Source organism: Streptomyces sp. NPDC060232 (genome assembly GCF_042726555.1).
Classification (GTDB): Bacteria; Actinomycetota; Actinomycetes; order Streptomycetales; family Streptomycetaceae; genus Streptomyces.
The window spans coordinates 1-57671 of sequence record NZ_JBHXAG010000001.1 but is presented as its reverse complement, the minus strand read 5'-3'; the positions used below and the strand labels follow the sequence as shown (position 1 = coordinate 57671).

Annotated in this window: 45 protein-coding genes and 4 pseudogenes (1 of these 49 running past the window's edge); 20 read left to right on the top strand and 29 right to left on the bottom strand. The window is 74.2% G+C overall.

From position 1 onward, the window contains the following. The 10 genes from ACFWFZ_RS00245 to ACFWFZ_RS00200 all read left to right on the top strand — a co-directional run. Positions 1–572 carry the 3' portion of a CAP domain-containing protein gene (locus ACFWFZ_RS00245; protein WP_387114274.1) on the top strand. It extends 298 nt beyond the left edge of the window, so 572 of the gene's 870 nt are visible here — the last part of the coding sequence; its start codon lies beyond the left edge, outside the window; the stop codon is at positions 570–572. Positions 573–749: 177 nt separating this feature from the next. Next, positions 750–1307, top strand: coding sequence for a hypothetical protein (locus ACFWFZ_RS00240; RefSeq protein ID WP_387114271.1), 558 nt, complete (start codon positions 750–752; stop codon positions 1305–1307). Positions 1308–1611: 304 nt separating this feature from the next. Beyond that, positions 1612–2382 (top strand): thioredoxin family protein, encoded by a 771-nt coding sequence (locus ACFWFZ_RS00235; protein WP_387114268.1) that lies wholly within the window; start codon positions 1612–1614, stop codon positions 2380–2382. After that, positions 2370–2993, top strand: a complete 624-nt coding sequence (locus tag ACFWFZ_RS00230) for a TlpA family protein disulfide reductase (protein WP_387114265.1) — start codon at positions 2370–2372, stop codon at positions 2991–2993. Before ACFWFZ_RS00235 ends, ACFWFZ_RS00230 begins: the two co-directional genes overlap by 13 nt. Continuing rightward, positions 2990–3772: a cytochrome c biogenesis CcdA family protein gene (locus ACFWFZ_RS00225; RefSeq protein WP_387114262.1), complete on the top strand. Its 783-nt coding sequence runs from the start codon at positions 2990–2992 to the stop codon at positions 3770–3772. The genes ACFWFZ_RS00230 and ACFWFZ_RS00225 overlap by 4 nt, the downstream gene beginning before the upstream one ends. Positions 3773–3843: 71 nt before the next feature. Then, positions 3844–4434 carry a hypothetical protein gene (locus ACFWFZ_RS00220; RefSeq protein WP_387114259.1) on the top strand — a complete coding sequence of 197 codons (591 nt, stop codon included), beginning with the start codon at positions 3844–3846 and terminating at the stop codon, positions 4432–4434. A gap of 239 nt (positions 4435–4673) precedes the next feature. Beyond that, complete coding sequence (locus ACFWFZ_RS00215) at positions 4674–5177, top strand: HPP family protein (RefSeq protein ID WP_387114256.1); 504 nt, start codon at positions 4674–4676, stop codon at positions 5175–5177. A gap of 106 nt (positions 5178–5283) precedes the next feature. Then, positions 5284–6009, top strand: a complete 726-nt coding sequence (locus ACFWFZ_RS00210; RefSeq protein ID WP_387114253.1) for a response regulator transcription factor — start codon at positions 5284–5286, stop codon at positions 6007–6009. Continuing rightward, positions 6006–7421, top strand: coding sequence for an ATP-binding protein (locus tag ACFWFZ_RS00205; protein ID WP_387114250.1), 1416 nt, complete (start codon positions 6006–6008; stop codon positions 7419–7421). Before ACFWFZ_RS00210 ends, ACFWFZ_RS00205 begins: the two co-directional genes overlap by 4 nt. A gap of 623 nt (positions 7422–8044) precedes the next feature. Then, the gene (locus tag ACFWFZ_RS00200; RefSeq protein WP_387114247.1) at positions 8045–8812 is read left to right on the top strand and encodes an NPP1 family protein; all 768 of its coding nucleotides are present in this window, start codon (positions 8045–8047) and stop codon (positions 8810–8812) included. Between the two features lie 174 nt (positions 8813–8986). Here the strand turns inward: ACFWFZ_RS00200 and ACFWFZ_RS00195 are convergent. From ACFWFZ_RS00195 to ACFWFZ_RS00180, 4 genes and pseudogenes are all read right to left on the bottom strand, one after another. Next, positions 8987–9064 (bottom strand): annotated as a pseudogene (locus ACFWFZ_RS00195) (hypothetical protein); the annotation flags it as partial. Between the two features lie 103 nt (positions 9065–9167). Beyond that, positions 9168–9362: pseudogene (locus ACFWFZ_RS00190) on the bottom strand (SpoIIE family protein phosphatase); the annotation flags it as partial. A 292-nt stretch (positions 9363–9654) separates the two neighbouring features. Continuing rightward, a pseudogene (locus ACFWFZ_RS00185) lies at positions 9655–10026 on the bottom strand (GAF domain-containing protein); the annotation flags it as partial. Between the two features lie 568 nt (positions 10027–10594). Beyond that, positions 10595–11161, bottom strand: a complete 567-nt coding sequence (locus ACFWFZ_RS00180; protein WP_387114244.1) for a type 1 glutamine amidotransferase domain-containing protein — start codon at positions 11159–11161, stop codon at positions 10595–10597. Positions 11162–11337: 176 nt separating this feature from the next. On the opposite strand from ACFWFZ_RS00180, the gene galT reads away from it, so the two are divergent. Together galT and galK are read left to right on the top strand one after the other, a co-directional pair. Then, positions 11338–12369: a galactose-1-phosphate uridylyltransferase gene (galT, locus tag ACFWFZ_RS00175; protein WP_387116212.1), complete on the top strand. Its 1032-nt coding sequence runs from the start codon at positions 11338–11340 to the stop codon at positions 12367–12369. Further along, complete coding sequence (galK, locus tag ACFWFZ_RS00170; protein ID WP_387114241.1) at positions 12366–13529, top strand: galactokinase; 1164 nt, start codon at positions 12366–12368, stop codon at positions 13527–13529. Before galT ends, galK begins: the two co-directional genes overlap by 4 nt. A 131-nt stretch (positions 13530–13660) precedes the next feature. On the opposite strand, the gene ACFWFZ_RS00165 is transcribed toward galK, so the two are convergent. Beyond that, the gene (locus ACFWFZ_RS00165) at positions 13661–14926 is read right to left on the bottom strand and encodes an MFS transporter (protein ID WP_387114238.1); all 1266 of its coding nucleotides are present in this window, start codon (positions 14924–14926) and stop codon (positions 13661–13663) included. A gap of 99 nt (positions 14927–15025) precedes the next feature. Between ACFWFZ_RS00165 and ACFWFZ_RS00160 the strand changes: the two genes are divergently transcribed. Beyond that, complete coding sequence (locus ACFWFZ_RS00160; protein ID WP_387114235.1) at positions 15026–16111, top strand: DUF5937 family protein; 1086 nt, start codon at positions 15026–15028, stop codon at positions 16109–16111. A 113-nt stretch (positions 16112–16224) separates the two neighbouring features. Continuing rightward, positions 16225–17436, top strand: coding sequence for an NAD(P)/FAD-dependent oxidoreductase (locus ACFWFZ_RS00155; protein ID WP_387114232.1), 1212 nt, complete (start codon positions 16225–16227; stop codon positions 17434–17436). 110 nt (positions 17437–17546) lie between these two features. Here the strand turns inward: ACFWFZ_RS00155 and ACFWFZ_RS00150 are convergent, their stop codons facing one another. After that, positions 17547–17792 carry a hypothetical protein gene (locus tag ACFWFZ_RS00150; RefSeq protein ID WP_387114229.1) on the bottom strand — a complete coding sequence of 82 codons (246 nt, stop codon included), beginning with the start codon at positions 17790–17792 and terminating at the stop codon, positions 17547–17549. Between the two features lie 602 nt (positions 17793–18394). On the opposite strand from ACFWFZ_RS00150, the gene ACFWFZ_RS00145 reads away from it, so the two are divergent. Next, a complete protein-coding gene (locus ACFWFZ_RS00145) occupies positions 18395–20836 on the top strand; it encodes a SpoIIE family protein phosphatase (RefSeq protein ID WP_387114226.1) in 2442 nt (813 codons plus the stop codon). A 286-nt stretch (positions 20837–21122) separates the two neighbouring features. On the opposite strand, the gene ACFWFZ_RS00140 is transcribed toward ACFWFZ_RS00145, so the two are convergent. After that, positions 21123–22121, bottom strand: coding sequence for a serine/threonine-protein kinase (locus tag ACFWFZ_RS00140; RefSeq protein ID WP_387114223.1), 999 nt, complete (start codon positions 22119–22121; stop codon positions 21123–21125). A gap of 421 nt (positions 22122–22542) precedes the next feature. On the opposite strand from ACFWFZ_RS00140, the gene ACFWFZ_RS00135 reads away from it, so the two are divergent. After that, complete coding sequence (locus tag ACFWFZ_RS00135; RefSeq protein WP_387114220.1) at positions 22543–25128, top strand: hypothetical protein; 2586 nt, start codon at positions 22543–22545, stop codon at positions 25126–25128. Between the two features lie 28 nt (positions 25129–25156). Here ACFWFZ_RS00135 and ACFWFZ_RS00130 read toward each other — a convergent pair whose 3' ends face one another. The 4 genes from ACFWFZ_RS00130 to ACFWFZ_RS00115 all read right to left on the bottom strand — a co-directional run bounded on the left by ACFWFZ_RS00130 (position 25157) and on the right by ACFWFZ_RS00115 (position 31290). Then, positions 25157–28207, bottom strand: a complete 3051-nt coding sequence (locus ACFWFZ_RS00130; RefSeq protein WP_387114217.1) for an AAA family ATPase — start codon at positions 28205–28207, stop codon at positions 25157–25159. A gap of 106 nt (positions 28208–28313) precedes the next feature. After that, complete coding sequence (locus ACFWFZ_RS00125) at positions 28314–28973, bottom strand: response regulator (RefSeq protein ID WP_387114214.1); 660 nt, start codon at positions 28971–28973, stop codon at positions 28314–28316. Further along, positions 28961–30139 carry a sensor histidine kinase gene (locus ACFWFZ_RS00120; RefSeq protein ID WP_387114211.1) on the bottom strand — a complete coding sequence of 393 codons (1179 nt, stop codon included), beginning with the start codon at positions 30137–30139 and terminating at the stop codon, positions 28961–28963. The genes ACFWFZ_RS00125 and ACFWFZ_RS00120 overlap by 13 nt, the downstream gene beginning before the upstream one ends. Positions 30140–30312: 173 nt before the next feature. After that, complete coding sequence (locus ACFWFZ_RS00115; RefSeq protein ID WP_387114208.1) at positions 30313–31290, bottom strand: helix-turn-helix domain-containing protein; 978 nt, start codon at positions 31288–31290, stop codon at positions 30313–30315. A 99-nt stretch (positions 31291–31389) separates the two neighbouring features. Between ACFWFZ_RS00115 and ACFWFZ_RS00110 the strand changes: the two genes are divergently transcribed. Then, the gene (locus tag ACFWFZ_RS00110) at positions 31390–32418 is read left to right on the top strand and encodes a saccharopine dehydrogenase NADP-binding domain-containing protein (protein ID WP_387114205.1); all 1029 of its coding nucleotides are present in this window, start codon (positions 31390–31392) and stop codon (positions 32416–32418) included. An 89-nt stretch (positions 32419–32507) separates the two neighbouring features. On the opposite strand, the gene ACFWFZ_RS00105 is transcribed toward ACFWFZ_RS00110, so the two are convergent. Then, entirely contained in the window at positions 32508–33143 is a 636-nt protein-coding gene (locus tag ACFWFZ_RS00105; protein ID WP_387114202.1) for a TetR/AcrR family transcriptional regulator, read from the bottom strand. Between the two features lie 71 nt (positions 33144–33214). Further along, positions 33215–33814 carry a sigma-70 family RNA polymerase sigma factor gene (locus tag ACFWFZ_RS00100; protein ID WP_387114199.1) on the bottom strand — a complete coding sequence of 200 codons (600 nt, stop codon included), beginning with the start codon at positions 33812–33814 and terminating at the stop codon, positions 33215–33217. A gap of 138 nt (positions 33815–33952) precedes the next feature. Here ACFWFZ_RS00100 and ACFWFZ_RS00095 point away from each other — a divergent pair, with 138 nt between their 5' ends. Then, on the top strand, positions 33953–34963 hold the full coding sequence (locus tag ACFWFZ_RS00095) for a MerR family transcriptional regulator (RefSeq protein WP_387114196.1): 1011 nt from the start codon (positions 33953–33955) through the stop codon (positions 34961–34963). On the opposite strand, the gene ACFWFZ_RS00090 is transcribed toward ACFWFZ_RS00095, so the two are convergent. The 4 genes and pseudogenes from ACFWFZ_RS00090 to ACFWFZ_RS00075 all read right to left on the bottom strand — a co-directional run bounded on the left by ACFWFZ_RS00090 (position 34954) and on the right by ACFWFZ_RS00075 (position 44312). Continuing rightward, complete coding sequence (locus ACFWFZ_RS00090; protein ID WP_387114193.1) at positions 34954–36330, bottom strand: cryptochrome/photolyase family protein; 1377 nt, start codon at positions 36328–36330, stop codon at positions 34954–34956. The genes ACFWFZ_RS00095 and ACFWFZ_RS00090 overlap by 10 nt on opposite strands. Next, the gene (locus ACFWFZ_RS00085) at positions 36327–37877 is read right to left on the bottom strand and encodes an SDR family oxidoreductase (protein ID WP_387114190.1); all 1551 of its coding nucleotides are present in this window, start codon (positions 37875–37877) and stop codon (positions 36327–36329) included. The genes ACFWFZ_RS00090 and ACFWFZ_RS00085 overlap by 4 nt, the downstream gene beginning before the upstream one ends. Before the next feature lie 39 nt (positions 37878–37916). Further along, positions 37917–38132 (bottom strand): annotated as a pseudogene (locus ACFWFZ_RS00080) (AraC family transcriptional regulator); the annotation flags it as partial. Between the two features lie 303 nt (positions 38133–38435). Next, positions 38436–44312, bottom strand: a complete 5877-nt coding sequence (locus ACFWFZ_RS00075; RefSeq protein WP_387114187.1) for a TIR domain-containing protein — start codon at positions 44310–44312, stop codon at positions 38436–38438. Positions 44313–44410: 98 nt separating this feature from the next. On the opposite strand from ACFWFZ_RS00075, the gene ACFWFZ_RS00070 reads away from it, so the two are divergent. Continuing rightward, the gene (locus ACFWFZ_RS00070; protein ID WP_387114184.1) at positions 44411–45601 is read left to right on the top strand and encodes an SLC13 family permease; all 1191 of its coding nucleotides are present in this window, start codon (positions 44411–44413) and stop codon (positions 45599–45601) included. A 16-nt stretch (positions 45602–45617) separates the two neighbouring features. Here ACFWFZ_RS00070 and ACFWFZ_RS00065 read toward each other — a convergent pair whose 3' ends face one another. The 11 genes from ACFWFZ_RS00065 to ACFWFZ_RS00015 form a co-directional block, all read right to left on the bottom strand. Further along, positions 45618–46439, bottom strand: coding sequence for an inositol monophosphatase family protein (locus ACFWFZ_RS00065; RefSeq protein ID WP_387114181.1), 822 nt, complete (start codon positions 46437–46439; stop codon positions 45618–45620). Beyond that, complete coding sequence (locus ACFWFZ_RS00060; RefSeq protein WP_387114178.1) at positions 46420–47043, bottom strand: hypothetical protein; 624 nt, start codon at positions 47041–47043, stop codon at positions 46420–46422. Before ACFWFZ_RS00060 ends, ACFWFZ_RS00065 begins: the two co-directional genes overlap by 20 nt. Positions 47044–47061: 18 nt before the next feature. Continuing rightward, positions 47062–48006: a hypothetical protein gene (locus tag ACFWFZ_RS00055; protein WP_387114175.1), complete on the bottom strand. Its 945-nt coding sequence runs from the start codon at positions 48004–48006 to the stop codon at positions 47062–47064. 127 nt (positions 48007–48133) lie between these two features. Further along, positions 48134–48871 (bottom strand): tyrosine-protein phosphatase, encoded by a 738-nt coding sequence (locus ACFWFZ_RS00050; RefSeq protein ID WP_387114172.1) that lies wholly within the window; start codon positions 48869–48871, stop codon positions 48134–48136. Positions 48872–48931: 60 nt separating this feature from the next. Then, positions 48932–49972, bottom strand: coding sequence for an MsnO8 family LLM class oxidoreductase (locus ACFWFZ_RS00045; RefSeq protein ID WP_387114169.1), 1041 nt, complete (start codon positions 49970–49972; stop codon positions 48932–48934). 13 nt (positions 49973–49985) lie between these two features. After that, positions 49986–50504: a hypothetical protein gene (locus tag ACFWFZ_RS00040; protein ID WP_387114166.1), complete on the bottom strand. Its 519-nt coding sequence runs from the start codon at positions 50502–50504 to the stop codon at positions 49986–49988. Between the two features lie 48 nt (positions 50505–50552). Further along, positions 50553–51422 carry an alpha/beta hydrolase gene (locus ACFWFZ_RS00035; RefSeq protein WP_387114163.1) on the bottom strand — a complete coding sequence of 290 codons (870 nt, stop codon included), beginning with the start codon at positions 51420–51422 and terminating at the stop codon, positions 50553–50555. A gap of 72 nt (positions 51423–51494) precedes the next feature. Continuing rightward, entirely contained in the window at positions 51495–52910 is a 1416-nt protein-coding gene (locus tag ACFWFZ_RS00030) for an MFS transporter (RefSeq protein WP_387114160.1), read from the bottom strand. A 77-nt stretch (positions 52911–52987) separates the two neighbouring features. Then, positions 52988–53968 (bottom strand): ParB N-terminal domain-containing protein, encoded by a 981-nt coding sequence (locus ACFWFZ_RS00025; RefSeq protein WP_387114157.1) that lies wholly within the window; start codon positions 53966–53968, stop codon positions 52988–52990. A 206-nt stretch (positions 53969–54174) separates the two neighbouring features. Further along, positions 54175–55116 (bottom strand): UTP--glucose-1-phosphate uridylyltransferase, encoded by a 942-nt coding sequence (locus ACFWFZ_RS00020; RefSeq protein ID WP_387114154.1) that lies wholly within the window; start codon positions 55114–55116, stop codon positions 54175–54177. Between the two features lie 57 nt (positions 55117–55173). Further along, positions 55174–55776: a TetR family transcriptional regulator gene (locus tag ACFWFZ_RS00015; protein WP_387114151.1), complete on the bottom strand. Its 603-nt coding sequence runs from the start codon at positions 55774–55776 to the stop codon at positions 55174–55176. A 304-nt stretch (positions 55777–56080) separates the two neighbouring features. Here ACFWFZ_RS00015 and ACFWFZ_RS00010 point away from each other — a divergent pair, with 304 nt between their 5' ends. Beyond that, positions 56081–57319, top strand: a complete 1239-nt coding sequence (locus ACFWFZ_RS00010; RefSeq protein WP_387114148.1) for an IS701 family transposase — start codon at positions 56081–56083, stop codon at positions 57317–57319. Between the two features lie 255 nt (positions 57320–57574). On the opposite strand, the gene ACFWFZ_RS00005 is transcribed toward ACFWFZ_RS00010, so the two are convergent. Further along, the coding region (locus tag ACFWFZ_RS00005) for a hypothetical protein (protein ID WP_387116209.1) at positions 57575–57671 on the bottom strand (97 nt) is incomplete at its 5' end.

The window sequence follows — 57671 nt, the reverse complement described above, 5'->3', positions numbered from 1 at the left end:
CGGCGTCGGCGACGCCCACGGACACCCCGACGGCGCCGAGCAGCAGCCCGGCCACGTCGGACTCCTCCCCCGCCGCCAAGCCCCCGAAGAAGCCCGCCACCACCTCCGGCGGCGGATCCGGCGGCTCCGGCGGTTCGGGCGGTTCGGGCGGGGGCGGCAGCACGGGCGGGGGCGGCGGCACCGTCAACCAGGACGCCGAGTCCGCCGTTCTCGCCCTGGTCAACAAGGAGCGGGCGGCCGCCGGGTGCGGCGCGCTGACCACCAACGCCAAGCTGAGCGCCGCCGCGCGGGGGTACAGCGACACCATGGCCCGCGCCGGCGTCATGTCGCACACCGGGCCGGACGGGTCCACCATGACCAGCCGTGTGGAGGCCGCCGGCTACAAGTGGTCCAACCTGGGCGAGAACATAGCCCGCGGGCAGGCCGACGCGAACGCCGTCATGAAGGCGTGGATGAACAGCCCCGGCCACCGGGCCAACATCCTCAACTGCGCCTTCAAGGAGATCGGCATAGGCGTCCACAAGGGCGACGGCGGCCCGTGGTGGACCCAGAACTTCGGCGCCTCAAGGTAACCGGACCCCCGCACAAGAGGGCCTGCGGGGCGAATGCCCCCGCCCCCCTGAACCACCCCCCACAGCCACGTCCTCCCACTCGTACGCGGGTGGGAGGACGTCGGCGTTCGCCCGCCGGCCCGGGCCGATCGGGGGAGCCGGTGACAGACCGGCCGGAGCGTCGGACACTATGGGGCCGTGCCCCGAACTCCGCGCTACCTGCTCATATGGCTGTCGTGCACGGCCGCCAGCGTGACCGCCGTGCTCGCCACGGTCCAGTTCGTGGTCGGCTCGACCCGGCATACGCCCCCGGTCGCACGGTCCGCCCCGACGGTCATCGACACGCCTCCCGCCTGGCAGGCGGGGAGTCCGCCCGCGCAGACACCGTCCCCCACCGCATCCGCCAGCCCCTCCCCGACGGTCTCGCAGCGGCCCTCCCCGACGACGGCCGCCCCCACGCCCGCCAAGGCCGCGTCGGGCGCCCCGCGGACCGCCGCGCCGCGGAACGTCGACTGCGAGGAGGGTGGAGCGGGCCTGTACACCGTCCCCTCACAGGGCGGCAAGGTGACGGTGCGGTACGGGAGCCGGGGCGTGTGCCTGATCTCCGCAATCCCCGGCCGCGGCTTCAAGACCTCCACGTCGCAGACCTCGGACAGCACCCTCACGGTCACGTTCACGAGCGCCGACCACCGCTCGGTCATCACGGCGACGATCGACCCGGCAGCGAAGGCCAGCGTCCGCGAATCGTCCTTCTGAGGTTCTCGCGCGCCAACCCCTCCCGGCAACGCCGCCGCTACGACCGTTATGAACGATCTGCCGCATTCCGACGGAGCTCCGGCGAAGCGGAAGGTGAGCTCTTCCTTAGGGCAAGCTCAAGATCACGCCGACCTGGTTCCGCAGGCCCCGAGCGGTCCTATGCTCACCTCAGCCGAGCGGCCTCCGGCTCCGGGGTACGCCGCCCCGAGCACCGTCGGGCCGCCGGTTTCACCGAGCCGGGGGGCGCTTCGCCCATCCCGCAGTCCGAACCGTGCCTTGGGGTGTCTTCGCCATGAGTTCTCGCATGCTCCGACCCGTCCGCGCCGTCCGCGCCGACCGCCGTACGACGTCGCCCCGCTCGGCCGCGCCGCTGGGACGTCGGCTGCCGCTGTTCGCCGCGGCCGTCGTCGCGGCGGGCCTGACCGCCGCCTGCGGACCGTCCTCCGAGCCCGCCGGCTCCGCCGCGGCGGCCGCGGCCGCGGCCGGCCAGTCCTCCCAGGCCTTCCCCTCGGAGTCGGCGACAGCATCCGCCGAGGCGTCCCCGACCGCGTCGGCCCCGCCGTCTGCCTCCGCCTCGGCCTCCTCCTCGCCGACCCCGACGCGGGCACCGTCCGGTTCCGCCTCCTCCGCCGGGGGCTCCGCCAAGCCGGCCCGTACGTCCGCCGCGCCCGCGCCGGCGAAGGTCCCCGGCCCCGGCTACGACAGCTCTGCCGACGCGCAGAAGATGATCGACGCTGCGCTGCGCTCGGCCAAGGCCGACGGGCGGATGGTGCTGCTCGACTTCGGCGCGAACTGGTGCGGCAACTGCAAGGCCGCCGACAAGGTGTTCGCCCAGCCGCAGACCGCCGGGATCCTCGGCGCCTCCTACCACCTGGTCAAGGTGGACATCGGCGGCAGCAACGCCGCGAACTCCGCCCTCCTGCGCAAGTACAGCCCCTCGGGCGGCACCTACACGATGCCCGTCCTGGTCGTCGTCTCGCCGTCCGGCACGGTGCGCACCGACACCCACGTCACGGGCAACCCGTCGCTGACCTCGGAGGGCATCAACTCCTTCCTGCGCACGTGGGCGTCGTGAGACGGCCCCCGCGGGCGTCCGTCGCCGTCCCGGCCGGTACCGGCCTCGCGGTGGCGGCCGCGCTGGTCGTCGCCGGGCTCTGCACGGACGACGGCTCCGCCGGCGGTTCCGCGGCCGCGGGGCCGAACGCGGTCCGCGCCGCGGCCGGGGCGACGGTCGTGGACCCCGGCTCCCGCCAGGACGCACCCGCCCTGGCCGGAGCAGACCTGGACGGGGAGCCGGTCGCGCTCGGCGACTTCCGCGGCCAGGTCGTCGTACTGAACGCCTGGGGCTCCTGGTGCGGTCCCTGCCGTGCGGAGGCGGACGACCTGGAGCGGCTCAGCCGGCAGACGCGGGCCGACGGGGTCCGGTTCCTCGGGATCAACACCCGGGACCGGGACCGGGCGGCCGCCCGGTCCTTCGTACGCGCCCACGACATGACGTTCCCCAGCCTCCACGACCCCGACGGCGAACTCCTGCTCAGGTTCCCGCCCTCCCTGGTCAATCCGCAGGCGATCCCCTCGACGCTCGTGATCGACCGTCGCGGGCGCGTCGCCGCCGCCATCGGCGGCGCCGTCACCGACGAACAGCTGCGGCCCCTGCTCGCGCGCGTCCTGCAGGAGGAGTCGTGACGGCCGCCGCGCAGGGGACGCTCGCCCTCGCCGACGCGCCCTCCCTCGTCAGCGGAACGCTCGTGATCGCGGCTCCCGTGGCGTTCGCCGCCGGGCTCGTCTCCTTCCTCTCGCCGTGCGTGCTGCCGCTCGTACCGGGCTACCTCAGCTACGTGACCAGCCTGTCGGTCGCCGACCTGGCGGACGCGCGCGGCGGGCGGCGCAGCCGGATGGCGACGGGCGCGCTGCTGTTCGTGCTGGGCTTCACCGCGGTCCTCGTCTCCGGCGGCGCCCTGTTCGGCTACTTCGGCAGGAGCCTGCTGGCGCACCAGGAGACGGTCACACAGGTCCTCGGCGTCCTCACGGTGCTCATGGGGCTGTCCTTCATGGGGTTCCTGCCGGGCTTCACGCAGCGGGAGTTCCGCAGCCACCGGCGTCCCGCGCTGGGGCTGGCGGGGGCCCCGGCCCTCGGCGCGGTGTTCGCGGTCGGCTGGACCCCGTGCATCGGGCCGACGCTGGCCGCCGTGCAGGCCCTGGCCTGGACCGAGGCGAGTGCGGTCCGCGGGGCCCTGCTGATGGCCGCGTACTGCCTGGGCCTCGGGTTGCCGTTCGTCCTGGCCGCGCTGGCCTTCCGGCGGGCGCTGGGCGCCTTCGGCCTGGTCAAGCGCCACTACCCGTGGGTCGTGCGGACCGGGGGCGGCATGCTCGTCCTGGTCGGCGTCCTGCTCGCCACCGGAGTGTGGAACGACATGGTCTACACGCTGCAGTTGTGGAGCGCGAGCTTCGGCACGGCCCTGTAGCCGGCGCCCGGACGGCGTCCCGCAACGCAGAGACACACAGACACACGAGGCACGGAGACCCAGAGGTACCGATGAACACGTCCCTGTATGCACGGCATTCCCGGAAGGCCCGCGTCGCGGCCGCCCTCCTCGCCCTGGCCGCGCTGTCGGCATGCGGTGGGCAGCCCGCCGCGGACACCGCCGGCTCCGGATCCGGATCCCGCTCCGGCCCCGCACCCACGACGCGCTTCTTTGAGAACGGGGTCACCGTCACGCTGTCGGTGTCCGACTGGAAGGCCTCGAAGGGCACCCTCACGGCGGTCTTCACGCCCGAGGCCAAGGGCTTCCACCTCTACAGCACCGAGCTGCCGGCCACCGGCATCGAGGGCGTCGGCCGGCCGACCGCGGTGGGGGTCGCCGGAGCCCTCACGGCGGAGGGCAGGCTGAAGGCCGCCGCGGAGGTGCGGTCGATCAGTGTGCCCGGTGTGGACGCCCCGGTACCGGTCTACCCGGACGGCCCGGTCACCACGACGCTGCCCGTACGCGCCGACGGGAACGGCGACGCGACCGTACTGGTCGGGTATGCGAGCTGCAGCACGCGGGACGGCTGCACCATTCCGGTGTCCGACCGCCCCGTGCGGCTGCGCGTCACCGGTGACGGCCCGGTGTTCGAGGCTCCGTGACGGGCGTCCGGACCGGCACGGGGCGGCGGGGAGCGGACCCGGCGGCTGCCCGGTTCGGGCGGCTTCGTATGATCCAGGGGGTTCACGGACGCCCCCCCACCCCGGGCCGCCGCACCCCGGACCCGCCGGCCGCGCCCACGTGCCGATCGCGCGGGCCTGCCGGGCGATCCCGCCCTCCCCGCCGTTCACCGCCGGACGGCCCCATGCCCGCCGGCCCTGCCCCGAAGACGTCGTCCCCTTTGAGCACCGACCAGATCGCCCCCGAGCGCGAGCAGGCGCGGCAGGCGCGGCCCCGTACTCCCGCGGCCGCGCGCACCCGGATATCGTCACGCCTCGTGGGACGCGCCCCCGCTCCGGCGCCGGGTACCGTCCTGCACAGCGTCAGCGGTGCCACCGCCGTCATGCTGGGCCTGGTCGCCATCGGCGCCGCCCTCCACGTACCCGTCCTGATACCCCCGCTGGCCGCGTCCGCGGCGATCGTGCACAGCGTGCCCGGCCTGCCGCTGGCCCAGCCCCGCAGTGTGGTCGCCGGCCACCTGCTGTGCGCCGCCGTCGGTTACGCGGGGCTGGCCGCCTTCGGCAGCTCGCCCTGGGTGGCGGCCGTCGCGGCCGGGGTCGCGCTCGCGGTGATGACCATGGCCAGGACCCCGCACTCGCCCGCCTGCGCCACCGCCGTCGTCATCGTCCTGCGCACGCCGGACCCGCGTACCTTCGTACCGCTCCTGGCCGGGCGTCGGTGCTGATCGTCCTCGCGGGCTGCGCCCTCTCGCGCGCCCGCCGCACCCGGCGGCCGCTACCCGCAGTACTGGTGGTGAGCCCCGGCGCCAGGTGACCCCCTAAGGTGTCCGCATGCCGAGCGTCCTGGTCGTGGAAGACGACCCCAGCATCCGCCAGTCCCTGATCGAGGTCCTGACGGAACACGGGTATGCCGTACGCAGCGCCGCCGACGGGTTCGGCGCCCTGCGCGAGGTCACCCAGACGCCGGTCGACGCCGTGGTCCTCGACCTGGGGCTGCCCGATCTGGACGGAGGGGACGCCCTGCGCATGATCCGGGGCATATCCTCCGTGCCCGTACTGGTGGCCACCGCGCGCGACGACGAGGCCGAGATCATCAAGATCCTCAACGCGGGCGCGGACGACTACCTGGTCAAGCCGTTCTCAGGCGGGCAGCTCGTCGCCCGCCTCTCCGCCGTCCTGCGGCGCACCAGCCACGTCCCGCCCGCCGGAGCCGCCGCGGCGGGTGCACCGATCGCGGCGGCGGCCGAACCGCTGCGGGCCACCGTGGTGGGCGAGCTGGCGGTGGACCCGGGGGCGCGCACCGCGTACCTGGCCGGGCGGGAGCTGCGTCTGACCCGCCGGGAGTTCGACCTGCTGGCGTTCCTCGCCCACCACTCGGGGCAGGTCGTCTCCAAACGCCGGCTGCTGACGGAGGTCTGGCGGGAGCCGTACGTGGACGACCAGACCGTCGACGTGCACCTGTCGTCCCTGCGGCGCAAGCTCGGTGAACGCGCGGCGGCCCCGCGCTACCTGCTGACCGTCCGGGGCGTCGGCATCAAACTGGTGGCCCCCCGTTGAGGCGCTCCCTGGCCGGAGTGGCCCTCGCCGTGACCTCCATGGTCGCCCTCTCCTTCCTCATACCGCTGGCCCTGCTGGTGATGTCGCTGGTCAGGGAGCAGGGCGTCAACGCCGCCGAGCAGCGGGCCGCCGCCCTGGCGCCCGTACTCACCCTGACCACGGACCCGTACGCGCTGAGGGAGTCGGCTGCGAGCCTGGACGCGGCCGAGCACCTGGTCGTCCACCTGCCCGGCTCGGGGGCCCTCGGCACCTCCAAGGCCCCGGCGGCGCTGCTCCAACGGGCCCAGCAGGGCCGCGAGTCCATCTCCCAGGAGATCCCGAACGGCTGGATCTGCCTGCAGCCGGTGGTGCTCCCCGGCGACCAGGTCGCCGTCATCGAGAACTTCGTCCCCGAGGCGGAACTCACCCGCGGGGTCAGGGAATCGTGGGCGGTCATGCTCTTCCTCGCGGTGGGGCTGGTCGGCGGTTCCGTCCTGGTCGCCGACCGCCTCGGCGCGAAGGTCGTCCGGTCCTCGAAGCGGCTGGCGCAGGCGTCGCAGGCGCTGGGCCAGGGCGATCTGGACACGCGCGTGGACCCCATGGGCCCGCGGGAGCTGCGCGACGCGGGCATCGCCTTCAACGCGATGGCCCACCGGATGACCGAGCTGCTCGCCGTCGAACGCGAAATGGTCGCAGACCTGTCCCACCGGCTGCGGACCCCGCTGACCGCCCTGCACCTGGCGTCGGAGCGGATGGCCGGCACGCCGGAGTCGGCCAGGGTGGAGGCGGCCGTCGGCGAGCTGGAGACGGAGCTCCAGGCGATCATCGCCGCGGCGCGCACCCCGCTGGCCGTGGGCCCCATGGGCCAGGGCCTGCTCGGCACGGAGCCGGCCGGGGGCAAGGCGCCCGCCGCTACGGGGGCCTCCGGCCCGCGCTGCGAGGCGGCCGACGTCGTACGCCGCCGCACGGCCTTCTGGTCGGTGCTGGCGGAACAGCAGAACCGTTGCTGCACCCTCGACCTGACCCAGGAGCCCACGGCCGTCAGCCTCTCCGACGACGACATCGCCGCCGTCGTGGACGCGCTGATCGGCAACATCTTCCGGCACACCGCGCCGGGGACCCCGTTCGGCGTCCAAGTGGTGCGTACGGCCCAGGCCGTGGAGCTGGTCGTGGAGGACGGCGGCCCCGGCATCCCCGAACCGGACCGGGCCCTGTCCCGCGGGAGCAGCACCGGGTCCACCGGACTGGGCCTGGACATCGCGCAGCGGGCGGCGACGGCCACGGGCGGCTCGATGCGCATCACCCGCGGCCCGCTGGGGGGCGCGCACATCACGGTGACGTTCGCACTGGCCCCGTCGGCCCCGTCCGGCCGCAGGCTCCGCAGACCGCGCGGCACCTCCCGCCGCCGCCCGGCCTGGCAGCGCAGCCGCTGAGAGGCCAGGGACCCCGTGGGCCCGCGACTTCACCGGGACCAAGCTGACGGACCTGGACGGCGCGGCCGTCCTCGGCAGGACGGCGGCCTGGGTCGCGGCCTGACGCACAGGGGCGCAGGACGTGTGCCGCGCAGGGGGCGGGGTCATCATGGAAGGAGGCCGGCCGGGCCGCCGGCCGGCTGCCGGACCGCCGCGCGGCGGCGCGTCCCCGTCGGGAGGTGACCTGCGCCCATGGACGAATCGCGCAAGGCCTGGATCTCGGTCGGCATCGTGGTCACCGTCATCCTGCTGAACCTCGCGGCCATCATCCTCATGAACACGGTCGGCCTGTGACCGTGTGACGGCTCCCGGCCGCGACTGTGGTCCGCCCCCGCTCACGGGGGCGGACCTGTCGTGCGCGACGGGAGCCGCACCCACGCCCCGGCTCCCCCGCCGCCGCCATTTCTGACATTTCATCAACTCTCCCATTCTGGCAGGGAGTTCGGGTTCACCGCGCATGAAGCAGACGCTGCGCGGACCCTTGCCGTGCCGACCCGGTTCGCGAATGATGCTCCGGGCGTGTCGGTCGGCGGTGGCCGTCTCCGGCCCGCCACCCCCGAACCCGACCGGCCAGGAGGCCTGTTGTGCGGACCAACCGTCGCATCCGGAGATCCCTCGTCGTCGCCGGCGCCGCCCTCGCGCTCGTCGTCGGCGTCCCGCAGGTGGCCTTCGCGGCTCCGCCCCCGGCGCTGCCCGGCCAGGCCGAGGAGATCGAGCGGACCTTCCAGCCCGCCTACGACTACGACACCGACGGCTGCTATCCGACACCTGCCATAGGCCCGAGCGGGGTGCTGAACGGCGGGCTGAAGCCCACCGGAGCCCTCGACGGCAACTGCCGGGACGCCTCGGACCTCGCCAACACCAACGGATACTCGCGCTGGAAGTGCAACAACGGCTGGTGCGCCGTGGTCTACGCGCTCTACTTCGAGAAGGACCAGGCGATCCCCGGCATCAGCCTCGGCGGCCACCGCCACGACTGGGAGCATGTGGTGGTCTGGATCCAGGGCGGCGAGGCCACGTACGTCGCCACCTCCGCGCACGGTGACTTCGAGATCCACGCGCGCGACCGGATCCGCTGGGACGGCACCCATCCCAAGATCGTCTACCACAAGGACGGCATCGGCACCCACTGCTTCCGCGCGGCGAACACCAACGACGAACCCCCGGAGAACCACCGCGGGACCTGGCAGTACCCCACGCTCGTCGGCTGGTCGGGATACCCGGCCGGGCTCCGGGACAAGCTCAGCCAGGCCGACTTCGGCAGCGCGCACTTCGGTCTGAAGGACGGCTCCTTCGCCTCCCACCTGGCGGAGGCCAAGCCGGCGGGCATCCCCTTCGACCCGTACCTGTAGCCGCCGGGCGCCGGGCACCCGGGCGGCTGCCGCCGCTCCTCCCGCGGTCACAGACGCAGGAGGAGCAGCGCGATGTCGTCCGTGTGCACGGCCGCCGCGCCGGTACCGGGCAGGAGCGCCTTCGATGAGGTCGTCCAGATCCGCCCCGTCGTTCTCGGCGAGGACCGCGGCGAGTTCGTCGGTGCCACGCTCGGCGTCGACGCCGGCCGCGGTGGGCTTCTCGACCAGCCCGTCGGTGTAGAAGGTGAGCAGGGTCCCCGGGGCCAGCTCCAGGCGGGTTTCGGGGGCACGGGGTGTCGGCGCCGATGCCGAGCAGCGGGCAGAGGTCGAGGTCCACGCGCCGCGGCGGGGTTCCCGGGGCGTGGACCAGCGGCGGCGGGTGCCCGGCGCTCGCCATGGTCGCGCACCGGCTCGCGAGGTCGATGTGGACGTAGAGGCAGGACACGAGCAGTTCGGTGTCCAGACCCGCCAGGAGGCGGCCGGTGCGGGCCAGGACCGCGCCGGGCGGTGCGCCCGCGGCGGCGCGGATGGCGGTGCGGACCTGCCCCATGAGGGCGGCGGCGGCGACGTTGTGCCCCTGGACGTCGCCGATGACGGCCGCGACGGTGGTGGCGTCCAGCGCGATGACATCGTAGAAGTCGCCTCCGATGTCCATGCCGTGGCCTGCGGGCAGGTAGCGGGCGGCGGCCTGCAGGCCCGGCACCGCGGGGCAGGGTGTGCGGGAGGAGGGCCTGCTGGAGGCCGTGGGCGAGGTCGTGCGCCGCGTCGTGCAGCCGGGCCCGGTCCAGGGCCTGGGCGATCAGCCCGGCCAGGGAGGTGAGGACGGCCCGCTCGTCCGCGGTGAAGTCGTGCGGCCGCTCGTAGGAGAGGATGCAGCAGCCCACCGGGCGGCCTGAGATGGTCAACGGCAGGAACGCCCAGGCCTGTTTGCCGCTGATCCGTGCTGCGCCGGGGTGCGCGCGGGCCATCGCTGCGGGGTCGGCGAAGAAGGCGGGCACACCGTCGGCCAGTACCTGCCCGGCGGGGGTCAGCCCGGTGCCCAGGGGCAGGCCGTCGAGCTGTTCGATGGTCGCGGGATCGTACCCGTGGTACCCGGTGATCTTGAGGCGGCCCGCGTCGGCGGCCGACAGGACGAGGGCGTCGGCTCCGAACGCGGGCAGGACCTGGTGGGCGACCAGCTCGACGACGTCGCGGACGGTGACCGTCTCGGTCATGGCGGCCGCGAGGTGCAGGAGCTGGTGGATCCGGCCGGTGCGCGGGACGGGCCTGTCCGCGGGCGGGTCGGACCGCACCGTCTCCACGTGCCGGGCGGGGCGGGTGACGCGGACGCTGATGCCGCTGAAGTCCGGATAGAGCTGGAAAGGCAACGCGATGTCCGGTGGGCGCAGGGCCGTGAACTCGACCGGCTCGCGGCTGAGGACTGCGGACCGGTAGCGGTCCTCGGCCAGGGGTGCGTCCAGCCAGGGCAGGGACTGCCAGGGCCATGTCCCCAGCAACTGGCCGGAGGTCCGGCCGAGCAGGTCCGCGGCGGTGCCGTCCACGAAGATGATCCGGCCCTCCAGGTCCAGGGCCAGGGCGTCCTCGGGCAGGCGTTCGGCCCAGTCGGCGGCGGCCTGCGCCGGCCTGCCGCCGTAGGTGCGGGGCGGTGTGGCCGGTATGACGCGGGGCCGGTCGGGCACCGCGGGCATGCCGCCGGCCTCGTCGACGGTCCACCTCCCGTCACAGCCCGCCGCCCGGGCCCGCACCGAGGGTCCGTCAGGGGCCGGACGGACCCGTTGCGGGCTAAGCCTCCGCGGACGAAGCCTCCGCGGCCGGTCCCGTGCCGAACTCCTTGACGAAGGCGGTGCAGAAGGCGTCGAGGTCGCCGGGCCTGCGGCTGGTGACCAGCGTGCCGGGCGCCGCCCGGCAGACCCGTACCTCTTCGTCGACCCAGGTGGCGCCGGCGTTGCGCAGGTCGGTGGCGAGGCTCGGCCAGGACGTCACGGTCCTGTCCCGCACCACGTCCGCCTCGACGAGCGTCCAGGCGGCGTGGCAGATCGCCGCCACCGGCCGGCCCCTGCGGAAGAAGCCCCGTACGAAGTCGACCGCGCCCTCGTCCATGCGCAGGGCGTCGGGGTTGGCGACACCGCCCGGCAGCACCAGTGCGTCGTAGTCGTCCGGTCCACAGGCGCCGACCACGTCGTCGACCGGGAAGGTGTCCGCCTTGTCGAGGTGATGGAACGCCTGGATCTCGCCGCTCTGGGTCGACACGAGACGCGGCTGCCAGCCCTGGTCCGCCACGGCCTGCCACGGCCGCTCCAGCTCGATCTGCTCCACGCCTTCCGGCGCCACGAGAAAAGCCACCCTCATCCTCGTCACATCCCTTCCACGGTGAGATAGCGGACGGCCTCCCTCCCGGCCCGCCCGCGCACTGCGCCTGCCCCTTCGGGCGGGGGGCAAACGGCCGGACCGCCCCGGACGGCCGTATGATCGAGGACGCGTCGGCCCCGGCCGTCACCCCTGACGAGACAGGCGAGGACGTGCACGTGCACAGGACCGTCACCGAGCTCGCGGACGGCCGCGAGCTCATCTACTACGACAGCGCACCCGGCCGGGACCGCGGGGCCGAGGACCGGCGTCCGCTGGAGCCGTTCGAGAGCGCCCCCGAACTGCGCCGGGATCCCGCCACCGGCGACTGGGTCACCATCGCCGCCCACCGGCAGTCCCGTACCTACCACCCGCCCGCCGACGCCTGCCCGCTCTGCCCCTCCCGGGACGGCCGGCAGAGCGAGATCCCGGCCGCCGACTACGAGGTGGCCGTCTTCGAGAACCGCTTCCCCTCCCTCGCCGGAGAAGCGGGCCGCTGCGAGGTCGTGTGCTACACCCAGGAGCACGGCGCCGCCTTCGCCGACCTCACGCAGCAGCGGGCCCGGCTGGTCCTGGACGCCTGGACCGACCGCACCGCCGTCCTGTCCGCCCGCCCCGGTGTACGGCAGGTGTACTGCTTCGAGAACCGCGGCGCGGAGATCGGCGTGACACTGGCCCATCCGCACGGCCAGATCTACGCCTTCTCCACCACCACCCCGCGCACCGCCAAGCACCTCGCCGCCGCGGCCGCGCACCGCGCCCGCACCGGACGCAACCTCTTCGAGGACATCCTCGCGGAAGCCCGCGCGGCTACGGAACGCGTGGTCCTCGCCGGAGAGCACTGGACCGCCTTCGTCCCGTACGCCGCGCGCTGGCCGTACGAGGTCCACCTCCACCCGCACCGCAGGGTCCCCGATCTGACCGGGCTCACCGAGGCGGAGCGCGCCGAGTTCCCCGGCCTGTACCTGGACCTTCTGCGCCGTTTCGACCGGCTCTTCGGGCCGGCGGCCGCACCCACCCCCTACATCGCGGCCTGGCACCAGGCCCCGCTCGTCGGGGGCGGGGAACTCGCCCTGCACCTGGAGCTGTTCACGATCCGGCGCAGCGCCGACAAGCTCAAGTACACGGCCGGGACCGAAGCCGGCATGGACGCCTTCATGAACGACGTCGCGCCCGAGGCGGCGGCGCGGCGGCTGCGGGAGGCCCTGTGACCGGGCCCGCGGCGGAAGCCGCGGCCGTGCGCCGGGAGTTCGAACACCTCCACGGCCGCGCCCCCGACGGAGTCTGGGCGGCCCCGGGCCGGGTCAACCTGATCGGCGAGCACACCGACTACAACGACGGCTTCGCCCTCCCGATGGCGTTGCCGCAGACCACCGTGCTGGCAGCCGGCCGCCGCGACGACGGGCTGCTGCGCCTGCACAGCGCCCAGGGCGACGGCCGGGTCACCGAGCTCGCGGTGGCGGACCTCGCCCCCGGCTCGGTGTCAGGCTGGGCCCGGTACCCGGCCGGGGTGGTCTGGGCGCTGCGGGAGCGGGACCTGCCCGTCGGCGGCGCCGACGTGCACCTGGACAGCACCGTGCCGACGGGCGCCGGCCTGTCCTCCTCCGCGGCCCTGGAGTGCGCGCTCGCCGTCGCGTACGACGAGCTGTACGCGCTGCGGCTGTCGCGGCCGGAGCTGGCGCGCGTGGCGCAGCACGCCGAGAACGCCTTCGCCGGCGTGCCCTGCGGGGTGATGGACCAGATGGCGTCGGTCTGCTGCGCCGAGGGCAGCGCCCTGCACCTCGACAGCCGCAGCCTGGAGGTCCGGCAGGTCCCCTTCGACCTCACCGGGCACGGGCTGCGCCTGCTGGTGCTCGACACCCGGGTCGCGCACGACCTCGCCGACGGGGCGTACGCGGCGCTGCGCGCGGGGTGCGAGCGGGCGGCGGGGCTGCTGGGGCTGACCGCCCTGCGGGACCTCTCCGAGGTGGAGCTGCCCGGCGCCCTCGCCGGGCTGCCCGAAGACCTCGCGCCGCTGGTCCGGCACGTGGTCACCGAGAACGCCCGGGTCGGCCGGGCCGTCGACCGCCTCGCGGCGGGTGAACCGGAGTCTCTGGGGCCGCTGTTGACGGCCGGACACGCCTCCCTCCGGGACGACTACCGCGTCTCGTGCCCGGAGACCGACCTCGCGGTGGAGGCCACGGTCGCCGCCGGTGCCCTGGGCGCCCGGATGACCGGTGGCGGCTTCGGCGGCTCCGTGATCGCCCTGGTCCCGGCCGCGGCGGCCGCTTCCGTGGCCCGGGCCGTGACGGCCGCCTTCGCGGCGGCGGGCTTCGGGACGCCGGCCGTGCTGGAGGCCGTGCCGTCGGCGGGGGCCCGCCGCATCGACTGACCAGGACGTCGGCCCCCCTGCCCCTTGCGCACCCGGCCGGCGTACGAGAGGCCGCAGGAGGCGGCGAGTCCGAGCAGCGCCGGGCCGACCGGGGTGCCCGCCGGGACGAGGAAGCCTGCCGGAACGGGCCGTCACCTCCGGCTGAGGCGCGCCTCCCGGTCCTTCTCGGTCCGGTCCTTCTCGGTCCGGTCCTTCTCCGTTGCGTCCTTCTCCGCGGCGACGGCGGAGGCGGACAGCAGCGTCGCACCGGCGAGCCCGCCCCAGAGCGCGCCCGGGCCGTGGGGTGCCAGTGCGGTGATGACCGCCGGGGAGACGGCGAGGCCGAAGCCCGTGGAGAGCTCGAAGCGGGCGAGGGCGCGCCCGAGGACGTGGGCCGGGGCGAGGGCGGTGACCAGCGCCGTGGCGCTGCCGGCGTAGATGATCTCGCCGATGGTGCAGACGACGGAGACCGCGGCGACGGCCGGGGCGGCCCAGCCGGATCCCAGGGAGGCGGCCGCGAGGAAGCCGAGGTAGGACGCGGCGAGCACCACTCCGGCGACAGACAGCACGGTCCGCCGGGGGAAGCGGGACATCAGGACGGTGACCGGGACCTGGAGGGTGACCACGAGCACCGTGTTGGCCACGAAGACGGCCGCCGACCACACCGGGGAGGCGTGCAACTGCGTCACCAGCACCAGGGGGAGCGCGATTTCGGGGACATTGAGGCAGAAGGCGTAGACCACGTTGGCGGCCAGGAGGGCGGGCATCCGGGGCCCGGGCCCCGTCCCGGTCCCGTCCTCGGCCGGGGTCGCGGCCGGGCGCGCCCGCAGGTGGACCGACCACGCCAGGACCGCCGCCGTGAGGTAGGCGATGCCGGTGGCGACCGCCATCGCCCGCAGTGCGGTGGCGCCGCCCGCCAGGCAGGCGGTGGCGAGGAGCGCGCCGGCGCCCAGGCCGGCGTTGCGCAGGGCGCGGCCCGCCGCGAGGGCGGTGTCGCGTTCCCGGCCGTGGGCGACGGTGGCCACGAGGGCCGCGTGGGCGGCGGGCCAGGCCTGGTTGCCGACGCCGAGGACGAGCGCGGCCGTCGCGAACAGCCAGACGTGTCCGGCCGGGGTGGCCAGCAGAAGCGCCACGCCCAGTGCCCGCACCAGCATCGACGCGGCCACGACCGTGCTGCGTGCGCCCCGGTCCAGCCAGCGGCCCACCGCGGGCATGCACACCAGGCCGACGACGATGCCCGCCGTCATGGCGATGCCGGTGGCCGGCGCGGACAGCCGCAGCACCATCACCCCGTAGAGCAGCAGGAAGGGCCGCAGCAGGCCGGTGCCGAGCGCGTCCACGGCCAGGGCGACGGCATAGCGGGGGCCTCCGGAGGCGCGGACGAGGGCGCGCGGCCGGATCGTGGAGATGGTTTCCATGGCGTCAACGTGCGGGCGGCAACAGGGCCGGGCACGTGGGTTGACGGACTTCGTCAACCCGGTGTCACCGCGGGACGTGCGGTCGGCGATGCTGAGCGCGTGACGTTGAGGATCGACATCGGCGGACTGCCGTCCGGACGGCTGCGGTTCGCCGCCTCCCCGCTGGCCGAACTGACCGCGATGCTGCACGTGCTGGCGGAGCCGGGGCATCATCCCCAGTTCGCCGACTGGGCCGGGGAGGTCTGGGACGGGATGCGGCCGGAGCTGGCCGAGCGCCTGCAGGAGGCCGATTTCCTCTGGCGTTCCTCGCAGGCCGACTTCCTGCTTCCCCCGCGGCCCCGGCAGACCCTCGCGGAGGAGTTGGACGAGGTGGACCGGATCGGCGACGAGCGGTACGTGACCGCGGCGCTCGTCACCACCTGCGGCAGCAACCGGGTCCGGTTCGGGGCGCCGTCACCGCTGACCGACGCGACCGCGCGGGAGCGCGCCCTGGATCTGGCGCAGGCCCGCGGCGTGCACCAGGAGGCCTTCGCGGAAGGCCTGTTGGCGGATCCGGCCGCCGTACGGGCGCGGGTGCGCGACACCCTCGAACAGTGCGCCGAGTCCTTCTTCGACGCCGCCTGGGCGGACGTCGCCGTACGCCTCGCCACCGACCTGCGCGTGAAGAACGACCTGCTGAGGCGCGAGGGCGTGGGAACGGCGCTCGCATCCGTCTCCGGCGCGGTCTCGCTGGCTCCGGACGGCGACTGCATCGTCGTGGACAAGCTCCTGGACAAGGCGACGGCCGCCCACGGCACCGGAGTCACCTTCATACCCAGCGTCTTCGGCAGCCCCCACCTGGCGGTGGTGCACGCCCCCGGATGGCAGCCGGTGGTGCAGTACCCGGTGGCCGAGCCGAGCCCGTCGGAGCCGGTGTCGCTGGAAACGGTCACCCTCCGGCTGGAGGCGCTGTCGCATCCCGTACGGCTACGGCTGCTGCGCACCCTGGCCCGCGGCCCGCACACCACCCGAGAGCTGGCCCACGCCTGGGAACTGTCACCGCCGGAGGTGTCCCGCCATCTCGCCGTGCTGCGCCGCGCCGGTCTGCTCACGGCCCGCCGGCGCGGCCGGTACGTCCGCTACACCCTCAGCCTGCCCGACCTGACGGCGCTGGGCGCCGACCTGCTGGCGGCCGTACTGCGCTGAGCGAAGGCGGACGGCCCGGTGTGCCGCAGGTCACACCAATGCCCTTGTCACAGCGGACGGGGCACCGGTGTCTTGTGCCCGGAAGCCGACAACGAGAGCACGGGGAGCCCACCATGGCCGAGAACACCGAAGTCGTCGTGATCGGCGGCGGATACGCCGGCGTCATGGCAGCCGACCGCCTGACGCAGCACGCCGACGTGACCGTGACGCTGATCAACCCGCGCCCGGACTTCGTGGAGCGGATCCGCCTGCACCAGCTGGTGGGCGGCTCCCACGACGCGGTCGTCGAGTACGCGAAGGTCCTGGGCAGGGGTGTCCGCCTGCTGGTCGACAGTGTGACGGAGATCGACGCGGCAGCGCGCCGCGTGGCGCTGGCGTCGGGCGGCACCGCCGCTTACGACTACCTGGTCTACGCCGTGGGCAGCGGCAGCGCCGACCCGGGGGTGCCCGGAGCCGCGGAGTTCGCCTATCCGATCAACAGCCTGGAGGAGGCGCAGCGGCTGCGGCCGGTCCTGGCCGCCGCGCCCGCGACGGCGGCGGTGACGGTGGTCGGGGGCGGGCCGACCGGCATCGAGACCGCCGCCGAACTGGCGGAGCAGGGCCGGACGGTGACCCTGGTCTGCGGCGGGGTGCTCGGGCCGTATCTGCATGCCCGGGGCCGCCGCTCGGTCGCCGGACGGCTGGCCCGGCTCGGTGTGACCGTGCTGGAAGGCCCGGGCGCGAAGGTGGCGGCCGTGACCCGTGGCGCCGTGCGTCTCGGTGACGGCCGCGGACTGCCCAGCGAGGTGACCATCTGGACGGCCGGCTTCGGCGTGCCGGACCTGGCCGTCCGCAGTGGGCTGAGCACCGACGCTGAGGGTCGTCTGCTCACGGACGAGACGTTGACCAGCGTGGACGACGACCGCATCGTCGCGGCCGGGGACTCTGCGGCCCCCTCGGGGCTGCCCCTGCGGATGAGCTGCCAGGCGGCGATTCCGCTGGGCGCGCGGGCCGCCGACACGGTGCTCAGCCGGATCGCGGGCGAGCGGCCCGCGCCTCTGAACGCGGTGTTCGCGGGCCAGTGCATCAGCCTCGGGCGCCGTGCGGGCATCTTCCAGGTCGCCCGCCGCAGCGATGTCGCGCTCTGGTTCCACGTCGCCGGCCGCCCCGGCGCGAAGCTCAAGGAGTTCATCTGCCAGGGCATCATCAAGCACCTGGCCGGCGAAGCCCGCGAGCCCGGCTCGTACGGCCTGCACCGCGTCCCGGGCGGCCCCCGGCGGCAACGGCTCCTCGCCACCGCCTCCCACCGCACCCCGGCCCCCACCACCGCCGACCAGGCTGCCTGATCCAGCCCTCAAGGCCGGCCCGGCCCCGGGCCGGCCTCGGCACATCGGGTGGCGGGGCCCGCTTCCGGGCGGCCCACGAAACTCCGGACGGTGGCGGCGACCTGAGCTTTTCACCCGCCCGGCCTGGGTCTCGACTTCAGGTCCCTTTCCTCCTCGAAATCCGGAGTCTGGACGGTCACCGTGGAATACCCCGTGTGAACGGCGCCCGCGCCGTCCAGGGGAAGGAGCAGGACTGCCGGTCGCGGGGCTGTGACGGGGGCGGCCATCGAGGACGCCAGCAGGCCGATGCCGCTGCCCACCAGGGTCACGGCGACTGCGGTCAGAACGACACCGCGGATCCAGGAACACTCGAACACGACGATTCTCCATCCGATGCGAAACCGGCCTCCGGGATTTCCGGTGAAGGCGTACGTCGAATACACCTCGGTTCAGGTGCGGGCGTCAGGCCACTGGAATGCGTGACTTGACGTCCGCGGGCGCACGCGGCAGCGCCTGCGCCAAACCGCCTTTCCCCGCGGTTCCGCCTTCTGTCAAGTGACGAATGGCCGGGACTACGGCCCTTTCCCCGCCCCGGGCAGGGTGGCAATCGACCGTCCTGCGGAAAAGCAGGGCCGAATCGCCATCCGGAGCGGAGGCCCCCGATGATCCGTCGTGCAGGGAGCTTCGTGACCGGTCGGCGGACCGGAGCTCCGTCTTCGGCGCGGCCCCGCGCCGCGTCGCGTCGTAGTCCTCGGCCTCCGGCCGCCCGTCCTCGGCGGACGCCGCCGCGCGATGGTGTGGCGGGCGGACGACGCGCTCCTGGCCCTCGTGCTGGCGCACCGGCCGGCCGGGCGCCTCTGCCGGCAGCACTGCGTTGGTGCTCCTTGCCCCGGCGGATGATGCTTGTCAGTGAGGCCCCTGGCCGTGCAGGTCCCGTGGGACAGCGGTGACGGATCTAGCGAGGGCGAGATGAGCGGCGATGGAGCGACTTCCCACCCCTCCCGGTGAGCGGCCGGAGCAGACCGATGCCCGCTGGCGGCCCGCGTACACGGCGACGGCCGCCGTCGACGAGCGGGGCATCGTGACCGAGTGGGGCGAAGGCGCCACTCAGCTGCTCGGTTACACATCCGCCGAGGTGGTGGGGCGGCCCGCCGGGTTCCTGCTGGCCGATGGCGTCGGCGACGAGGCGCGCCGGATCCCGCCCGAGCAGGAGCGGTGGAGCGGCACCGTGGCGCTGCGCCACCGGGACGGCAGCCGACTCGAACAGGGGCTGCTGGCACACCGCTGGACGTCCACCGGCGGGAACACCACGTGGTACGTGGTGTCCGCGGTGGCGGGCGGGCGGGGCGGTGACGGCTCCGCGTGGGGCGATCCGCTGCACGAGTGGTCGTTCTCCCAGTCCCCCTGCTTTCTGGCGGTGTTCGACGCCGATCTGCGCCTGGTACGGGCGAACGCGGGCATGGAGCGCACGCTGTCCCTCACGGAATCCGAGATGCTCGGGCTGCGCCTGCCGGAGATCGCCCCCGACCCGGTGAGCGAGGAGACCGAACACAGGATGCGCCTGGCGCTGGAGTCCGGGGAACCGCAGCACATGGAAGCCTTCGTCCGTGCCACCGGGGTCAGCGCGGAGCACGGCTGGGCGACGTCGGTGGCCCCGCTGCGGGACCGGGACGGTGTCGTGCGCGCCGTGTGCCTCGCCGCGCACGACCGGACCGGGGCCGAGGTCGAGACGCAGCAGATGATCCTTCCGGACGCCGCCGACGCGCGCATCGGGACGACCGAGGACAGCACCCGTACCGCGCAGGAGTTCGCCGACGTGGCGGTCCCCCGGCTCGCCGACTTCGCGGTCGTCGACCTGCTCGACCCTCTGCCGCGCGGCAACGGCCACTCCTCCGGCCCGCCGCCGGGTCCGGTCACCGTGTGCCGTACGGCGGTGCGGTCGGCCGTCGAAGGCAGCTCCGAGGGGCGGGTCGCCGTCGGTGAGACGGCCGTCTACGCGCCGCTGTCGCCGCCCGCCGAATGTCTGGCCTCGGGCCGTGGCGCCGTGTACGCGACGACCGCCCCGGCGGTCGCGGCGTGGATGGCGCGCGACCCGGCGGCCGCCTGGATCGGTGCGCACGGGGCCCATTCGATGATGGTGGTGCCGATGCAATCCGACGGCATCAGTTTCGGCGTGGCCGTCTTCGGCCGCCGCGGGAGCCGGGAGCCCTTCCTGCCGGAGGACCTGACGCTGGCCGAGGAGCTCGCGGGCAGGGCGGCCACGAGCATCCATGCGGCGCACCGGTCCACGCGGGAGCACACCAGCACCATGACGCTTCAGCGCAGTCTGCTCCCGCAGACGCTGCCCGACCACCCCGCGCTGGAGACGGCCTCCCGCTACCTTCCGGCCGGTACCGAGGCGGGTGTCGGCGGCGACTGGTTCGACGTGATCCCGCTCTCCGGCGCGCGGGTGGCCCTGGTCGTGGGCGATGTCGTCGGACACGGTATCCGCGCCTCGGCGACGATGGGCCGGCTGCGCACCGCCGTACGCACGCTGGCAGACGTCGACCTGCCGCCCGACGAGCTGCTCACCCACCTCGACGACCTGATCATCCACCTGTCCGCCGACGAGGGCGGCCGGGAGGCCGTCGACGAGAGCGCCGGCGGCATCGGTACGACGTGCCTGTACGTGGTCTACGACCCGGTCACCCGGCACTGCACGCTCGCCCGGGCCGGTCACCCGCCGCCGGCGGTGGTCTCCCCCGAGGGTTCGGTGTACCTCCTGGACGTGCCGGCCGGCCCGCCGCTGGGCCTGGGCGGCCTGCCCTTCGAGACGCTCGACGTAGACCTTCCCGAGGGCAGCGTGCTGACCCTCTACACGGACGGGCTGCTCCAGCCCCGCGAGCGGGACATCGACGAGGCCCTGGACACGATGTTCGCCGCGCTGGCGCAGCCCGCCTCCACGCTGGACACGGTCTGCGACCGGGTCCTGACGGCCCTGCTGACCCACCGTCCCGATGACGACGTGGCCCTGCTCGTGGCCCGGACGCGGGCCCTGCACGCCGACAAGGTCGTCGTGTGGGACCTGACCTCGGATCCCTCCGACGTCTCCCAGGCCCGCCGGCGGACCACGGACCAGCTGGCGACGTGGGGGCTGGAGGAGGCCTCCTTCGTCACCGAACTGCTGGTCAGCGAACTGGTCACCAACGCCATCCGGTACGGCGAGCCGCCCATCCAGCTGCGGCTGATCCACGAGAAGGACACCCTGATCTGCGAGGTCTCCGACGCGAGCAGCACGGCCCCGCACATGCGGCGGGCCCGGACCTTCGACGAGGGCGGGCGTGGTCTGCTGCTGGTGGCGCAACTGGCCCAGCGCTGGGGAACCCGGCACGCCACCGTCGGCAAGACCATCTGGGCCGAGCAGTCGCTGCTCGGCTTCTAGGGTCTGTATCGAGTTGCCCCGTGGAGCAAGGAGCGGCGTTCGGTGCGTGCCCTCGGCGTGCGGGACGGATGTCCTCGTAGCGGAGCTACTGGGGCATGTGGCTCGTGCGCCGAGGGTGCGTGCCGGGCGTCGCGACGCCGCGGGGCAACTCGATATAGACCCTAGTGCCGCGTCAGGCAACGTTCGCCCCGTCGCGACGCCCGGCGCGGCACTTGCCGTCGGGTCAGGTGCTGTGACCGTCAAGGTGTGGGGCGCCGTGACCTGGTGAACCTTTGCGGTCACGCCACTACGGGGACCAGACGAGGCCGGCCGGGCTGCGGAAGACGGGCAGGGCCCATTCGGGGGGCTCCGGAGGCGGTGTGGCCACCACCTCCGTGGTGCGCCGGGGTTTGTGGTCCGGCCGGGGGCCGTCCGCGGTGGCGGCCCGCAGGGCCGCCACGAACTCCAGGCAGGATCCGTATCGGTCCTCGGGGACCTTGGCCAGGGCCTTGGCGAGCACCTCGTCGGCGGCGGGGGCGATGTCCGGCCGCCGCTCGGTCAGGGGCGGCGGCGCGTCGTACTGGTGCGCCCACAGCAGGGCCGCGTCCTCCTCGCGCACGAAGGGCGGCCCGCCGGCGAGGGTCTCGTAGACGACGCAGGCCAGGCTGTAGAGGTCGCACCGGCCGTCCACCGGCCGGCCGGCGATCTGCTCGGGCGCCATGTAGTCGAGGGTGCCGACGAACTCCCCGGCCGTGGTGAACCCGCTCAGCGACAGGGACTTCTTCGTCAGGCCGAAGTCCGTCAGGTAGATGTGCTCCGGGTGCTCCCGGTCGGGTCCCGCCGCGACCAGGATGTTGCCGGGTTTGACGTCCCGGTGCACCAGGTCGTGGTCGTGGGCGGCGTCGAGGGCGGACGCCACCTGGGCGGCGATCCGCAGGGCGGTCGGGACGGGGAGGGGGCCTTCCCGGTCCAGCAGGCCCCGCAGGTCCAGCCCGGGTACGTAGCGCATGGCGATGTAGAGGACACCGTCGGTCTCGCCGGCCTCGAAGATCGGCACGATGTGGGGGTGCTCGATCGAGGCGGCCACCCTCGACTCGTGGGTGAACCGGCGCCGGAAGGTCTCGTCGCGGGCCCGCTCGGGGGCGATCAGCTTGATCGCGACCGTGCGGTCCAGGCGCAGGTCCTTGGCGCAGTAGACGACGGCCATGCCGCCTCGGCCGATCATGCGCTCGACCTTGTACCCGGCGATCTGCTTGCCGACCAGCCCGGAGGGCCGGCCCGTGTACTGGCTCAGGTCCGCGCCCATCCGGCGCCCCCTTCCTCAGCAGAAATTCTATCGAGCGCCCCCGCCCTGCGCCCGACGGCAGAACCCTTCGGGTCTGCGCCGAGGGCTCAACCCTCGGTAGGGCCGTTCCTTACCACGCTACGGACCGGGGCGGGAGAGGGCGTACCACCACCATTCGCAGGTGGGTCGGGGGCGGGGAATATGCGGGGGCGGCGCCCATGTGCGGGAGGGGGCGGATGGCGTTGAGTCGGAGGTGCCGATCGGCAGGCGCCAGTCCTTCTCCCGCCGCGCGTCCCGCGCATTCGACCCTTCGAGGAGGTGAACCGGGTGGCTCAGCGCTGCCCGGGAGCCTGAACCGACCCGACGAATCCGTGCGGGGGCGCTCCCCCGCGCCCGCGCACGGATCCCGTCGTTCCCACGATCACAGAGGCCGACAGCTGAGATGCACAACGAACGCCGGGTCCCCCGCTCCCCGTTCACGTGGAGCGACACGCTCTTCTTTGACCCGCTCGATGTCTTCCACGAGCCGGACCCGGACCACTTCCTCGCCGGGTTCGACGCGGGAACACGGGCCCTGTTCGTCCGCAGGGGCATCCGGTGGAGTCACCGGCACGACCCGGCCCCGCCGGAGCAGGGCTGGCAGATCCACGTATCGGCGGGCCTCCGCGAGGCGCGTGGCGTCGCCGCGTCCTTGATCCGGCACCTGACGACCCACGGCACCGACTTCGAGATCGCTCTCGATCCCACCGTCCTCGCCGCGCTCCACTCCGGGGCCGTCTTCCCGGGCGGCGGCCCGCTCGCGATCGTCTACCCGCACGACGACGGGGAGTTCAGGACCCGCCTGGCCGCTCTGGACCGCCTGCTGGAGGGGGTGGAGGGCCCGTACGTCGCGTCGGCCGTGCGCTACCGCAACAGCAGGGCGCTGTACTTCCGCCACGGGCCGTTCCGCGATGCGCGCACCGTCGACGTCCTCGGGCGCCCGCTGCCCGACGCCCCGGCGCCCTGGCCGTTCGACGACTGGAAGCCGGCCGAGGAGGACGCGGGGGGCGGCCTGCTCGGGGGTCGCTTCCGGGTGACCGGCACGATCCGGCCCTCCCACGACAGGGGCGTCCACACGGCCGAGGACACCGAGCACGAGGACCGGAAGGTGCTGCTCAAGGAGGCCCGCCCGCACACCGACGGCGATCCGCGGCCGGGCCTCGACGCGGTGGAGCTCCTCGGACGTGAGTGGATGTTCCTGAACCTACTGGCCGCCACCGGCTCCTATCCGGCTCCCGTCGCGAAGTTCCAGCACGGGGAACACCACTACATCGCCGAGGAGTTCGTCGAAGGGGTGGGCCTCGAACCGCTGCTGCGCCGACTCGACCCGCTGACACGGCCGGGCTTCGACGTCGAGCGGTCCCGGCACTACCTGCGGATCTTCCTCACCGTCTTCCGCGGAGTGGCCCGCGCGGTGCGGGCGGCACACGACCGCGGCGTGGTCCTCGGCGGCTTCACCGCCTCGGACGTCCTCGTCGACCCGGACACCCACGAGGTGCGCATCGTCGGCGTCCGGGCCGCCCGGCTGACCGGACCGGGGGGCGGGGGCGGGTCCGGGACCGGAGGCGAGTCCGGGGGTGGAGGCGGGGGCGGCGAGGCCGGGGACCGCTCGGCCATGGCGTACGCCATGGCCGACCTCGTCCTCCCGATCACGGCGATGGCGTACCTGCGCGAGGACGTCCTGGACCTGTACCGGATCCCTGTCACGGAGGGTCTGGGCTGGCCGGAGCGACTGCACCGGCTGCTCGTGGACCTGGCCCGGGGGCGTCTCGGCCTCAGCGCCCTGATCGACGCCCTGGAGGAGGAGACGGAGCTGCTCGGCGGGGTCGGTGCGGCGGCGCAGCTCCCCGTCGTCGAAAGCCTTCCGGGTCCGGGCGGGGCGGAGGGCGGGGCGGAAGCCGCGGTGGCGGCGTTCATTGAGGCCGCCGCCGACACCCGCCGGGACACGCTCTTCCCCGTGGACCCGTTCGCGCACGCCACCAACCCGCTGAGCCTCGGAACCGGGGCGAGCGGGGTCCTGTGGGCGTTGCACTCCTCCGGCGTGCCCGTCCGGCCCGAATGGCTCGACTGGCTGCGCACCGCACTGGCGGGGATCGACCCGGCGCGGTACCCGGACGGCCTCATGAACGGCCTCGCCGGCATCGCCTGGGCCGCGGACTCGCTCGGCCTCGGGCCCGAGGCCAGGGAGCTGCTCGACCAGGCCAACCGGCGGGTGGTGGCGAAGGGCGACCCCACCTTCCACCACGGCCTGGCCGGGGTGGGCATGACGAACCTGCGCTTCTTCCTGCGCAGCCGCGACCCGCGCGACCTGGCCGCCGCGCAGCTCTGCGCCCGTGCGCTGTCCGAAGCGGCCCGGCGCGACGGCGGCCACGCGCACTGGCCGGCCGGGGCCGGCGCGCGGGGCCCGCTGACCGGGCTGGGCTCCGGGCAGGCCGGCGTCGCGATGTTCCTGCTGCGGATGCACCAGATCTCGGGCGAGGAGCAGTGTCTGGGGCTCGGGCGGGAGGCGCTCGCCTGGGAGGCCGCCCGCGCCGCGCGGGCCGGCGACGCGGGGAGCCCGGAGCCGTGCGTCGAGGCGGGTGCGGCGGGCCTGGCGAAGGTGCTGCTGCGCTACGGGGACCTGGCCTCGGCCCGCGTCGTCCTGGGCGGGCTGGACCTGCGGTACTCGGCGCGCCCGGGGTACGCCTCGGGGCTGTGCGGGGTCGCCGACGCGCTGCTGGACGCGGCGGAGTTCACCGGCGACGCCTCGTACCGCGAGACGGCGCTGCGGCAGCTCGACGTCGTCCGGCGGGTCTTCCTCTTCGAACCCGCCGGACGCTTCGGTCTGCGCGACCCCGACGGGCGGCCCCTGCTGGGGGTGCCCGGTGAGGGTCTGCTGCGCTGCTCCACCGACTACCTGACCGGTTCGGCGGGCGTGCTGCGGGTGCTGCACCGCGTCAACTCCGGTGGCACGGCGGACTTCCTGCTGGACGAGGTGGGGCCGCCCTGATCCACAGGACACGGCCCAGTCCCGCCGGTCAGGCCGGCACCCGGGGGACGAGGTCGCGGGCGGCGGAGGCGAAGGCCCCGCGGTTGGGGTGGCCGGTCTTCTGCAGGACGCTCGCCACGTGCTTCTCGACGGTGCGCGGCGAGATGTGCAGCCGGCCGGCGATGTCCCTGTTGCTGATCCGTTCCGCGACCAGCCGGGCCACCTCGAACTCGCGGACGGTGATACCGGACCTGCGCAGGTACGGCGGCACCTGCTCGGTGCCCGTGCGCCGTTGCCGGACGGAGGCGCCCATCCCGCGCAGCATGGCCCGGCCGGCGGCGGCGACCTGGTGGTGGCCGGCGGTGTGGAAGTACTCCTCGGCCTCGCGCAGCCACTCGACCGGCGCGCCCCAGCCGTCCTCGTACGCCGTGCGGGCCGCCAGCCGCAGGCACAGGCGGCGGGCCACGGGGTAGGGGGCGGCCGCCGCCAGCGCCTCGTCCGCCACGGCCGTCGCCTGCTCGCGGTGCCCCTCGCGGCCGAGCAGCACGGCGTGGGCGAGGCCGGCGAACTGGCGGTTCCAGCGGGTGCCGCCGGCGCCGGCGGCCGCGAGGCCGGCGCAGTGCCGCCGGCCCATGCGTCCGGCCAGTACGCCGAGGAGTACGACGATGCCGTGCCGGCCGAAGTCGCCGGTGGCCGGGTTCTCGGTGTCGTAGGCGAGGGCCCGCGCGAGGTCCTCCTCCGCGGCGTCGTGCCGCTCCTCCAGCAGCGAGCAGAAGGCCCGGGCCAGTCCGGACGACATGGCGCGCAGGCCGGGCGCTGCGTCGAGGAGCGGCTCCAGTCGCTCCAGTGCGGCGCCCATCTCGGCGCGGCGTCCCTGGTGGGCGTACCGTACGGCGTCGGCGAGCCGGAACATCGCGAGGGCCCGGTCCAGTCCCGGGCCGGAGGCTTCGGCCGTCCCCTCGGTGATCACGGCGCGGGCCTCGTCGAAGGCGCACCGCTGGATGCGCTCCAGGGCGAGGGCGAAGCCGGCCTCGTGCGCCGGCGGCAGCAGGCCCCTGCGCCGGGCCTCCTGCCGGGCCTGCTCCAGGCGGGTCGGCCGCTGGTCGTGTCCGGCCGCGGTGATGGCCAGCTGTACGTCGGCCGCCACGCGAGGTGCGGGGAGCCGGTGGGCGAGGGCGATCGTGCGGGCCCGCTCGAAGTGGGCCGTCGCGGCGGACTCGTCCTGGTGCCGGGCCAGTTGTCCGAGCAGCAGCAGCGCTCCGCACGCCGCGTCCGGCCGGTCGCCGCCCCGGGCGGCCTGAACGGCCCGGCGGGCGAGCCCGGCGGCGGTGTGCAGCCTGTCGGGGGCGGGCCTGCCCAGCTCGGCGTGGGCCGCGGCGAGGTCCACGAGGGCGGTGTGGCCGGCGGCGGCACGGCCGGGGAGCAGCGAGCGGGCGGTGTCGACGTGGCGCAAGGCTTCGGCGGGGCGGCCGGCCAGGGTGGCGATGGCGCCGAGCCGGGCGTGGATCCCGGCCCGGCGCGCGGCGGGAATGCCGCCGTCGACGGCGGGCGGGTCGGGTAACCGGTCGAGGCGGGCCGTGCGGGCGACGGCGTCGAGCAGCAGTTCCAGCACTGTGGCGTGCAGTTCGGGTGCCGCGGTGCCGGGTTCGAGGAGGCGGTGGGCCCGGGTGAGCAGGTCCAGGGCCCGCTGCGGGTGCTGTTCCGGGGCCTGCTGCGGGTCCTGTTCCGCGGCCTGTTCCGGGGCGGTCTCGTCCGCCGCCCACCGCGCCGCTTCGCAGTACAGGCGTACGGCTTCACCGGTTTCGCCGGCGTGTTCGTGCAGCCGGGCGGCGTGTGCGCGCCAGGCTCCGGGCAGTCCTGGATGGAGGTGCGCCAGTGTGCGCGCCGCGCTGCGCGCGTACCGGGCGCGTTCGCCAGGCGCGAGGTCGGCGAGGAGCGCCTCGGCCGCCAGCGGGTAGCGGAAGGCGTACCACTGGGTGCCCGGCGCGTCCGGTGTGATCAGGGACGAGGCGATGGCCGCGCGCAGGACCTCGGAGAGGGCCGTGTGGTCGGCGTCCATCGCGTGCTCCAGTACCGGCAGGGGGAAGCGTCTGCCGAACAGGGCGGCCGTGCCCAGGAACCGTGTGCCGAGCGGCCCGAGCGAGGCGGTCCGGCGCCTGATGTCGTCGGCGACCGTCGAGGGTACGGACGGGGTCGGGGCGCCGTGGCGGGTGGGGCGGCCGGCGTGGTCGTGGACGAGTTCCTTGACGACGAACGGGATTCCGGCGCTGCCGGTCACCGCGCGGTGCAGGAGCTCGGGGCAGACCTCCTCCGGTGCGACGCCCAGCTCGGCTGCGACGAGGAGGCGCACGTCGGGGTGGGTCAGGGGGGTCAGGTCGAGGGTCTCGGCGGCTTCCCGCTGGCGGGCGCGCAGAGCCAGGTCGGCCGCGGTGCGGGGGGTGCGTCCCGCGACGAGCAGGAGTACGGCCGGCTGGTGCGCGATGTTGTCGAGGAGGTACTCGACGACGGCCAGGGTGCCGGCGTCGGCGTCGTGCAGGTCGTCGAGGACGAGCAGGCAGCCCCGCTGCCGGCCGACGGCGGCGAGCAGGCGGAGCACGGTTTCGGCGACGGTGAGGGGCGACGGGCCGCGGTCCGCGGTGCCCGGAGTGTCCGTGGCGCCCGGGGTCTCCCCAGCGGTCGGGGTGTCGCCCAGCAGGCGGGCCATGACGGAGCCGTAGCAGCCCAGTTCCTCCGGATCGGGCAGCAGTCCGGCGCGGGCGAGCAGGAGCAGCGCCTCGACGAGCGGCCGGTAGGGGACGGGCGGGCCGACGGTGCTGGCCCGCCCGCGTACGGTGACCATGTCCGCCGCGGCGGCCTCGGCGAGGGCCGCGGTGGCGAGCCGGGTCTTGCCGACGCCGGGCTCGCCGGTGACGAACAGGGCTTCGCCCCGCCCGGACCGGGCGGCGGCCAGCGCGTCCGTGATGCGCCCCATCTCGGCCGTACGCCCGACGAGGCGGCCCCGTCCCCGGTGCGGGCCGCAGGCACGGCCCGTGGCGGTGCTGCCCGTGCTGGTTCGGTCCGTGGCCGGCCCTGCCGGCCCTCCCGACCCGAGTGCGGTCACCGGCTCGTCCCCTTCCCGGCGGGCCGTCCGAGGCACCGCCGGGACGACCCTACGAGGGACGCGGTCGCCCCCTGAAGCCGTCCGTTTGGGGGGCTTGCGCCGGGGGTCAGCCCCCGTCGAGGCTGTCCTCCCGTACCCGTTGGGCGAGGTCGAGCTTGGTGTAGGTGGGGCGGCCCGCCTGCTGGTACTTGGCCTTGACGCGGTCCAGGTAGTCCTTGGCCGTGTGGACGGTGATGCCGGCGCGCCGGGCCGCGGACTTGAGGGTCATGCCGGACGCGTAGTCGAGCAGGATCTGCCGTTCCCGGGGCGAGAGCCGGGGGCGGGCGGGGCTGTCGTCGTAGGCGCAGGCGAAGGCGAGTTCCATGGAGTGGGCGCCCCGGCCCTCCGCCAGGTCCTTGACGGCGGCGACCAGGGTCGGCAGGTCGTGGTCCTTGGTCAGGTATCCGTCGGCGCCGGCCCGGATCGCCCCGATGATCCGGGAGCGGTCCGGCACCGTGCTGATCATGAGGACGCGGCTCCCGGTGCGCAGCAGCCTGCGGATGTTGTCGGCGGGGTCCGAGCCGTCCCGCAGGACGAGGTCGAGGAGGACGACGTCGGCCGGGGGGCGGTGCGGGCCGCCGTACCGGCCGGGGTCCGCGAGGAGTTCCCCGACGGTGCCGGCGGTCGCGACGAGCCGCAGGTCGGGTACGCCGCCGAGCCAGGCCCGCAGTCCGTCGCGGAGCATCCGGTCGTCGTCGACCACCGCGACGCTGATCACCCGGGCCATCTCAGCTCCACCCGTACGCCCTCGCCGGGGGCGGTGTCGACGGTCGCCCGGCCCCCCGCCTCGGTCATCCGGCCGTGGACCGAGCCGCGCAGGCCGAGGCCGGGCTCGCACCGGGCGGGGTCGAATCCCGGGCCGCGGTCGACCACGGTGACGACGGCTGCGCCGCTGCCGTCCGGGTCCGCGGTGGCGGTGAGGTAGGCGTGGCCGGTGTCCGCGTGCCGCCGTACGTTGTTGAGGGCCTCGCGTACGGCGTGCCCCAGTGCGGCGGCGACCTCGGGCGGTACCTGCGGCAGGGCGTGGTACTGGGCGGTGACCCGCAGTCCGAGGCTCTCCACGGAAGCGACGGCCTCCTCCAGCGCGGCGCCGATCTCCCGGTGGTGGACCTCGTCGGTGGTCTGCTGGATCAGGCGGCGCAGGTAGTCGGCCTCGCGGGCGCACCGCCGGCGCACCTCGGGCGCGTTGGCGTCGACGGTGCCGGCCGCCAGGGTGGTCAGCGTGGCGAGGACGGTGTCGTGCAGGGCACGGTGGTGTTCGAGGCGTTCGGCGTAGCGCGCCTTGTGCGCCTCCGCGGCCAGCGCGCGGGCGTTGGCCTCGTCCAGGAGACGGCCCTGGCGGCGCAGGTACCAGCGGAAGGCCCAGGTCATCACGGCGGACGACACCAGCGAGTTGAGGTGCCCGACGACGACGGCGGGGGTCGCGCCGACGGCCTGGTAGCCGATGAAGTGGGTCAGTACCAGGAGCGCGACCGCGGCGATGGCCTGGAGGCGGTCGAGGGAGATGGCCGCGGCGGCGCTGGCCGATCCGCCGAGCAGCATCGCCCAGGCGATGGTGGGCGGTTCGCGCACGCCTCCCCAGGCGCACAGGGCCAGGGGCAGGACGCATCCGGTGACGAGGATGTCGGCCCAGATGTGCCGCCGGTCGAACCAGCCGCGGCGCAGGGCCGTTCCGTAGGTCAGTGCGCTGAGTCCCAGGGCCGCGGCGAGGCCCAGGTGTTGCAGGGGCAGGTTCCACGGGCGGTGGGCGACGGCCATGACGGCGACGGTGAGGTGGCTGCCCCGGTAGAGCAGGGTGGCCACGACCAGGAAGGACTGGGCCCGGTGCAGCCCCGACCCCACGGAGGTCGTGCCGCGCAGTGCTCGTATGCGGCGTATCTGTAAGGACTGCAACGCCAGGACCACCCCTCGCCGAGCCGTGGGCACCGCGGGGTCCCAGGGGGTGTGCCGGATGGGACGGATGTGCCGCGAAGCCCGCAATTGCCAGTGACACCCGGCATTTTGCCCCAGCAGGTGCACGCCAGAAAGGCACGTCCCGGACGGTCGGTAACCGGCCGAGGCCGATATCACCGCCCGTGGCCGATCGCCGGGCGGGGTCGGGCGGGCCCGGCGCTGCGGAACGAGTGCCGGTAGGCGGCGGGCGGGACGCCGACGATCCGTTTGAACTGGCGGCGCAGGGTGGTCGAGGTGCCCATGCCGGTGGCGAGGGCGACCGTCTCGATGCTCTCGTCCGTGGCCTCCAGCAGCTCCTGGGCCCGGCGCACGCGCTGGGTGAGGAGCCACTGCATCGGGGTCTGTCCGACCACCGCCCGGAACTGCCGCCCGAGGTTGCGGGGGCTCGTGTGCGCCTCGCGCGCCATGTCGGTCACGGTCAGCGGCCGGTCGAGTCGCTGCTGGGCCCAGGCGAGCAGGTCGGCGAGCCGGTGGTCGCCGCGGGCCTGGACCGGGGTGCCGACGAACTGCGCCTGGCCGCCTGGGCGGTGCGGCGACATGACGAGGCGGCGGGCGACGGAGTTGGCGACGGCGGCGCCGTGGTCGAGGTGGATCAGGTGCAGGCAGAGGTCGACGGCGGCGGCCTTGCCCGCAGCGGTCAGGACGCTGCCGTTGTCCGTGTAGAGCACGTCCGGGTCGACGACGGCCAGCGGGTGGCGTGCCGCGAGCTCCGCGGCGTGCGCCCAGTGGGTGGTGGCCCGCCGGCCGTCGAGCAGGCCGGCGGCGCCGAGCACGAACGCCCCGGTGCACAGGGAGGCGACGCGGGCTCCGGCGTCGTGGGCGGCGCGGACGGCTTCGACGAGCTCGGGCGGCGGGGGGACGTCCACATCGGCGCAGGCGGGCACGATCACGGTGTCGGCGGAGGCCACCCGGTCGAGCCCGTGGTCGGGTTCGACGGTGAACGGGCCGACCCGCACCGGGCCGGGCCCGCAGAGCTGCACCTCGTACCAGCCGTCGGTCGCCTCGCGCGGCGGGTTGCCGAAGATCTCGTAGGCGACGCCCAGTTCGAAGTGCAGGAGGTCACCGGCGGTGGGGAGTACGACGGTCGGCATGTCCGAAAGTGTACGGGCGACGTCGTTACGGACCATCACGGTCGGGCTCCGGCCGCGGCGAGACTGGAGCCCGTGAGCACGTCGAGAGCGGGGGAAACGATGGGTACAGCGGCAGTGGTGGTCTACGGGGCCACCGGACACACCGGCCGGTTCGTCGTCGCCGAACTGCGACGGCGCGGAATCGCCGCCATCGTCTCGGGCCGGGACGCGTCCCGTCTGGAGGCACTGGCCGAGCAGTGGGACGACGTGGAAGTGCGCCCGGCCTCCGTCGACGACGCCGGTTCGCTGGACCGGGCCCTCGCCGGGGCGGCGGCCGTCGTCAACTGCGCCGGGCCCTTCGCCGTCACGGCGGGCCCGGTCGTGGAGGCGGCCCTGCGGGCGCGGATCCCGTACCTCGACGTCGCGGCCGAACTGGAGGCGAACGTCGCGACGTTCGCCGACCACGAGCGGGCCGCCGCCGCGGCGGGCACGCCCGTGGTGCCCGCGATGGCGTTCTTCGGCGGGCTGGGCGACCTGCTGGTCACGGCGGCGATGGGCGAGTGGACCTCTGCGGAAGTGGCGCACGTCGCCTACGGGTTGAACAGCTGGCACCCCACGTCGGGCACCCGGGCGGCGGGTCGGGTGTCCCACGAGCGCCGCGGCGGCCGCCGCGTGCGGTTCGCGGACGGCGCGCTCCGGTACCACGACGACGCGGTGACGGAGCAGGACTGGATCTTCCCGGAGCCGCTGGGCCGGCGGTCGGTGATCGCCGAGTTCACCATGGCCGACGCCGTCACCGTGCCCACCCACGTGGCCGTGCCGGAGGTCCGTACGTACATGACCGTCGAAGCCGCGAGGGACCTGGCCGCCGAGCACACCCCGGCGCCGGAGCCGGCCGACGAACTGGGGCGGTCGGACCAGAAGTTCGTCGTGGACGTGGTGGTGAGTTCGGGTGGCGTCGAGCGCCGGGCCACCGCCCGCGGCCGGGACATCTACGCGGTCACCGCGCCCCTGGTGGTGGAGGCCCTCGAACGCGTGCTGTCCGGCCGCACGCGCGCCACGGGCGTCGCCTCGGCCGGCGCGATGTTCGACGCCCCGGACTTCCTGCGGTCCCTGGCCCCGCACGTGTCAGTGGAACTCCCGCGCTGACGGCGGGGCGGTGACCGCGCGGGCCGAGGACGCCCGCCGGCTCTGAGGCCGTGCCCGCGAAGCCCCTGGGGCCCGTCGGGACCCGCCGCTCATCCGCGCGGGTGGTCGGCCGCCGCCAGCAGGTTCACCACGGTGGCCTCCATCGCCGCGCGCGCCTCCTGCGGGCTCTTCCCGCCGGAGCGCCAGTGGTGCCAGGCCCCCCACGCGGTGACGGCGTCCAGACCGTCGAGGAGTTCGGCCGCCCGGTCCTCGTCCAGGCGGCCGAGCTCCTCGGCGAAGATCTCCGCGACCTTCCGCCGCGCGTCCGCGAACGCCTCGTCGGTGACCTGCTGGATACGCGGAGACGGGTGGTCGATCCGCATCAGCGTCAGCCGCGCGGGAGTGATCCACTCCAGGATCCGCGCCCGCTGTTCGGCCAGCGCCTCCACCCGGACCCGGCGGGGCCCGGTCACGGGCAACGGCCTGATCTGCTCGGCCAGTTGCTCCAGCCGCCGGGTGATCGCGAGGTCCACCAGCTCGGACATGTCGGCGAAGTGGTGGAAGACCAGCCGGCGCGAGACACCCGCACGCTCGGCGACCCGCTCGGCCGGGAACTCCACGACGCCCTCGTCCAGCAGGTCGAGCAGCGCGTCCACGATCTTGTCGCGGGTGCGGCGTCCGCGCTCGGTCCGCCCGTCCACCCGTACCGGCGCAGGGCCGGGCACCCGGTCGTCCGCCTCCGCCACCGCTGCTCCCTCCGCCGTACGCCTCGCCGGTATCCTCGCACCCTCGGCACGGCGCGGGGGTGTCCGGCGGATCAGGGCCGGGCCGGGGCCGCGGCGGCGAAGCGGTGGCGCATCCGGTGCAGCCCCCGCCGGGTGTGGCTCTTCACCGTGCCGAGCGGCATCCCGGTGCGCTCGGCGATCTGCGTCTGGGTGAGGTCCCCGTAGAAGGCCATGGCCAGCACCTCCCGCTGCGGGCCGGGCAGCTGCGCCAGCTCGCCTGTGATCAGCAGCCGGTCCAGGACGGCTTCGGGGCCGACCGCGGGCTCGTCCGGCGGCGGCAGCGCCGCGCCGGCCGCGGTGACCAGGGCGAGCCGCCGGGTGCGCTCCGCGAGCGCGTCGGCGATCTTCCGCCGGGTGATGCCGACGAGCCAGCCGGGGAAGGCGCCGCGCTCCGGCCGGTAGCCGGCCCGGCCCCGCCAGGCGGCCAGGAAGACCTGCTGGCTGACGTCCTCGGCCTCCCGGGGATCGCCGAGGGTACGGGCCGCCAGGGCCTGGACGAGGCCGCCCCAGCGGCGGTACGCGGCGGTCAGGCACTGCTCGTCGCCGCGTACGAAGCCCTCCGCGACCTCGTGGTCGAGCAGGGCGTCCCCGGTCGCGGGGGACGGCTGGACGGTGGCGCTCCGGGCGGTCATGACGGCTGCTCCTACGGGTGTCGTGTCGGTCGGGCCGGATCGGGGAGCGGGGGGTGGGGGCCGGGGCGGGCCCCTCCAGGTTCCGTCCTGTGCGCGCTTGGCACCACTCGCATCGGTTGTGCGTCGCATCATGGACTCATGACGGAATCCGCACACGGCCTGACCACGGGGGCGGTGGCCCGCAGCCTGGGGGTCGCCCCGACGACCCTGCGTTCCTGGGACCGGCGCTACGGCATCGGACCGGCCGCCCGCGAGGACGGCCGGCACCGGCGGTGGACCCCCGAGGACGTCGCCGTCCTGCGCGAGATGTGCCGGCTGACCTCGTCGGGGATACCGCCGGCGGAGGCCGCGCGGGCCGCCCTCGCCGGTCCGGCGCCCGCGCCGCCCGCCGACCGGGAACCGCTCCCCCGGCCGGCCGGCCGACCGCCCGGCTCGGGCAACGGCCTGCCCCTGGGCGCCGTACGGCAGGAGTGCCGCGGGCTCGGGCGGGCCGCGGTACGCCTCGACGCCTGGGCCGTGGACGACATTCTGGCCTCCGTGATCGCCCAGTACGGCCTGGTCACGGCCTGGGAGGAGGTGATGGCGCCGACCCTGCACGCCGTGGGCCGCAAGTGGGAGACCTCGGGCGACCGGTACGTCGAGGTCGAGCACCTGCTGTCCTGGCACGTGTCGAGCGCGCTGCGCCGCGCCGCCGGGCCCCCGCCCTCCGGGTCGAGGGCCGGCGTACCCCCGGTGCTCCTCGCCTGCGTGCCGGGCGAGCAGCACACCCTCGCGCTGGAGGCGCTGGCCGCGGGGCTGGCCGAACTGGGCCTGCCCACGCTCATGTTCGGGCCGGCCGTACCGCCCGACGCGCTCGACCAGGCCGTACGCAGGACCGGTCCCGCCGCGGTCGTGCTGTGGTCCCAGGCCCGGTCGACCGCGAACCCTCCGCTGGCCCGGCACGTCGCCGACACCGTGTGGGGCGTCCGGGGCGCCCGCGCCCGGCCCGCCGTGCTGCCGACGGGCCCGGGCTGGGCGGGTCAGCCCCTCGCCCCGGGCACGCTGCGGCCCGGCGGGCTGCGGGACGCCCTGGCCCTGCTGCGCGGGCTGTGCGACACGGCGGCCGCGGGGGCGGGGGCGGGGCGGCCCGCCGCCTCCGATCAGTCCTGACCGCGCGCCCTGCGGAAGCGGGCCAGCCCGTCCGGGAGCGCGATCAGCGGCTCGGGATAGCCGTCGTACCGGGCCCGTTCGGGGCCGTCCAGTTTCCACGGCTCGTGGATCCGGGGGCCCCGCAGCCCCGCGAGTTCGGGCACCCACCGGCGTACGTACTCCCCTGCCGGGTCGTACCGCTTGCCCTGGATCACCGGGTTGAGGACTCGGTTGGGGCGGCTGTCGGTGCCCGTGCCGGCCATCCATTGCCAGTTGAGCTGGTTGTTGGCGACGTCCCCGTCGACCAGCAGGTCCAGGAAGTGGCGGGCTCCGGCGCGCCAGTCGATGTAGAGCGTCTTGGTCAGGAACGAGGCGGTGAGCAGCCTGCCGCGGCCGGGCATCCAGCCCTCGTGGGCGAGTTGGCGCATGGCCGCGTCCACGACGGGATAGCCGGTCCGGCCGTCCTGCCAGGCCTGCAGGTCGGCCTCCGCCTGCGGGCCGCGCCGCCAGCGGTCGGCCCGGGTGCGGTAGTCGGCGTCCGCGACGGCGGGACGGGCGGCGAGGAGCTGGTGGTTGAAGTCGCGCCAGCACAGCTGACGTACGAAGGCCTCGGCGCCCGCGCCGCCCCGGTCGCGGGCTCGGTGCACGGCCTCGGCCGCCGACAGCGCGCCGAAGTGGAAGTACGGGGAGAGGCGGGAGGTGAGGTCCGAGGCGAGGTCGTCGTGTCCCTCCTCGTAGGCGTCGGCGTGCCGGTCGAGCCAGGACGCGAGCCGCTTGCGGCCCTCGTCCTCGCCTCCGGTGGCCAGGCCCGCCGAGACGGCTTCGCCGGCCGGCCGGGCGGGGAGGGGATCGGAGCGGATGCCGGGTGGCACCCGGACCACGCGCGGGGCCGTGAGCGGCGGGCGCAGCCGCTCTGCCGACCAGCGTCTGAAGTACGGGGTGAACACGGCGAAGTGATCGGATCCGTTCGGTGTCACGGCGCCGGCCGGCAGGGCGGTGACGACCGCGTCGTGGACGTAGAGACGACGGCCGTCGGCCTCCAGGGCCCGGCGCAGCCGCTGCTCGCGCCGCAGGGCGAAGGCACTGCACCCGGCGGCCATGTGCACCTCGTCGGCGTCGGCCTCCCGTACGACGGCGCACACCTCGGCGACGGGATCGCCCGAGCGGACGACGAGCCGGCCGCCCCGCCGTTGCAGCCCCTGGTCGAGGTCGGCGAGGCAGTCCGCGAGGAAGGCGAGGCGGTTCGGCGCCGCGAAGCCGGCCTGGTCCACCGCCGGGTCGCGGACGAAGAGCGGGACGGTCTCGTGGTGCGGGCCCAGCGCGGCGCGCAGCGGCGGATGGTCGTGGACGCGAAGGTCCGAGGTGAACAGGACGACCGAGACGCTCATGACTTCGCTCCTGGGGTGGGGCCGCCGGCCGCCGCTTCCGCCGTGCGTGCGATGTTGCGGGCCATGCCGCCGAAGACCAGGGCGTGGAAGGGGGAGACGCTCCACCAGTAGGCGTGGCCGACGAGGCCGCGGGGGTGGAAGAGCGCCCGCTGCCGGTACCGCGTGCGGCCCTCGTCGTCGCGCTCGGCGTACATCTCCAGCCAGGCGAGGCCGGGGAGCCGCATCTCGGCGCGGAGTCGGAGCAGCCGCCCCCGTTCGATCTCCTCGACCCGCCAGAAGTCCAGGGAGTCGCCGATCCGCAGGCGGGTGGCGTCGCGCCGGCCCCGGCGCAGTCCGACTCCTCCGACGAGGCGGTCCAGCCAGCCGCGGACGGCCCAGGCGAGCGGGAAGGAGTACCAGCCGTTCTCGCCGCCGATGCCCTCCACGACCCGCCACAGCACCTCGGGCGGGGCGTTGACGATGCGCTCGCGGACGTCGGTGTAGAGGCTGCCGCCGGCCCAGTCGGGGTCGGTGGGCAGCGGGTCGCTGGGCCTGCCGGGCACGGAGGCGGAGGACCAGCGGGTGTCCACCTGGGCGTCGCGGACCTTCTGGAGGGCGAGCGAGAGCGCCCGGTCGAAGGGGATCGGGGTGCCGGGCGGATCGGGCACCCAGTCGGCGATGTCGTGCTCGTCGCAGACGACCTCGTACTTGAGGGACTCGGCGAGCGGACGGGCGATGGACCGCGGCACGGGGGTCACCAGGCCGATCCAGTGGCTGGACAGGCGCGGTGTGAGGACCGGGACCGGCAGGATCAGCCGCCGGGGTAGTCCGTCGATCTCGGCGTAGCGGCGCATCATGTCGAGGTAGGTGAGGACTTCGGGGCCGCCGATGTCGAAGGCGCGGCTGACGTGGCCGGGCATCGTGGCGCTGCCGACCAGGTAGCGCAGCACGTCGCGGACGGCGATGGGCTGGATGCGGGTGCGCACCCAGCTGGGGGTGACCATCACGGGCAGCCGCTCGGTGAGGTAGCGGAGCATCTCGAAGGACGCCGAGCCGGAGCCGATGATGACGGCGGCGCGGAGCACGGTGGTGGGTACCCCGGAGTCGAGGAGGATGCGGCCGACCTCGGCGCGGGAGCGCAGGTGGGGCGAGAGTTCGCGGTCGGGGACCCCGCGCGGGATGAGTCCGCCGAGGTAGACGATGCGGTGTACGCCGGCGGCGCGGGCCTGGTCGGCGAAGGTGCGCGCGGCCCTGCGGTCGGTCTCCTCGAAGTCGCGCCCGCTGCCGAGGGCGTGCACGAGGTAGTAGGCGACGTCGACGCCCCGCAGGGCCGCGGCGAGCGACGCGGCGTCGGTGACGTCGCCGCGGACGATCTCCACCTGGCCCGCCCAGGGGTGGTCGCGCAGCTTCTCGGGGGTGCGCGCAAGGCACCGGACGCGGTGTCCGGCGGCGATCAGCTCGGGGACCAGCCGGCCGCCGATGTAGCCGGTGGCGCCGGTGACCAGGCACAGCGAACCAGGGGGCGGCGGGCCGGGTGGCTGGGCCGGGTGCCCTTGTGTTTCGGTCATGCAGGTGCTCCGTTTCCGCCGTCGACCGGGGTGGTTCCCTCATCTCTTCCGCGGTAGCGGGCGGGACGGATGCACGGGGTAGGCCGGATGGGCGTGTGCTCTTCGGCGGACCGGGGAGCGGAAGCGGTTGCGGTACTCGGTGGGGGTCGTGTCGAGGGTGCGGCGGAAGGTCCGGATGAGGGTGTCCGTGAGGTTGAAGCCGCAGGTGGACGCGGTGCGGTCGAGGGTGGCGTCGGTGGATTCGAGCCGGCTGCGCGGTCGGCGGCGAGCTGCTGCGCCGTCGACCGGTGGGGGGGGTGGCGCGCCGGGCGTCGAGGAGTCCGGCCTCGGCGGGGATGCGGGCGCCGGCGCACACGGACGCGACCCGCCGGGTCCGGCCGGCGAGGGTCTTCATCCGCTCGACCACGGCGGGGTCGGCGACGGCGCCGGATCTGGAGCGGGCGGGAGCATCGACACCCTGCTGGTGCCGGGCTTGGTCGGGATCGGCGACACCGGCCGGGCACGTGCAGGTCGCGCCGGTCAGGAGCCGGGCCCCGGCATCGGCGGGCGTCCGGCCGGTCAGAGCTCCTCGCCGAGCGGCAGCCGGTGGACACCCGGCAGGTACTCGTCCAGCTCCCCCGGCGTGAACCGGGACATGCCCACCACATGCCAGAACTCGCCGGCCACGTCGCCCTCGTACTTGTAGCCGCCGGCCGGTGTCAGCGCCGCCCAGCCGTCCGCCATGCCCATCAGCGTCGCGCGCGGCGACGGCGGTCGCCCGTCCGCCGGGATGCTCCAGAGCCGTACGGTGCCGTCCTCGGCGCCGCTGGCCAGGGTGGCGCCGTCCGGGGAGAAGGCGAGCGAGAGCACCCGGCCGGTGTGGCCGACGAGGTCGGTGATCCGCTCGCCCGTCTCGGCGTCCCAGAGGGCCACCGCCCGGTCGTCGCCCGCCGCGGCCAGCAGCGGCCGGTGCGGGTGGGCGGCCACGGCCCACAGCCGTCCGCCGCGGCCCCGCAGGCGCAGCCGTGCCTCGCCGTCGCGCCAGACGACGGCGGTGCCGTCCCAGCTCGCGCTCGCCAGCCACGCGCTGTCCTGGCCGTACGCGACGCCGTACACCCGGTCGGCGTGGCCGGCGCCGGCGCCGCCGAGCTCCTCCACCAGGCGGCCGCTCCTGGCCTCCCACACCCGTACGACGCTGTCGTCGCAGCCGGTGGCCAGCACGTCGCCGTCCGAGCGGAAGGCGATGGAGCGGACCCGGCCCCGGTGTCCGGTCAGGTTCGACACGGGTGAGCCGGTCGCGCGGAACCAGACGCGGACGGAGTCGTCGTCGTTGGCGGTGGCGAGCAGGGTGCCGTCGGCGTTGAAGGCCTCCGCCCATACGTGCTCGGTCTCGGCGTCGAGTTCGCGCAGGTAGTGGCCGCCCACCGGGTCCCACAGGTACATGTCCCCGTCGTTGCTGGCCGTGGCCAGGACGGGTTCGGCGGGGCTGAACGCCGCCGAGACCAGCCGGTCGCCGCGGCCGAGGAGTTCCTCCGTACGCCGCCCGGTGCGCGTGTCCCAGAGCCGTACGACGCCGTCGTTGCCGGCGGACGCCAGCTGGGAGCCGTCCGCGCTGAAGGCGACACCGCTGATCCTGCGACCGTGCCCACGCAGGATGCGCTTGCCCTGGCCGGTGGCGGAGTCCCAGATCTGTGCGCCGCCGTCGTTGCCGACGGTGAGCAGCTGGCTGTCGCCGGGGCGGAAGGCGCACGCCCAGGCGGTGCCGCGGTGGGGGGCGGGCTGCTGTGCGTGGAGGGCGATGGTGTGGCCGTGGGGGCGGCCGGTGACGGTCCACAGCCGGACCGCGCCGTTGCTGTCACAGGCGGCGAGGAGGTTGCCGTCGTCGCCGAACAGCACCTGGTAGACGGCGCCGGTGCCGCGTTCCAGGACACCGGCGGGGGTGCCGACGACCGGGTCCCAGAGCCGGACCTGGCCGTCGGTACAGCCGCTGGCGAGGAGGTGTCCCGAGGGGTGGAAGTCGAGGGCGTAGACGCGGCCGGTGTGTCCGGTGAACTCGTGCAGCAGCCTGGCGTCGGACGTACGCCAGATCCGCACTGTGCCGCCGCGTCCGCCCGCGCCCCGGTCAGCGGTGGCGAAGAGGGTGCCGTCCGGGCTGAACCGGGCGCGGTAGACGGCCCCTTGGTGCCCGTCGATCTCACGGACGCACGTCCCGGTGTTCAGGTCCCAGAGCCGTACCCTCGCGGAGGCGTCGCCGGTGAGCAGCGTGCCGTCCCGGCTGTGGACGGCGGTGTAGACGGGCGCGGTGTGGCCGGGCAGCCGGTGGGCGGGCCGGCCGGTGGCCACGTCCCAGACGGTGACCAGGCCTTCGCTGTCGCCGGTGGCGAGGATCGTGCCGGCCTCGTCGAAGGAGACGGGCCACACCCCGTCGGGATGGATCTCCAGGGTGTGGCGGCAGGCGCCGGTCACCGGGTCCCAGAGGCGTACGGTGCCGTCGGATCCGCCGGTGGCGATGACGTCCGGCCGGAACTTCACCGCGTAGACGCGCCCTTCGTGTCCCTGGAGGGTGCGTACCGCCATGCCGTCGTCGGCGCCGCAGACGAGGATGGAGCCGTCCTCGCTGCCGACGGCGAGGAGTTCCCCGTCGGCGCTGTAGGCGATGGGTTCGGGCAGGCGGCCGGTGCGCATGCCGAAGCCATACGGGACCCCGACCGCGGACGGCCGGAACCCGGCGTCCACCGGCATACCGGGGGCGATCGCGGCGGTCCCGAGTTCGGGGGCCGCCCGCACCGCGTCGTCCATGGCGACGTCGATGAGCGCGGCCCGGTGCCAGCGGCTGCCGGTCAGTTCGGCGCCCCGCAGGTCGGCGCGGGTCAGGCGGGCCCGGCTGAGGTTCGCGCCGGTCAGGTCGGCTCCGCTCAGGTCGGCCCGGTCGAGGCGGGCGCCGGTCAGCCGGGTGCCCCGCAGCAGGGCTCCGGAGAGGTTGGCGCCGATCAGCCGGGTGTCCGTCAGATCGGCGTCGGAGAGGTCGACCCCGCAGAAGTCGCGGTACGAGAGGTCCTCGCCGGCCAGTCTGGCGCCGCGCAGGTCGGCGTCGGCCGGCATCCGCAGCCGGTCGCTGATGCGGACGGCGTTGGCGCGGGCGGCGTCGCTGATTCCGCGGCCGGGTGAGTCGAGGACCTCGCGCACCCACCGGGCGCACTGTTCGTGGTCGGCGAGGTCGCAGAAGAACTCGACGGCGAGCTGGCTGAGCGGGCGTGCGACGAGCAGGGTGTGCCGGCCGCGGTCGAGCTGGTGGGCAGCTTCGCGGGCCACGAGCCATTCGACGACGGAGCCGTGGATGAACTGGAAGACGCCGTCGGAGCTGCGGACCAGCAGGCTGCCCGCGCCGACCGCCTGGGCCCGTTCGGACGGGGTGAGCGGGGAGTCGGTGAGTTCGCTGAGGGTGGCGGCGACGGTCTCGGTGAGCTCGTCCAGGCGCAGGGCGCTGCGGCCGCTCTCCCACAGCCGCCAGGCCAGCGCGGTCACGGCCGCCCACAGTTCGCCTGCGGTGAGTCCCGGCGGGGCGCCGGGCCCGCCCCGGCCGCGGGTCTCCTCGTAGGCGAGCCAGGAGGTGAACACGTCCTCGTACAGCCGTGCCGGGCTGAGGGCGCGGCCCGCTCCGGCGACGGCGCGCAGCTGGTCCTGGCTGAGGTCGGCGACGAAGGAGAGCAGCCGCGGGTTGCGGCAGAGCATCAGCAGGTCGGGGATGTTGCGCAGGAGCTGGTAGCGCTGGTCGGCGGCGTGTTCGTCGCCGTAGCCGCGTACGAGGTAGGAACGGATCTGCGCCGGGGTGAAGCCCTCCACGGACAGGACGCGGCGCTGCGGCAGCAGTCCGACGCGTTCGCCGAGCGCGGTGAGGACCTGGGCGTGCGACTTGAAGTGCTGGGTGCGGCTGCTGACGACGATCTTGGCATTGTCGACGGCGGCGTCGAGGAGGACCTGGAGGTGGTCGGCGGCGCGGTCGTAGCTGACGCGGTGGACCAGTTCGTCGAAGCCGTCGAAGAGGAGGACGACGCGGCCCTGGGCGAGCATGTAGCGCAGGGCCCGCAGGTCGATGGTGTCGACGCCGTGGCCGGCGAGGTGGGCGGCGACGAGGCCTTCGAGGCTGTGCGCCCGGTCGAGGGTGTTGAGCGGGATCAGCAGCGGTGTCAGGTGCGGGAGTTGTTCGGGGATGCGGCGGGCCAGTTCGCGCAGGGCGAAGGTCTTGCCGTGTCCGAAGTCGCCGAGGAGCAGGACGAAGCGGCCGTGGTCGGATTCGAGGAGTTCCAGCAGTTCCTCGACGAGGCCGTCGTGTTCCTGCCCGTCGGGGCGGTCGGCGTCGCGGTAGCGCTGGGGCAGGTACAGGCCGGGGGCGTACTGCTCGCTGCTGCACAGCCACGCCGTCTGCGCGGTGACGTAGCCGCGCAGGTCGAGCAGGCCCTGGAACTCGATGAAGCTGCGCACCCGGACCCGTACGCCGTGGCCGGCCGCCCGGTGGCGCAGTCCGCCGGGCGGGGCGTCGCCCCCGTAGACGATCACGGCCTCGGAACCGGAGTCGGTGGCGTGCACCTGTCCGACGAACCGGTCGAGCTCCTCCTCGGTGGGCGTCCCGGGGTGGACGGCGATGCGCTGCTGCTGGACGACGTCGTCCTCCTGCTCCTGCCAGGTGGCCATGATCTGGACCATGTCGGCCGGGTCGCGGCGCGGTACGTCGCGCAGCCGCACGCTCGCCCTGCGCACCCGGCAGATCTCCTTGACGCGTTCGGCGAGCGCGGCGGCCGGGTCGTCGAGGGGGGCCCGGCCCTGCGCGTGCTCGACGGTGATCACGGGGGGCAGTTCGGGGACGGGGAAGACGCGGCGGGTGTGCCGCCATTCGCCGGGGAACCGCTCGGGTTCGGAGGTGATGCGGTCGTCCCAGCGGGTGACGGCGTCGGCGGTGACCTGGAGCAGCTGGAAGCGGGCGGGGGCGGCGGAGCCGAAGAGGGGCAGCCCGCCGGCGGGTCCGGTGAGCCGGCTGTGGCCGGGGGCGGCGGACACGGTGCGGGGGCCGCCGGTCGGGCCGTGCAGCAGCAGGTGCAGCCGCGGGGCGGCGAGCCGGGCGAGGGTGTCGGCGTCGCGCAGTCCGCCGGGGCCGCCGGCCGCGTCGCCGGGGCGGCGGCCGTCGGTGAGGGGGTGGCGCAGCGCGCCGATGCGCAGCCAGCCCTCGTCCTCGTAGCGGCGCATGGCTTCGGAGAACCAGGCGGTCTGGTCGCGGCCGACAAAGCCGTACTGCTCCTCGGGGCGGTGGCTGTAGGCGATGGAGGAGTTGAATCCGGCGACGACGGTGCTCAGTTCGGGCACCGGGAAGAGGGTCCAGGGCTGGTCGCTGTCGAAGACGGTGTCCAGTCCCTGGTAGAGGCCGCGGAACAGGCGTGTGTAGTGGCGCCACTTGGGCCAGTACGGCGGCTGCGGCGCCACCTCGTCGGCCTCGCAGGTGTGGAAGTAGGCCTGGGAGGCTGCCTGGTTGACGTCCTGTGCGCCCGGTACGACCATCACCCGCTGGGGCGGCAGGTCGAGCTGGGACCGCAGGGTGGTGAGGAAGCTGAGGGCCTGGTCGCATTCGCGGGGGCTGCCGGACGCGGTGAGGTCGCCGGTGACCACCATCAGGTCGGGGGACGGTGCTCCCGCGTCCCTGAGCATGATGAGGTCGCCGCGGATCTGGCGGCTGAGCGCGTCGGGTTCGCGGCCCCGCCCGAAGTCCGGTCCGGCCAGGTGCAGGACGGTCACGGCGTCCTGGGCGCGGCCGGCGGCGCCGGCCGGGGCGGCCTGCGGGTAGAGGGGTGCCCGGGCGGGGCGGCGGCGGCCCGCCCAGCCGGGGCCGGCGAGCGCGCTCGGCCGGAGCCGGCCCGGGTGGGCCTGCTCGGGGAGGCGGACACCGCCCGTGCCGCCGCGTGTGCCGCCCGTGCCGCCGCCGGGTGCGCTGCCGGGGTAGCCGGGGCGGCGGCCGGGGCGGGCATGCCCGTCGACGGCCTGTCCGACCCGGGTGAGCAGCAGGGAGCGGGCGGTGTCGGTGTCGGCGACACCGACCAGGTCGACGTAGGTGATCGTGGCGAGGAGTCCCTCGATCGGCATCTCGTCGACCCGGACGGTCAGGAGCCGTCGTTCGGGTGACTCGGGGGAGGCCCGCAGCGCCGCCTGCCACTCCATGCGCCCGTAGGTGGAGCGTTCGTAGTGGCGCGACAGGACCGCGATCACCGCGACGGACTCGCTGACGCCGCGGTCCATGAAGTCGATGAAGTTGGTTCCCGGTACGAAGTCCCAGGCCTGCACGATCGTGCGGTAGCCGGCTTCCTCCAGGGTCCAGGCGATCCATGCGGCCCATTGCTCGTCCGCCGGCGAATAGCTGATGAAGAAGTCGAACTCCCGTACTGGCACCCCGAATTGCCCGTCCGTCGTCATGGGACCATGGTAGGGCTGGCGTCCTTCCCGCGCGGGCGTGTCCGGTTCCGGCCCAGACCGTCTGCCGCCCGGGCGCGGGTCTGTGCGACTCTGTCGCCGTGTCTCTCCTCAGGCGTCTGCATCCCCTCGACTGGCTGGCCGGCGGCCTGCTCGCGCTCGGTGTGCTCTGCGTCGTCACCGGTCTGCTGCCGCACGGGCCCGCCGGGGACGTCATGGAGCGCATCGGGCCGCTGGTGGTCTTCCTGGCCACCGTCATCGTCCTCGCCGAACTGACCGGTAAGGCGGAGGTGTTCGACGTGGTCGCCACCTGGGTGGCGCGCGTGGGCCGCGGCCACTACGCGCTGCTCTTCTGCCTCTGCGTCGCGTTCGCCTCCGTCACGACCATCACCTTGAACCTGGACACGACGGCGGTGCTGCTGACCCCGGTGATGCTGGCACTGGCGACCCGGGTGGGCATCGCGCCCGTACCGCTGGCGATGACCACGGTGTGGCTGGCCAACACGGCGAGCCTGCTGCTGCCCGTGTCGAACCTGACGAACCTGCTCGCCGCGGACCGGGTGGCGCTGGCCCCGTCGGAGATGGCCGCCACCCTGTGGGCTGCGCAGCTGGCCGCCCTAGCCGTGACGATGGCCTGCCTGTGGGGCTTCTACTGGCGCCCGGGACGGCGCGGCGCGGTCAGCTACGCGCCCCCGGCGCCGTCGCGCCCCAAGGACCGGGTCCTGTTCCGGGTGTCCGCGCTGGCGTGCGGCGGCTTCCTGGTGGCGCTGCTCCTGGCCGACGTACCGCTGTGGTCGGCGTCGATGGCGGCCGCGCTGGTCGTGGTGGCGGCCTTCGCGGTCCGCGACCGCGGTGCGCTGCGCCTGTCGCTGGTCCCGTGGCGGCTGCTCGTCCTGGTCCCGGGCATGTTCCTGGTCGTGGAGACCGTCAACGCGCACGGGCTGCACGACGTCCTGGCCGCGGCGATGGGCTCGGACGACGGGTTCGCCGGCATGCTGCGGTCGGCCTCGGTCGGTGCGGGCTTCTCCAACGTGCTCAACAACCTGCCGGCGTACATGGCGGGCGAGGCGGCCGTCCCCGAGGCCAACCACCACCAGCTGCTGGCGCTGCTCGTCGGCGTCAACGTCGGCCCGGTCATCACTCCGTGGGCCTCGCTGGCCACCCTGCTGTGGTTCGAGCGGTGCCGCTGGCACGGCACCCGCATCGGGCTGCGCCGCTTCCTCGGTACGGGGCTGGTCCTCTCGGTGGCCGGCACCCTGTCGGCGACGCTGGCGCTGGCCGCCACGACCTGAGCCGGCCGACCGTACTTCAGGCGGCGGCGCCCACCTCCCGCAGGAGGTACGCCAGGGTCTCGCCGCGCGCCGCGACGAAGCTGCGGCCGGCGTCGTCCCCGGCGAAGCCGGGCGTGAACGGCGCCCCGGACAGCGTGCGCAGCTCCACCCCCGCCTCGGCGGCGAGGAGCGCCCCGGCCGGCAGGTCCACGCCTTCGGCGCGGTAGCCGACGAAGGCGTCGATGGTGCCGCGTGCCAGCAGGCTCCAGCCGAGCAGCGGCGCCCACAGCTGCAGGACCCGCCGGCAGTGCAGCTCCAGCGCGCCGCGCAGGGCCACCGCCGTCACGTCGCCGCGCCGCACGGCGTATCCCTGGGTCCAGGCGACGACGGGGCCAGGGCGCGGCAGGCCGGGGGCGGGCCCCGGTAGCGCCCCGGCGGAGCCGTGCGCTCCGAGGCCCCTGACCGCGTGCCAGGTCTGTCCGGTGACCGGTTCGTGCACCACGCCCAGCACCGGGGTACCGCCCAGGCACAGCCCGATGCCGACCGCGTAGGCGGGCAGCCCGATCGCGACGTTGTTGCTGCCGTCCAGCGGGTCGACCAGCCAGGTGCGTTCGCCCGCGGCGTCCAGGAGTCCGGCCTCCTCGGACAGGATCCGGTCGTCGGGGAAGTGCCGCCGGATCCGGCCGAGTACAAGGGTCTCGGCGGCGAGGTCGAGGTCGACCTGTACGTCCCCGGACTCGTCCTTCGTCCGCAGGCAGTACGCCGCGCCGAAGCGCCTGCGCAGCAGTCCGCCCGCCTCCTCCGCCGCGGCGACGGCGACCCGCCTCTCGCGCTCGAAGTCAGGCCCGTTGCTGAGCATCGATCCTCCTGAGGACGGTGTGGACGCTGCGCACGGTCTGCGCCTTGTCGCACAGTCGGCGGGTGGTGCGGCGCGGCCGGCCGTCGAGCGGTCCGAGGGAGAGGTCGCGCCGGCCGGGGACGGACAGCCCGTGCACGAGGGTGGCCGCCGGCTCCGGGCCCTCCAGGGCGGTGGCGTGGAACTCTCCCGCGGGCAGGGTGTAGGTCTCCCCGCCGGAGCTGATGTGGGCGGGGCCGGGCTCGCCGCGTACCAGCAGGGGGGTGGGGCGGATCTCGTCGACGCCGTCGCCGCGGCTGTGCACCTCGAACACCCGGTGGGTCGCGCCCTCCTCGCCGTCGCGCACCGTCCGCGTGCGCACGGGCACGTTCGCGACGCGGCCGTACAGCACGCGGCTGCGCAGTTCCCAGCTGTGGGCGTGCAGGGGGGAGGCGTCCGGTTCGGCGCGGTTGCCGGCCTCGAAGAGGTGTACGCAGATCCCGCGCAGGCCCTCTCTCAGCAGTGGCAGGCACAGGAACCCGAGTGGATGGCGGACGGCACGCACCTCACGGTCCCCGGAGGCGATCTCCTCCAGGCTGGCAAGGGTCCTTTGGAGCTCGTAGTCCATGGCACGCGCCGGAGCGCCTCACCTCCTGTAGGGGTCCTCCGCGTGCAGCGCCTTCTCGATGATCTTGCCGATGTCGCTGTCGGTGAAGACGCGGGGCAGCGGGAGCCTCAGCTCGTCGAACAGCGCCCGCACCTCGTCGACGGTGGGTTCCTGGCCGAGGGGCGACGCGACGCGCAGATCGAGCGCGGTCGCCTGCTCGCGGCTCTGGTGCAACTCGGTGACGTAGTAGTCGTAGAGCGGCTGCCCGCGTTCCACCAGCAGGTTCACCCGGGACCGGTCGTCCTGGGTGATCACGAGGCAGGTTTCGGAGAGGTCGAAGCGCAGGGTGGGCACGGCGGACGAGAGGTGCACGCTGATCTCCAGGGTGGTCAGCTGCCGCTGGTACCAGCAGGCGGCGAGGACGGTCGCGTACGACTCCCGGCGGACCCGGTCGGTGGTCCACACCTCGTCGCCGCGGCGCTGCCCGCCGAACATCTGCCGGAACCGGGCGTAGGCGGCGCAGGCGCGCTCGTCGGCCGGATTGACGATGTCGATCTTCACGTTGAGCTGGGAGCGCTGCTCCTTGGCCGCGGCCACGCACAGCGGCAGCGTGACCGCTCTCAGGTAGGTGCCCGTCCCGCCCTTGAAGTACCAGAGGTTGGTGTGCTGTCTGGCCTTGCGCAGTGCCTCGCCGACCTCGTTGCCGGAGAGCGAGCGGACCATGGCGAGGTCCTCCAGGGCCCGGCGGGTCCCGCTCAGTGCCTCGTGGATGCTGGCGGGCCGGCGTACCCGCTCCACGATCGACCCGGTCGCGAGGAGGCCGAGGACGACGAGGGTGGCGCCGGAGGAGACGTCGTCGCTGACGACGTCTCCGAAGATGTCCAGGAAGCCGACCGCCATCGCGACGCAGAGTGCGACGACGACGTCGGCGTTGCGCAGCATCCAGGCCACGAAGCGCTCCAGCCGCCCGACCTGCGCCGCCATGAACGCACCCCCTCCCCCGCCCCTGCTCCGATGGTAGGGATCCTCCGGCGGCGCCACCAGAGCGTCTTCACGTCTCCGGAAGGCGCCCCGCGCGCACGCCGGTTCACACCGCGCGACCCGGAAGGCGTCAGGCGTCGGCGGGCGTCAGCAGTCGGGCGCGCAGCTGCTGCGCGGTCCGGTCCGAGAGCCCCACCCGGTCCTTGAGATAGCCGTGCACCGAGCCGTGGCGGGCCCGGAGGTCCGCCAGCACCAGCTCCATGATCACCGCGGGTGCGCGGCCGTAGCTCGGCCACTTCATGACCCGGCCCGGGTTGGCGGCCCGCCAGTCCGCGGCGAGGCGCTCGGTGGCCAGTTCGGTGAGCGCGAAGTCGGCGAGGATCTGCTCCGTGGGGACACCGAGCAGGGTGAGGACGAACGCGGCGATCAGCCCGGTCCGGTCCTTGCCCGACGTGCAGTGGAAGACCACCGGCCCGGGCGCTTCGGCGATCGTCTCCAGGACCTGCCGGATCTCCTCGGCGCCGTCCTCGGTGACCTCCGCGAACCGGTCGGCGAGATAGCGCCAGGGGTCGATGCCGGGATCGATCTCGGCCTGGTCGTAGGGGCGGTGCTCGATGCTGAGGTTGACGTACTGGAACCGCTCCGCCTCGGGCACCCGGCCCTTGGCCTCTACCTCCCACGGGTAGCGCAGGTCGATCACGGTGCCGACGCCCAGTTCCAGGAACCTGTCCCAGTCGGCGCCGCGCAGCTTGCCCAGCGAGTCGGCGCGGTACAGGGTCCGCCACCGGACGGTTCCGCCGTCGGCGCCCCTGTATCCGCCCAGGTCACGGAAGTTGTGCAGGTCCTCGAATGCGACGTGCCGGTCCATCGGCGCTCCCCCTCGTCCGCGGCGCCGCTCTCTCACGGCGCCCGGGTGGCCCACCGTAGATCACCCGGCCCGGCCCGCGGCGCCCGGTGAGGGCGTCGCGGGCACGGCAGGCACTGCGGGACTCGGGACTCGGCACCAGCGGGTGGCCGGCACCGCTGCTTCCCTGCGGTCCGCGGGGAGTTCGAAGGCCTCGGCGAGCAGCTCGTAGGAGCGCCGGCGGTCGGCCGGGTCGGCCGTCAGGGTGTTGACGATCAGCTCGTCCACCCCGTGGGCCGCGGCGAGCGCCGTCAGTACGGCGGACACCTGCTCGGGCGCCCCGGAGATGAGGGCCGTGCGGTGCACCGTGGCCCGCTCCAGCTCCGCGCCCGTCCAGCGGTGGCGGCGCGTGGTCTCGTACGAGGGCAGCGGGGCGTCCTGGCCGAGGTCCTTGCGGGCGCGCCACAGCAGCAGGCCCTGGGCCAGCTCCTCGGCCCGGCCGGCGCTGTCGGCCGTGACCACCCGTACCGCGAGGGCGCCGCCCGCGGGCCGGCCGGTGGTCCTGCGGAACTGGGAGCGGTAGTCGTCGAACGCCTCCGGGCCGCCGGCCGGGGAGAAGAAGTGCCCGAACGCGAAGTCGGTACCCAGCAGGCCGGCCAGCCGCGCCGACTCGCGTCCCGCGCCCAGGAGCCACATCTGCGGCGGGACGGGCGGGTGCGGTACGACGCCGCCCGCGCCGAGCAGCGTCCGCAGTTCCGTCAGCCGCTGCGGGAAGTCCCGTGCGGGGCCGCCGGCCCGGCCGATCCCGAGGTCGACGCGCCCGGGGTGGAGGGAGGCGAGCACTCCGAAGACCTCGGCGACCTTCGCCGGGTCATAGCGGGGCAGCAGCACCCCGCCGGTGCCGATCCGCATGCGCGAGGTGTGGGCGAGCAGGGCTCCCGCGAGGATCTCCGGGGCGCTGCTCGCGAAGCCCGGGGAGCCGTGGTGCTCGGCGGCCCAGTAGCGGGTGTAGCCGAGGGCCTCGGCGGCCCGGGCGAGGTCCACGGAGGCGCGCAGGGCCTGGTCGGGGGTGTGGTCCTCGCCGACGGGGGTCTGGTCCAGTACGGACAGTCGCGGCTTCGTCATGGCGGACCGCCTTTCAGCGCTGGTGGACGGGGAGGCCGGTGGCGCCCGCGACGGTCGCCGGGACGATCCTGAAGTCCCTCTCGAACACCAGGTTGTGGAGGTCGGCGGCGGCGATGGCGCGCATCGTGGGGAGTTCGGCGGCGGCCTGCGCCTCGTCGAAGACGTTCAGCGGCCATTCGGAGACGGTGGCGCCGCGCAGGTGGGGGTGGTGGAAGCCCGCGCCGTAGTGGGCGTAGAGCGTCACCGGCGGGATGTCGGCGGTCGACTGCTCGTCCCACCAGAGCGTCCAGGCGTGGAAGAGGCTTCCGTCGTCGGCGCGTTGCACGCCGCTGGCGTCGATCACGCCCTGTCCGAGGAGGAGTTCGTCGTTGAGTTCGGTGAGTGCCTGGCGGGCGTACGGGTCGAGCAGCCGGGCGGCGGTGCGGAAGTGCTCCTCCTTGTCCGGGCGGGTGACCGCGCCGCCGTGCCGGCCGTCACGGAGGTCGGCGAAGTGCCGGAGCAAGGCGTCGAGATGGGGGGTGTCGGGGCTCATGTCGGCTCCATGTGAGATGAGTTGAAGGACGAGGGTGGAAGCGGCACCTCAGGCGCCGGGGGCGGCCGGTGAGGTGAGCAGGCGCAGGGCCACGCCCAGCCAGCCGCGCAGGGACGCCGTCTCGGGCCCACCGCTCGTGGCGCGGCCGGGCTGGAGGAACGCCCCGTGGCCGGTCTGCCCGAACTCCCGCAGGGTGACCTCCACGCCGGCCGCGTGCAGCAGGCGCGCGTAGCGGTGTACGTCGTCGCCGACGGGGTCGAGGTCGCCGGTGGCCAGGACGGCCCGCGCCACGCCGCGCAGGTCGGCCGCCTCTAAGGGGGTGCTGTAGAGCGGGGTGCCGTCGGCGGCGGCGGGCCGGCCCGGGTCCCGGTAGTCCTGCCAGGCCGCGATCAGGTAGGAGGCGGTGGGGAACATGTCGGGGAAGCGGTGGTACGAGGCCGCCGTGCAGCCGGGGTCCAGCGGCGGGTAGGCGAGGAGCTGGGCGGCCAGCGGGAGGGCCCGGTCGCGGCAGGCGAGGGCGGCACAGGCGGCGAGGGTGGCTCCCGCGCTGTCTCCGCCGACCGCGACGGGTAAGGATTCCCCGGCCCGTTCCCCGGCCTGCTCCCGGGCACAGGCGAGCGCCGCCAGTACGTCCTCGACCATGGCCGGATGGCGTACCTCGGGGACCAGCCGGTAGTCGACGCTGGCGACGGCGAAGCCGGAGATCCGGGCGAGTTCGGCGGTGGGGACGTGCCAGTCCTGGGCGGATCCGGCGCGCCAGCTGCCGCCGTGGGCCCAGACCAGCCAGCCCCGCGGTGCGGATGCCGGCGGCCGGTACACCCGGGCGGGGACAGGGCCGGACGGGGAGGGGATGCTCGCGTGCTCCCAGCGGACCTGGGCACGGCTCTTTCCGGCGGCCGAGTGGGTGGGTGTTGCCATCGGGGTTCCTTCCCTCCGTGCCTGGGGCCAACGTTCGCCGCGTCGGCAGGTCTGTCACAAGGCGGAGTTGCCTTAGTTGCCGGGCTGCTTGGTGCGGAGGAAGAGGACGGTGGTGAGGATGCCGAGGACCACGATGGCGGTGTTCACGATCACCGCGGTGGTGATGCCCGCGTGGATGTCGGTGTGGGCCGCGGCCACCGCCGACATGATCGGCGTGCCCATCGTGATGCCGATCTGCTGCGTCATCGTCGCCAGACCCGTCGCCATGCCCTGCTCATGGTCCGGCAGACCCGTCGTCGCGGTCACCATGAACCCGACGATCACCAGCATGTTGCCGACACCACCCCCGAACGTGGCGACCAGCAGCAGCCACATCGACGCCGACGTCTCACCCAGCGCCACCAGACTCAGCGTCGCCACCGCCTGCAGCACACCACCGATGACCAGCGTCGACCTCGTCCCCACCGCACCGATCACCCGAGGCGCGATCGAACCACCGATCACCGTGCCCACACCCAGGACACCGAACGACAGCCCCGCCGTCAGCGGCGAGAAGTCCAACACCTCCTGCAGATACAACGTCATCAGGAAGACCAGGCTGGTCTCCGTCAGAAACGCGATCAGACCCGCGATGTTCCCCCACGCCACCGTCTTCTTCTTCAACACCGAAACCGGCACCAACGGAGCAGTCGACTTCGCCTCGATCGCGTAGAAGACGATCAGCAGCACCACACCCGCAGCCAGCCAGCCCAGCGCCGACAGGGAACCCCAACCGTGCTCACCCGCCTGCGTCAACCCGTAGATCAAAGCCAGCAGACCCAGAGTGACGGCGGTGGCACCCGGCACGTCCAGCTTCGGACGCGTCACCGGACGGGACTCCTTGATCACCGCCGGAGCGATGAACAGAACAGCGAGAGCCACCGGAACATTGATGAAGAACGCCCACCGCCACGACAACAGATCCGTCAGGACACCACCCAGGATCGCGCCCGTCGTGAACCCCGCCGACATCAAAGCCCCGTTCAGACCCAACGCCTTCTGCCTCAGAGGCCCTTCAGGAAACGAGGTGGTGAGCAGGGACAGACCCGCCGGCGTGACGGCCGCCGTCGCAAGACCCTGGAACACACGCGCCACGATCAACATCTCCGGCGACGTCGCCAGACCACCCACCAACGACGACAGACCCAGCACCGCCAGACCCACCAGGAACAACCGCCGACGACCGAACAGGTCCGCAACCCGCCCGAACAACAACGTGAAGCCCGCAGCACACAACGCGAACGACGTCGCGATCCACTGCAGATTCGACAACGAGAAACCAAGCCCGTCACCGATCACCGGCAACGCCACATTCAGAATCGAGAAATCCACCGCCAGCATGAACTGCGCCACCAGCAGCACCACAAGCACCAACCTCAAACGCCCGTCCAACCGGACCGGCGCCTCCCCCGCACCCGCATCAACCCGCGCACCCTCGACAACCGACATCGCCAGACTTCCTTTCCAACACACATGAACGGAGGCCTTCCAGCAGGGAAGGCCGGTATTTGGGGGTGGAGGACCGCTCAGGCGCGGGCCTCCGCCGAGGCGCGGCGGCCCAGTTCCTCCGACAGTTCCTGCCAGTCGCGGGCGCACTGCGCGGCAGCGGCGGCAGCGCTCTCGGCGCGGTACGGGGGCACCGCGGCGACGATCCGCTCCCGCTGGCGCAGTCCGCTCACCTGGAGGTCGAGCATGCGCAGCAGCAGCCTGCCCGCCTCGCTGAGTCTGAGCAGGGGGTCCTTGCAGAGCCCGGTGACCAGCGCGGGCAGTGGTTGCCCGCGGCTGCGGCCGCGGTCCGCCGGCCGGGGTGGCGGCGGAGACGGTGAGCTGCCGGAGCGCCGCTGTCCGGCCGGTACGGGATCCTCGCCCTCGCCGATGCGGCGCCGCACGTCCCGTACGGTCGAGGGCGCGATGCCCGCCTCCCGTGCGATCTGCCGCAGGGAAGCGGTGGGACGGCCCGCGAGCAGCCGGGCCGCGGCCTCCCGGCCTCGGGCCGGATCCGCCGGCCGGACGCGTCCGTCCCGGCCGATGCGGCCTGGCGGGTCGTGATCCGTAGCCTCCCGCCGGCGCAACGCGCCGACGGTCTTGGCCGCGAGCCCGGTCCGCTGCGCGATCCCGCGGTCGGACCAGTCCGGGTGGGACCGCAGGATCCGTAACGCCGCAGCGGTCCGTTCCGCCTGGGTCAACGGGAGTCCGTGGCTGATGTTCTCCTCTACCGAGAGGACGAACGCGTCCTCGGCGCTGCCGTCGAAGTACGCCACTGCGACGGTGTCGCAGCCCCTCAGCACGGCCGCGCGCAAACGGTGCGTGCCGTCGATGATCCGCATCGTGGGGCGGTGCACGAGCAGCGGCGGCAGCGTTCGCCCGGAGCTCGCGAGGGCCTGTGCGTGGCCCTCGTCCACCGGGACGGTACGGGGGGAATCCGCGGCGAGCAGGGCGCCGACCGGCACCTCGGCGGCGGAGTGGGGGGTCCGCTTCGCCGGGTGTCGTGCGTTGGATTTGTCCATGGAGTTCACCTCCCTTCGTGCACTCGATGCCTGGGGCGCCGCACCATTCGCCGGACCCGGAGAAGAAGTTACGTAACTACCGTTCGGTAACCTACTGACCGACCCAACCCTGTTGAGATTTGGGCAAGTTGGCAGAGCTGCCGCCGTTCGGCTGGCGACCCGGTGGGCGACCGGGGAAGTTCCCCGGTCGCCCACCGGGCTGCGGATCAGAGCGTTGCGAGCTCCCCCGCGCGAACGAAGTCCCTGAGCCACGACAGGAATTCAGGCCCGAGGTCTTCGCGCTCACAGGCGAGCCGGACCGTCGCACGGAGGTACTCGGCCCGGTCGCCGGTGTCGTAGCGCCGGCCGGAGAAGACCACGCCGTGAACCGGGCGTCCGGCCCGGACCAGGGTGCGCAGTGCGTCCGTGAGCTGGATCTCGCCGCCGCGCCCGGGGCTGGTGCTCCGCAGCACGTCGAAGATCTCGGGGTCGAGGAGGTAGCGGCCGATGACGGCGAGATTGCTGGGGGCGGTGCCGCGCTCCGGCTTCTCCACCAGCTCGGTGATGCGCACACCGTCGCCCCAGCCACCGCCGCCCCCACCGCCGGGGCCGCCGGCCGGGCCCGACTGCTCGATCGCGGCGCATCCGTACAGGTGGATGGCGTCCGGGTCCACCTCCATGAGGGCCACGACGCTGCCGCCGAGCCGGGCGCGCACGTCGGCCATCCGGGCCAGCAGGGGGTCCCTGGGATCGATCAGGTCGTCGGCCAGGAGGACGGCGAAGGGCTCGTGGCCGACGTGCGGCGCAGCGCAGAGGACGGCGTGCCCGAGACCCCTGGGGTCGCGCTGGCGCACGTAGTGGATGTCGGCGAGTTCGGTGGAGGCGCAGACGCTGTTGAGTTTGTCCTGATCACCACGGCGCTGGAGGGCCTCCTCCAGCTCGTAGTTGCGGTCGAAGTGATCTTCGAGCGGCCGCTTGTTGCGTCCGGTGACCATGAGGATGTCCGACATCCCCGCCGCGACCGCCTCTTCCACCACGTACTGGATGGCGGGCTTGTCGACCACCGGGAGCATTTCCTTCGGGGTGGCCTTCGTCAGCGGGAGGAATCGCGTTCCGAGCCCCGCGGCGGGGATCACTGCCTTGGTTATCTTCGCAGGCGTGGGATTCATGCCGCCGACGCTAGACGGCGCCGCGCACCGGCGGCCAGAATTCCCATACCTTTCCGCCTACTTAGGCATTTCCGCGGTCGGTTGGGCCGCGACACGCCGCCGGATGAGGCACCACAGCTCGCCGAGCTCACCGACGGCAGCGCCGGGGCGGTCGTCCCGCTCCCGGCGGGCCCGCGCGACGACACCGCCGACCAGACGGCCCGTCAGCCGGGTGAGCGGACGCGGGTCGACCTCCGGGTGGAGCTGCCCCTCCTCCGCCGCCTGTTCCAACAGTTCCTCCACGTCGGGGAGCCAGCAGCCGCACCACTCGGGGCCGGCGCCGACGCGCTCCTGCGTGAGCCGGGCCGCGGCGCGCACGGCCGCGTCGGTCTCGATCAGCCGGCCGAGGGCCAGGACGAGCGAGGAGACGGTCTCCAGCGCCGGCCCGCCGCGGGCGGTCACGCACTCGACCACTCTTCGGGTGGCGGCCCGACCGGAATCCTCGACGGCGGAGGCCAGTTCCCCCTTCGCCGAGAAGTGAAAAGTGACGGCCCCGATCGAAATCCCGGCCGATCTGCTCAGCCGGGAAAGCGACGTGCCGTCGTATCCGTTGCGGTCGAATTCAGCGGCGGCCACCGAGATCAGATGATTACGGGTGCGTACGCCGCGCTCTTGCTTCACCACTGCACTATCACTGCCATCCGGTTCGTTCCTCACTCGCCGCCGCGAACTGACACGGGGACGACCTCCAGCGTCACCCCGGCGCCGACCGCGCACAACGGCTACTTGACGAAGAAGCGACCATGCGCCCCGCCGTCCCGCACCGCCCGCCCGGGTCGGGCGGCGCCCTGCCTCCAACGTGCCCAAGTCGTCACGGAGACGCCACACTTCGACTAGAAAACAAAACGAACGTTCTGTATTCTCTGCGGTGTCATGGCGCACACGGACGTCCGCACTGGAGGGGAGACGACAGATGACGGCGCACATGAGGACGAGGTCCCCGGCTGCCTGCGGCACCGCCCTGGACGAGTTCACCGAACGCCTCTTCGGCCACTTACCGAGGGCCGACCAACGCAGATGGGCGCGGGTCTACTTACAGGGCCTGCTCAGCACCCCCGGCAAGAAGTCCGTCCGCAGGCTCGCCGCGTCCGTGACCGCTTCCCCCACCGCATCCCAGTCCTTGCAGCAGTTCATCAACGCGAGCCCCTGGGACTGGGATCCGGCCCGCGCCGAGCTGCTCCGCTGGGTGGAGGAACGCCTTCAGGTGCATGCCTGGACGATCGGGCAGGTCTGCTTCCCCAAGCGCGGCGAGCACTCGGTCGGCGTGCACCGCCGCTTCGACCCGACGGCCGGACGCATCGTCAACTGCCAGTACGCCTTCGGCCTGTTCCTCTCGCTGGACGGCATGAGCGTGCCCGTCGACTGGCGGCTGGTACTTCCCGAAAGCTGGTCGGCGGACCCGGCCCTGCGCCGCCGGGCGCGCATTTCCCCCGATGTCGCGTACCGGACTCCGGAGTCCCTGGTCCTGGAGCTCGTCGACTCGATCGCCGCCCGCACCTCGGCGGTGCGCGCCCCCGTGGTCGCCGACGTCAGCCGTCTCGGCGCCGCCGCCGCGCTGATCGGCACACTCGGCCGCCGCGGCCACGACTTCCTGGTGTCCGTCCCACCCACCCTCACCGTCCGCGCGGCCGGGCCGACGCTCGGGGGCGAACCGCCCCGGGCACCCGCGCACACGACCACCGCCGGCGATCTCGCCCGTCGGGGCAACACCAGCCATCCCTACGCCGCTCCGCTCGCCGGCCCCGACGCACGCCCCCAGCGGCCGCACATCCGCTCGGCGCTGGTCCGGCTGCCGGGCGGGGACCTGGCGGGCCGGGGCACGCACCAGACGTACCGGCTGTTCGGCGAACCGTTCGTGCGGGCGGGGCCGGAGGCGGAGGCGGGGTCGTCGGCGGGGTCCGGGGCGCGGGCGGGCGGTGCGCGGGCGGGCGGGGCGGTGTGGCTCACCAACATGAGCCACCACCGGATGGACGACCTGCTGCACCTCGTACGGCGCTCGGGGCGGGCAGCGGCCACGCTGGGCGTCCTGGCCGAAGACTTCGGCCTCCTGGACTTCGAAGGGCGTTCCTTCCCCGGCTGGCACCACCACATGACGTTGATGTCCGCCGCGTACGCCTACAAGGCCCTGCCGGGGCGCTGGGACCGCTGGGCCGGACCGGGATGATCCAGGCTCCGCCGGGCACCGGGCTCCGCCCGGACCCGCGCCTCACACGCCGGCGAGGCTGGATCGGCGCGGGCCCGGCCAGGATGGGAGCAAGGCCTGTCCCTTTACCCCTGGTGGATCGGCGCACGGCGTCGGATGCGGTACATCGCACGGCGCAGGAGCGTCCTCATACTGGGCGTATGCGGGCGCTCGCGACAATGCGGCGAGGCGCCGTAGCCGGCGTCACGTGCCCGCCGGGGGATCACGGGAGTGCCTTCAGGCGCGGATGAGGGAGAGGGCCTCGTCGCGGACGCGGGCCAGGGTGTCCGCGTCACGGGCCTCGACGTTCAGCCGCAGCAGCGGCTCGGTGTTG

Coding starts and splice junctions, on each gene's coding strand:
- ACFWFZ_RS00030 (WP_387114160.1), bottom strand. CDS start 52,910: ATGTCGGTTGTCGAGGGTGCGCGGGTTGATGCGGGTGCGGGGGAGGCG.
- ACFWFZ_RS00145 (WP_387114226.1), top strand. CDS start 18,395: ATGGAGCGACTTCCCACCCCTCCCGGTGAGCGGCCGGAGCAGACCGAT.
- ACFWFZ_RS00050 (WP_387114172.1), bottom strand. CDS start 48,871: ATGGACCGGCACGTCGCATTCGAGGACCTGCACAACTTCCGTGACCTG.
- ACFWFZ_RS00040 (WP_387114166.1), bottom strand. CDS start 50,504: ATGAGCCCCGACACCCCCCATCTCGACGCCTTGCTCCGGCACTTCGCC.
- ACFWFZ_RS00125 (WP_387114214.1), bottom strand. CDS start 28,973: ATGGCCCGGGTGATCAGCGTCGCGGTGGTCGACGACGACCGGATGCTC.
- ACFWFZ_RS00140 (WP_387114223.1), bottom strand. CDS start 22,121: ATGGGCGCGGACCTGAGCCAGTACACGGGCCGGCCCTCCGGGCTGGTC.
- ACFWFZ_RS00025 (WP_387114157.1), bottom strand. CDS start 53,968: ATGGACAAATCCAACGCACGACACCCGGCGAAGCGGACCCCCCACTCC.
- ACFWFZ_RS00010 (WP_387114148.1), top strand. CDS start 56,081: ATGAGGACGAGGTCCCCGGCTGCCTGCGGCACCGCCCTGGACGAGTTC.
- ACFWFZ_RS00155 (WP_387114232.1), top strand. CDS start 16,225: ATGGCCGAGAACACCGAAGTCGTCGTGATCGGCGGCGGATACGCCGGC.
- ACFWFZ_RS00060 (WP_387114178.1), bottom strand. CDS start 47,043: ATGGACTACGAGCTCCAAAGGACCCTTGCCAGCCTGGAGGAGATCGCC.
- ACFWFZ_RS00235 (WP_387114268.1), top strand. CDS start 1,612: ATGCTCCGACCCGTCCGCGCCGTCCGCGCCGACCGCCGTACGACGTCG.
- ACFWFZ_RS00095 (WP_387114196.1), top strand. CDS start 33,953: ATGACGGAATCCGCACACGGCCTGACCACGGGGGCGGTGGCCCGCAGC.
- ACFWFZ_RS00035 (WP_387114163.1), bottom strand. CDS start 51,422: ATGGCAACACCCACCCACTCGGCCGCCGGAAAGAGCCGTGCCCAGGTC.
- ACFWFZ_RS00210 (WP_387114253.1), top strand. CDS start 5,284: ATGCCGAGCGTCCTGGTCGTGGAAGACGACCCCAGCATCCGCCAGTCC.
- ACFWFZ_RS00180 (WP_387114244.1), bottom strand. CDS start 11,161: ATGAGGGTGGCTTTTCTCGTGGCGCCGGAAGGCGTGGAGCAGATCGAG.
- ACFWFZ_RS00220 (WP_387114259.1), top strand. CDS start 3,844: ATGAACACGTCCCTGTATGCACGGCATTCCCGGAAGGCCCGCGTCGCG.
- ACFWFZ_RS00020 (WP_387114154.1), bottom strand. CDS start 55,116: ATGAATCCCACGCCTGCGAAGATAACCAAGGCAGTGATCCCCGCCGCG.
- ACFWFZ_RS00110 (WP_387114205.1), top strand. CDS start 31,390: ATGGGTACAGCGGCAGTGGTGGTCTACGGGGCCACCGGACACACCGGC.
- ACFWFZ_RS00135 (WP_387114220.1), top strand. CDS start 22,543: ATGCACAACGAACGCCGGGTCCCCCGCTCCCCGTTCACGTGGAGCGAC.
- ACFWFZ_RS00085 (WP_387114190.1), bottom strand. CDS start 37,877: ATGACCGAAACACAAGGGCACCCGGCCCAGCCACCCGGCCCGCCGCCC.
- ACFWFZ_RS00055 (WP_387114175.1), bottom strand. CDS start 48,006: ATGGCGGCGCAGGTCGGGCGGCTGGAGCGCTTCGTGGCCTGGATGCTG.
- ACFWFZ_RS00100 (WP_387114199.1), bottom strand. CDS start 33,814: ATGACCGCCCGGAGCGCCACCGTCCAGCCGTCCCCCGCGACCGGGGAC.
- ACFWFZ_RS00115 (WP_387114208.1), bottom strand. CDS start 31,290: ATGCCGACCGTCGTACTCCCCACCGCCGGTGACCTCCTGCACTTCGAA.
- ACFWFZ_RS00165 (WP_387114238.1), bottom strand. CDS start 14,926: ATGGAAACCATCTCCACGATCCGGCCGCGCGCCCTCGTCCGCGCCTCC.
- ACFWFZ_RS00045 (WP_387114169.1), bottom strand. CDS start 49,972: ATGACGAAGCCGCGACTGTCCGTACTGGACCAGACCCCCGTCGGCGAG.
- ACFWFZ_RS00065 (WP_387114181.1), bottom strand. CDS start 46,439: ATGCTCAGCAACGGGCCTGACTTCGAGCGCGAGAGGCGGGTCGCCGTC.
- ACFWFZ_RS00090 (WP_387114193.1), bottom strand. CDS start 36,330: ATGAGCGTCTCGGTCGTCCTGTTCACCTCGGACCTTCGCGTCCACGAC.
- ACFWFZ_RS00075 (WP_387114187.1), bottom strand. CDS start 44,312: ATGACGACGGACGGGCAATTCGGGGTGCCAGTACGGGAGTTCGACTTC.